The 57055-nt window shown below is 61.6% G+C and carries 50 protein-coding genes (2 of these 50 running past the window's edge); 16 read left to right on the top strand and 34 right to left on the bottom strand.

Going from position 1 to position 57055, the window contains the following annotated elements; translation table 11 throughout:
- A protein-coding gene (locus BS630_RS27875) for a TetR/AcrR family transcriptional regulator (RefSeq protein WP_077979970.1) crosses the window boundary here: on the bottom strand, positions 1–646 show its 5' portion. Its footprint begins 95 nt before the window's first position; only the first 646 of its 741 coding nucleotides appear in the window; the start codon lies at positions 644–646; its stop codon lies beyond the left edge, outside the window.
- A 271-nt stretch (positions 647–917) separates the two neighbouring features.
- Between BS630_RS27875 and BS630_RS27870 the strand changes: the two genes are divergently transcribed.
- Both BS630_RS27870 and BS630_RS27865 read left to right on the top strand, forming a co-directional pair.
- Positions 918–2117: a multidrug effflux MFS transporter gene (locus tag BS630_RS27870; RefSeq protein WP_077979969.1), complete on the top strand. Its 1200-nt coding sequence runs from the start codon at positions 918–920 to the stop codon at positions 2115–2117.
- 134 nt (positions 2118–2251) lie between these two features.
- Positions 2252–3544: an MFS transporter gene (locus tag BS630_RS27865; RefSeq protein WP_077979968.1), complete on the top strand. Its 1293-nt coding sequence runs from the start codon at positions 2252–2254 to the stop codon at positions 3542–3544.
- A gap of 33 nt (positions 3545–3577) precedes the next feature.
- Here the strand turns inward: BS630_RS27865 and BS630_RS27860 are convergent, their stop codons facing one another.
- The 5 genes from BS630_RS27860 to BS630_RS27840 all read right to left on the bottom strand — a co-directional run bounded on the left by BS630_RS27860 (position 3578) and on the right by BS630_RS27840 (position 10296).
- Positions 3578–4615, bottom strand: coding sequence for a LacI family DNA-binding transcriptional regulator (locus BS630_RS27860; RefSeq protein ID WP_077979967.1), 1038 nt, complete (start codon positions 4613–4615; stop codon positions 3578–3580).
- Between the two features lie 78 nt (positions 4616–4693).
- Positions 4694–5734 carry a LacI family DNA-binding transcriptional regulator gene (locus BS630_RS27855; protein WP_077979966.1) on the bottom strand — a complete coding sequence of 347 codons (1041 nt, stop codon included), beginning with the start codon at positions 5732–5734 and terminating at the stop codon, positions 4694–4696.
- Positions 5735–5941: 207 nt separating this feature from the next.
- Entirely contained in the window at positions 5942–6238 is a 297-nt protein-coding gene (locus BS630_RS27850) for a hypothetical protein (protein ID WP_077979965.1), read from the bottom strand.
- A 104-nt stretch (positions 6239–6342) separates the two neighbouring features.
- A complete protein-coding gene (locus tag BS630_RS27845; RefSeq protein ID WP_077979964.1) occupies positions 6343–8241 on the bottom strand; it encodes an ABC transporter ATP-binding protein in 1899 nt (632 codons plus the stop codon).
- Between the two features lie 93 nt (positions 8242–8334).
- On the bottom strand, positions 8335–10296 hold the full coding sequence (locus BS630_RS27840; RefSeq protein WP_183594603.1) for an ABC transporter ATP-binding protein: 1962 nt from the start codon (positions 10294–10296) through the stop codon (positions 8335–8337).
- A 121-nt stretch (positions 10297–10417) separates the two neighbouring features.
- Between BS630_RS27840 and BS630_RS27835 the strand changes: the two genes are divergently transcribed.
- From BS630_RS27835 to BS630_RS27825, 3 genes are all read left to right on the top strand, one after another.
- Entirely contained in the window at positions 10418–11035 is a 618-nt protein-coding gene (locus BS630_RS27835; RefSeq protein ID WP_077979962.1) for a flavodoxin family protein, read from the top strand.
- Between the two features lie 352 nt (positions 11036–11387).
- Positions 11388–12794: an FAD/NAD(P)-binding protein gene (locus tag BS630_RS27830; protein WP_077979961.1), complete on the top strand. Its 1407-nt coding sequence runs from the start codon at positions 11388–11390 to the stop codon at positions 12792–12794.
- Positions 12795–12863: 69 nt separating this feature from the next.
- Positions 12864–14792 (top strand): hybrid sensor histidine kinase/response regulator, encoded by a 1929-nt coding sequence (locus tag BS630_RS27825; RefSeq protein WP_077979960.1) that lies wholly within the window; start codon positions 12864–12866, stop codon positions 14790–14792.
- A 16-nt stretch (positions 14793–14808) separates the two neighbouring features.
- On the opposite strand, the gene BS630_RS27820 is transcribed toward BS630_RS27825, so the two are convergent.
- The 5 genes from BS630_RS27820 to cyoA form a co-directional block, all read right to left on the bottom strand.
- The gene (locus BS630_RS27820) at positions 14809–15558 is read right to left on the bottom strand and encodes an SURF1 family protein (RefSeq protein WP_077979959.1); all 750 of its coding nucleotides are present in this window, start codon (positions 15556–15558) and stop codon (positions 14809–14811) included.
- 87 nt (positions 15559–15645) lie between these two features.
- Positions 15646–16047 carry a cytochrome o ubiquinol oxidase subunit IV gene (gene cyoD, locus BS630_RS27815; protein WP_077979958.1) on the bottom strand — a complete coding sequence of 134 codons (402 nt, stop codon included), beginning with the start codon at positions 16045–16047 and terminating at the stop codon, positions 15646–15648.
- Positions 16044–16664 carry a cytochrome o ubiquinol oxidase subunit III gene (gene cyoC / locus BS630_RS27810; protein ID WP_025397699.1) on the bottom strand — a complete coding sequence of 207 codons (621 nt, stop codon included), beginning with the start codon at positions 16662–16664 and terminating at the stop codon, positions 16044–16046. The genes cyoD and cyoC overlap by 4 nt, the downstream gene beginning before the upstream one ends.
- A gap of 5 nt (positions 16665–16669) precedes the next feature.
- Entirely contained in the window at positions 16670–18673 is a 2004-nt protein-coding gene (cyoB, locus tag BS630_RS27805; protein WP_077979957.1) for a cytochrome o ubiquinol oxidase subunit I, read from the bottom strand.
- Positions 18674–18715: 42 nt separating this feature from the next.
- Complete coding sequence (gene cyoA / locus BS630_RS27800; protein WP_077979956.1) at positions 18716–19876, bottom strand: ubiquinol oxidase subunit II; 1161 nt, start codon at positions 19874–19876, stop codon at positions 18716–18718.
- 379 nt (positions 19877–20255) lie between these two features.
- Here cyoA and BS630_RS27795 point away from each other — a divergent pair, with 379 nt between their 5' ends.
- Positions 20256–21587 (top strand): MFS transporter, encoded by a 1332-nt coding sequence (locus tag BS630_RS27795; protein ID WP_025397702.1) that lies wholly within the window; start codon positions 20256–20258, stop codon positions 21585–21587.
- Positions 21588–21620: 33 nt separating this feature from the next.
- The gene (locus tag BS630_RS27790; RefSeq protein WP_244735463.1) at positions 21621–21827 is read left to right on the top strand and encodes a hypothetical protein; all 207 of its coding nucleotides are present in this window, start codon (positions 21621–21623) and stop codon (positions 21825–21827) included.
- 86 nt (positions 21828–21913) lie between these two features.
- Here BS630_RS27790 and BS630_RS27785 read toward each other — a convergent pair whose 3' ends face one another.
- The 10 genes from BS630_RS27785 to BS630_RS27740 all read right to left on the bottom strand — a co-directional run bounded on the left by BS630_RS27785 (position 21914) and on the right by BS630_RS27740 (position 36553).
- A complete protein-coding gene (locus tag BS630_RS27785; protein WP_077979955.1) occupies positions 21914–22381 on the bottom strand; it encodes a cyclic nucleotide-binding domain-containing protein in 468 nt (155 codons plus the stop codon).
- A gap of 102 nt (positions 22382–22483) precedes the next feature.
- Positions 22484–25198 carry an ABC transporter transmembrane domain-containing protein gene (locus tag BS630_RS27780; protein WP_077979954.1) on the bottom strand — a complete coding sequence of 905 codons (2715 nt, stop codon included), beginning with the start codon at positions 25196–25198 and terminating at the stop codon, positions 22484–22486.
- Between the two features lie 182 nt (positions 25199–25380).
- Positions 25381–26526, bottom strand: a complete 1146-nt coding sequence (locus tag BS630_RS27775; protein WP_077980262.1) for a glycosyltransferase family protein — start codon at positions 26524–26526, stop codon at positions 25381–25383.
- A complete protein-coding gene (locus BS630_RS27770) occupies positions 26523–27770 on the bottom strand; it encodes a glycosyltransferase (protein ID WP_077979953.1) in 1248 nt (415 codons plus the stop codon). The genes BS630_RS27775 and BS630_RS27770 overlap by 4 nt, the downstream gene beginning before the upstream one ends.
- A 9-nt stretch (positions 27771–27779) precedes the next feature.
- The gene (locus BS630_RS27765) at positions 27780–28988 is read right to left on the bottom strand and encodes a glycosyltransferase family protein (protein ID WP_077979952.1); all 1209 of its coding nucleotides are present in this window, start codon (positions 28986–28988) and stop codon (positions 27780–27782) included.
- A 96-nt stretch (positions 28989–29084) separates the two neighbouring features.
- On the bottom strand, positions 29085–30257 hold the full coding sequence (locus tag BS630_RS27760) for an ABC transporter permease (protein WP_077979951.1): 1173 nt from the start codon (positions 30255–30257) through the stop codon (positions 29085–29087).
- Positions 30257–31255 (bottom strand): ABC transporter permease, encoded by a 999-nt coding sequence (locus BS630_RS27755; RefSeq protein ID WP_025397708.1) that lies wholly within the window; start codon positions 31253–31255, stop codon positions 30257–30259. The genes BS630_RS27760 and BS630_RS27755 overlap by 1 nt, the downstream gene beginning before the upstream one ends.
- A gap of 3 nt (positions 31256–31258) precedes the next feature.
- Positions 31259–33166, bottom strand: a complete 1908-nt coding sequence (locus tag BS630_RS27750; RefSeq protein ID WP_077979950.1) for an ABC transporter substrate-binding protein — start codon at positions 33164–33166, stop codon at positions 31259–31261.
- Positions 33166–35055, bottom strand: a complete 1890-nt coding sequence (locus BS630_RS27745) for an ABC transporter ATP-binding protein (RefSeq protein ID WP_077979949.1) — start codon at positions 35053–35055, stop codon at positions 33166–33168. The genes BS630_RS27750 and BS630_RS27745 overlap by 1 nt, the downstream gene beginning before the upstream one ends.
- Positions 35056–35209: 154 nt before the next feature.
- The gene (locus BS630_RS27740) at positions 35210–36553 is read right to left on the bottom strand and encodes an adenylate/guanylate cyclase domain-containing protein (protein WP_077979948.1); all 1344 of its coding nucleotides are present in this window, start codon (positions 36551–36553) and stop codon (positions 35210–35212) included.
- A gap of 737 nt (positions 36554–37290) precedes the next feature.
- Here BS630_RS27740 and BS630_RS27735 point away from each other — a divergent pair.
- The 3 genes from BS630_RS27735 to BS630_RS27725 are packed head-to-tail and all read left to right on the top strand — an operon-like array spanning position 37291 to position 39277.
- Entirely contained in the window at positions 37291–38628 is a 1338-nt protein-coding gene (locus tag BS630_RS27735; RefSeq protein ID WP_077979947.1) for a nucleotide sugar dehydrogenase, read from the top strand.
- Between the two features lie 48 nt (positions 38629–38676).
- Positions 38677–39003, top strand: coding sequence for a type II toxin-antitoxin system Phd/YefM family antitoxin (locus BS630_RS27730; protein ID WP_312883797.1), 327 nt, complete (start codon positions 38677–38679; stop codon positions 39001–39003).
- A 1-nt stretch (position 39004) separates the two neighbouring features.
- Positions 39005–39277, top strand: a complete 273-nt coding sequence (locus tag BS630_RS27725; RefSeq protein ID WP_077979946.1) for a Txe/YoeB family addiction module toxin — start codon at positions 39005–39007, stop codon at positions 39275–39277.
- A gap of 53 nt (positions 39278–39330) precedes the next feature.
- On the opposite strand, the gene BS630_RS27720 is transcribed toward BS630_RS27725, so the two are convergent.
- Positions 39331–40557, bottom strand: a complete 1227-nt coding sequence (locus BS630_RS27720) for a DUF3095 domain-containing protein (RefSeq protein WP_077979945.1) — start codon at positions 40555–40557, stop codon at positions 39331–39333.
- 173 nt (positions 40558–40730) lie between these two features.
- Between BS630_RS27720 and BS630_RS27715 the strand changes: the two genes are divergently transcribed.
- Positions 40731–41210 (top strand): class I SAM-dependent methyltransferase, encoded by a 480-nt coding sequence (locus BS630_RS27715; protein WP_077979944.1) that lies wholly within the window; start codon positions 40731–40733, stop codon positions 41208–41210.
- A gap of 67 nt (positions 41211–41277) precedes the next feature.
- Here BS630_RS27715 and BS630_RS27710 read toward each other — a convergent pair whose 3' ends face one another.
- Both BS630_RS27710 and BS630_RS27705 read right to left on the bottom strand, forming a co-directional pair.
- Positions 41278–43068 carry an ABC transporter ATP-binding protein gene (locus BS630_RS27710; protein ID WP_077979943.1) on the bottom strand — a complete coding sequence of 597 codons (1791 nt, stop codon included), beginning with the start codon at positions 43066–43068 and terminating at the stop codon, positions 41278–41280.
- A 417-nt stretch (positions 43069–43485) separates the two neighbouring features.
- Positions 43486–43941 (bottom strand): Rrf2 family transcriptional regulator, encoded by a 456-nt coding sequence (locus BS630_RS27705; RefSeq protein ID WP_077979942.1) that lies wholly within the window; start codon positions 43939–43941, stop codon positions 43486–43488.
- Positions 43942–44072: 131 nt separating this feature from the next.
- Here BS630_RS27705 and BS630_RS27700 point away from each other — a divergent pair, with 131 nt between their 5' ends.
- Positions 44073–44978 (top strand): NAD(P)/FAD-dependent oxidoreductase, encoded by a 906-nt coding sequence (locus BS630_RS27700; RefSeq protein WP_077979941.1) that lies wholly within the window; start codon positions 44073–44075, stop codon positions 44976–44978.
- Between the two features lie 167 nt (positions 44979–45145).
- On the opposite strand, the gene BS630_RS27695 is transcribed toward BS630_RS27700, so the two are convergent.
- From BS630_RS27695 to BS630_RS27680, 4 genes are all read right to left on the bottom strand, one after another.
- Complete coding sequence (locus BS630_RS27695; RefSeq protein ID WP_077979940.1) at positions 45146–45844, bottom strand: RES family NAD+ phosphorylase; 699 nt, start codon at positions 45842–45844, stop codon at positions 45146–45148.
- Positions 45838–46251, bottom strand: coding sequence for an MbcA/ParS/Xre antitoxin family protein (locus BS630_RS27690; RefSeq protein WP_077979939.1), 414 nt, complete (start codon positions 46249–46251; stop codon positions 45838–45840). Before BS630_RS27690 ends, BS630_RS27695 begins: the two co-directional genes overlap by 7 nt.
- A gap of 445 nt (positions 46252–46696) precedes the next feature.
- Positions 46697–47575 (bottom strand): FkbM family methyltransferase, encoded by an 879-nt coding sequence (locus tag BS630_RS27685; protein ID WP_077979938.1) that lies wholly within the window; start codon positions 47573–47575, stop codon positions 46697–46699.
- Positions 47575–49293 (bottom strand): adenylate/guanylate cyclase domain-containing protein, encoded by a 1719-nt coding sequence (locus tag BS630_RS27680; RefSeq protein ID WP_077979937.1) that lies wholly within the window; start codon positions 49291–49293, stop codon positions 47575–47577. The genes BS630_RS27685 and BS630_RS27680 overlap by 1 nt, the downstream gene beginning before the upstream one ends.
- 179 nt (positions 49294–49472) lie before the next feature.
- Between BS630_RS27680 and BS630_RS27675 the strand changes: the two genes are divergently transcribed.
- Positions 49473–50564, top strand: coding sequence for a glycosyltransferase family 4 protein (locus BS630_RS27675; RefSeq protein ID WP_077979936.1), 1092 nt, complete (start codon positions 49473–49475; stop codon positions 50562–50564).
- On the top strand, positions 50561–51346 hold the full coding sequence (locus BS630_RS27670) for a polysaccharide deacetylase family protein (protein ID WP_077979935.1): 786 nt from the start codon (positions 50561–50563) through the stop codon (positions 51344–51346). The genes BS630_RS27675 and BS630_RS27670 overlap by 4 nt, the downstream gene beginning before the upstream one ends.
- On the opposite strand, the gene BS630_RS27665 is transcribed toward BS630_RS27670, so the two are convergent.
- From BS630_RS27665 to BS630_RS27655, 3 genes are all read right to left on the bottom strand, one after another.
- A complete protein-coding gene (locus BS630_RS27665; protein WP_077979934.1) occupies positions 51303–52178 on the bottom strand; it encodes an alpha/beta fold hydrolase in 876 nt (291 codons plus the stop codon). The genes BS630_RS27670 and BS630_RS27665 overlap by 44 nt on opposite strands.
- Before the next feature lie 23 nt (positions 52179–52201).
- Positions 52202–52576: a GFA family protein gene (locus tag BS630_RS27660; protein WP_077979933.1), complete on the bottom strand. Its 375-nt coding sequence runs from the start codon at positions 52574–52576 to the stop codon at positions 52202–52204.
- Between the two features lie 160 nt (positions 52577–52736).
- On the bottom strand, positions 52737–53567 hold the full coding sequence (locus BS630_RS27655; protein WP_077979932.1) for an MBL fold metallo-hydrolase: 831 nt from the start codon (positions 53565–53567) through the stop codon (positions 52737–52739).
- 508 nt (positions 53568–54075) lie between these two features.
- Between BS630_RS27655 and BS630_RS27645 the strand changes: the two genes are divergently transcribed.
- On the top strand, positions 54076–54744 hold the full coding sequence (locus BS630_RS27645) for a GntR family transcriptional regulator (protein WP_077979930.1): 669 nt from the start codon (positions 54076–54078) through the stop codon (positions 54742–54744).
- A gap of 72 nt (positions 54745–54816) precedes the next feature.
- Complete coding sequence (locus BS630_RS27640; protein ID WP_077979929.1) at positions 54817–55491, top strand: GntR family transcriptional regulator; 675 nt, start codon at positions 54817–54819, stop codon at positions 55489–55491.
- Between the two features lie 201 nt (positions 55492–55692).
- On the opposite strand, the gene BS630_RS27635 is transcribed toward BS630_RS27640, so the two are convergent.
- The 3 genes in view from BS630_RS27635 to BS630_RS27625 are tightly spaced (at most 33 nt apart) and all read right to left on the bottom strand, a layout consistent with a single transcriptional unit that may run on beyond the window.
- Positions 55693–56004: a hypothetical protein gene (locus BS630_RS27635; RefSeq protein WP_077979928.1), complete on the bottom strand. Its 312-nt coding sequence runs from the start codon at positions 56002–56004 to the stop codon at positions 55693–55695.
- A 33-nt stretch (positions 56005–56037) separates the two neighbouring features.
- Positions 56038–56196, bottom strand: coding sequence for a cbb3-type cytochrome oxidase assembly protein CcoS (ccoS, locus tag BS630_RS27630; RefSeq protein WP_028740460.1), 159 nt, complete (start codon positions 56194–56196; stop codon positions 56038–56040).
- A protein-coding gene (locus BS630_RS27625) for a heavy metal translocating P-type ATPase (protein ID WP_077979927.1) crosses the window boundary here: on the bottom strand, positions 56197–57055 show its final stretch. It continues 1406 nt past the right edge of the window; only the last 859 of its 2265 coding nucleotides appear in the window; the start codon falls outside the window, past its right edge; it ends in the stop codon at positions 56197–56199. It lies immediately after the preceding gene.

Below are 57055 nucleotides of genomic sequence, written 5' to 3'. Positions count from 1 at the left end.
CCGACTTTTCCAGCTCTTCATCGGTGGGTGTGCCTCCGAGAAGGATCATCATCTGCAGATCGGCATTGCCGAGTGCCACGAACTGCCTGGCGGCGACGTCGAAGTCGTCGATGGTGAGCGCGCCCTTATGGGCAAGCCGTCCGAAAAGTGCGGACAATGCGGTGGTCAGCTTGCCCGGCCCCTGCTGGCGCCAGCTTTCGAAGAGGTGTGGGTATCGCTCGCCTTCGGTCTGCACCAGCTTGCGCAGGAATTTTCCGTCGTGGTTGCAGATGCAATTCTTGTTGAGGCGCACGGCAAACGCCGTCAGCTCGTCCTCCAGATTGTCGGCACGATCGGGGAAGGTCGACAGCACGGAGAAGAGCATGGCGTTGGCGCGATTCATGACGTCTTCGATGACAGCGACGAATAGCGTTTCCTTCTCGCGATAGTGATTGTAGATCGTCTGGCGGGATACGCAGGCCACGGCGGCGATCTCGTCGATGCTGGCGCCGGCAAAGCCCTGGCGGCAGAATACGTCGGCCGCGGCATCGAGGATCGACATGCGCTTTGCGCATTGTCCGCGCTGCGTATGCCCGGTTATCCGGGCTCCCGATGACATGCGATCTTTCATGAGGTCGAAGATAAGACGTCTTGACGTTTTAGACAATGGCGTCTAGTTTTACAGCTGTGTCCAAATTTGTTGACACTCCTGGTTCCGCCGCTGAGATATGAGCTCCCAACTTCGTCTTCGCGCGAACGATCATCATTGAACCCGCGCATCGGCGCGAAAATCGGAACCGATTTTCGGAAAGCACCGATGCGTCGAATTAAACTGTTGGAGCGTCCTTTGTGCGTCCGAGAGGACGCAACGGCTCCAAGAGCATGCCGCGGAGCGACGATCCGGTATTTCCGCCGCGCTTTTATGAAAGATCACCATTATGACGGCTCCCTTCTTTCGCATTGCCCTCATTCTCGGCCTTCTGTCGGCCATCGGGCCCTTTGCCATCGACATGTATCTGCCTGCGCTGCCGTCCATTGGTCAGGATCTGCATGCCGATAACAACGTCACCCAGCTCACCCTTCTCGCCTTCTTCATCTCATTTGCGCTCGCCCAGTTGGTCTATGGTCCGCTGTCGGATATGTGGGGCCGCAAGCTGCCGCTCTATCTGGGCATCGGCCTTTTTTCCGTCGCCTCGATCGGCTGCGCCCTGGCGACCGATATCGAAACGCTGATTGCCTTCCGTTTCGTTCAGGGTATCGGCGGTGCCGCCGGCATGGTCATTCCGCGCGCCATCGTCCGCGACATGCATACCGGCGTGCAGGCCGCCCGCCTGATGTCGCTCTTGATGCTGGTCTTTTCGATCTCGCCGATCCTGGCGCCGCTGACGGGCAGCGCCGTCATCGAATTCTACGGCTGGCGCGGTGTCTTCTGGGCCGTGACCATCGCCGCCTTCATCGGCCTCGTCCTGCTCGCCACCCAGCTTGACGAAACCCGTTCGGCGACCGAACGCAGCGGCAGCGGTCTGAAGAGCGCCATGGCGGCCTATCGCCTGCTGCTTGCCGACCGCAACTTCCTGACGCTGACGTTCATCGGCGGCCTCGGCATTTCCAGCTTCCTCGTCTATCTCGCCAACTCGCCCTTCGTGCTGATCCAGCATTACGGGCTGACGCCGACGCAATACAGTTTCGCCTTCTCGATCAATGCCGTGTCCTTCTTCGCGGTATCGCAGGCGACGGGTTGGCTTGGCGCGCGTTTCGGCCTCGTGCGCGTCATGCGGATTGCGGTCAGCGCTTTTGCCCTTGCCATGGTCGTCATGGCGGTGGTGATGGCCGCCGGCTTCAACCAGCTGCCTGTCCTGGCGACTTTCCTGTTCATCGGCTACGGCTTCCTCGGCCTCGTCATCCCGACGAGCGCGGTGCTCGCGCTCGAGGATCACGGCGAGATTGCCGGCACCGCCTCGTCGCTGATGGGCACGCTGCATTTCGTGATCGCCGCCGTCGCCATGGTCATATCGAGCGTCTTCTTCGACGGCACGGCCGTTCCGATGGCCGCCGGCATCGCACTTTGCGCCTTCTTGGCCTTCGTGCTGACCCAGGCAACGATCGGCCGCCGCGCCGCCGTCGCCGCCGCTGAATGATTAAAGACCGTACCCGGCTTCGGGTACGGTCACATCATCAGGGTTGCGGCTGCGAGAAAATGCCGCGCCCGATTGAATATCGGCTGGCCGCGCTATCTACCCGATCCCAAGCATGGTCATACCGGAGAATACTTATGGTCGACGAGAAGCGGCTGATCTCGAAAATCACCTGGAAGCTGATGCCGTTTCTCGGCATTCTTTATCTCATCGCCTATATCGATCGGCAGAACGTCAGTTTCGCCAAGCTGCAGATGGTCGATGCCCTTGGAATGAGCGAATATGCCTATGGTCTCGGCGCATCGCTCTTCTTCATCGGCTATTTTCTCTTCGAGGTGCCGAGCAATCTCTTCCTCGACAGGCTCGGCGCCCGTGTCTGGTTCGCCCGCATCCTGGTCTCCTGGGGCATCGTCACCATCGCGCTCGCCTTCACGCAGAACGCGACGATGTTCTATATCCTGCGCTTTCTGCTCGGTGTCTGCGAAGCCGGCTTCTTTCCCGGCGTGCTCTATCTGCTGACGCTGTGGTTTCCGTCGACCTATCGCGGCAGGATGGTCGGGCTGTTCATGATCTTCAGCGCCATCGCTAATGCCGTCGGTGCGCCGCTCGGCGGTGTGCTGCTCGATCTCGACGGTCTCTACGGCTTTGCCGGCTGGGAGTGGGTCTTCCTGGCGACGGGCGTTCCGGCTGTGATCGCCGGCATCGTCACCTTCTTCTATCTCCCCGGCCGGCCTGAAAATGCAAGCTTCCTGAGCGGCGAGGAGAAGCAGTGGCTGGAACGGAGGCTCACTACCGAAAATGCCGGCATGGGCGAGCATGCCGGAAACGGCTTCAAGGCGCTCATCGACCCGCGTGTCCTGCTGATGGCGCTTTGCTATATCGCCTTTCCGCTTTCGGCCTATGGCCTCAGCTATTGGCTGCCGACCATCGTAAAGGCCTTCGGCGTCAGCAACACCGTGAACGGTTTCCTCAACATCATTCCCTGGGTGCTGGTCGCGATCGCGCTCTATGTCGTTCCCGCCATGGCCGACAAGGCGCAATCGAAGACGCCCTATATCGTCATTCCGGCTTTCATCGGCGCCGCCTGCCTGCTGCTCTCGGCGCTGATCCCGAACCACACTTTGCAATTCGCCTTCCTCTGCGTCGCCGCTGCTGGGATCTTCGCGCCCCAGCCGGTGTTCTGGAGCCTGCCCTCCCGTTTCCTCAAGGGCGCGGGGGCTGCGGCGGGCCTTGCCGCCATCAATTCGGTCGGAAATCTCGGCGGCTTCGTCGCCCAGAACGTCGTGCCCTGGATCAAGGAAGCGAGCGGCAGCACGATCGCGCCGATGTTCTTCCTGGCCGCCTGCTTGGCGGCCGGAGCAATGTTGGTCTTCGTCGTCACGCGTCAGCTGTCGCACAGGGAGCATTCGGCGGCTCCGAGCCGGGTCTGATGCAGACCCCTGAAACTATCTACGCGGCGGGCTTCAGGCCGTCAGCGTGAAGGCGTCGCTTTCGCCGGGAACGAGTTCCAGCGGCCAGATCCTGTTGCGGGCGCCCTGCGGATAATGATCGGCATAGGCCGGCATGGTGGCAAGCAGGGTTTCGCCGAGCTGCGCGCCGAGATCGCGCAGCGACATGCGGAAGGAGGTCAGCGTCGGCTGCAGGAAATGCGTGCGCGGCTCCTCGCGAAAACCGACAACGGCGAGGTCGCGGCCCGGCACGATGCCGGCCTCGGCAAGCCGGCGGTAAAGCCCGATCGCCATCAGTTCGTGGATCAGAATGATTGCGGTCGGCCGCTCTTCGATCATCAGCAATTCGTGGCCGGCCTGATAACCGCCCTGTTCACTCGACTTGACCCGGATGACGAGGGCCGGGTCGAAGGCAATACCGTGCCGTTGCAGCGCCTGGCGGTAGGCGTCGAGGAAGATGTAGCCGAGATTGATGTCGGAGGAGGGGGCGGCCACCGCGATCCGTCGGTGGCCTTTGGCAACCAGTCGGTCGACGCCACGCGCCGCCACGCCTTCGAAATCAAGATCCATCCAGGTGTAGCTGCCGCCCGACGCGCTGCGGCCGAGCGCCACGAAGGGGATGCGGGCTTTTTCCAGAAGCTCGATGCGCCTATCGGTGCGTCGTGTCGCCGAGATGATCAGCGCGTCGACAAGCCGGCGCGCCACCATGCGCTTCAGATATTCATGCGGGTCCTCGTCATCGGGGCAGGGCAGCATGACGAGATCGAGCTTGTGGCGGGAAAAGACGCTCTGCAGCCCGTCGGTGACGCCAAGAAAGAAGTCGTCGCTGTTTTCGACCGTCTCGCGGCTCACTTCGAGCATCAGCCCGATGACGTTGGTCATGCCCTGGCGAAGGCTGCGGCCCGATTGATTGGCGACGTAACCGAGCTCTTCGGCGGCGGCGAGCACTCGCCGGCGCGTTTCGTCGTTGACGTCGGGCTTGCCGTTCAAAGCACGGGACACCGTTCCGATCGAAATGTCGAGATGTTCGGCGAGCTGGCGGATTCCCTTCATCTGCGTCGATCTTCCTCCCAGTTCGCGCGTCAACTCTTCTTGCCACAGGATGGAGCCTGCGAAAAGCGGTGGGGAGGGTCAGGGTCTGAAGCTCTGGCGGATGACAAGCTCCGGAATGACGCGTTCGTAACCTGGAGGTAAGCCCGGATTTTCAAGCCGCCGCTCCATCAGTTCGACGGCGCGCTGCGCCATGGTCAACGGATCCTGGCGGAAGGTGGTCAGCCGATAGCTCAGCCAGGAGGATTCCGGCACGTCGTCGAAGCCGATGACGGCGACATCCTCCGGGATGCGCAGCCGCGCTTCCAGGCGCACGACATCCATCAGTCCGAAGGCGATCTGGTCGTTGGCGCAGAAAATGGCGTCCGGCTTTATTGTCTGCGAAAAGAGCGCGCGTGCGGCAGTGACGCCGCCGTCATAGTCGGAATCGCCGCCGCGTCCGACGACGACGGATACACCGAGCGACTCGGCTGTCGACAGGAAGGCGCTTTCGCGCTCGATGATGGAAGGCGTTCCGGTGTTGGAGCCGATGACCGCCAGCCGCCGTCTGCCGCTTTCGTAAAAGGCCGTCGCCGCCTTGCGGGAGGCCTCGGAGTTGCCGGCGCGCACATGGTCGGCATCGGGTTCCGAACGGCCGATCACCACGAGCGGCTGGCCATTTCGCTGCGCGAGTTCGAAGAAACTCGCCGGCGGCGAGCCGGACAGGATGATGATCGCCTCGGCACGGTGCCCGATCAGCATCTTCTGGGCGGCGAGCAGCTCGTCTTCCGTCTGGCCGGTGTTGATGAGGATAGGGATGCTGCCGCGTTTGATCAGGCATTTGGCAAGCGCTGCGGCCAGATGCGCGCGAAAACCTACTTCCGGCCGAGTCGCGACGATGCCGACCAGGCGGCTCTGATTGGCAAGCACGCCGCGCGCCAGGTCGTTGACATGGTAGCCCAGTTCTTGAGCCACCCGCAGCACCTTTTCGCGCGTTGCAGGCGCCACGCTGGTGCCCGGCGTGAAGGTACGCGATACGGCTGAGCGCGAAACGCCCGCCAATTGCGCCACCTGCTCGGCGCTGACGAAGCGCATGCGTTCTTTCTTTGGCGTCTTGTCGCCGTTCACTGGACCATCATTCATCGGCTTTCAGCTATTGGTCATCTCTAACAGCCGCATGACACGCGGCCGAGGCAGCCAGAAATTTCTGCTGTGGGAGTGACCGCAGGCTACTGCATTGGCCGAGCAAAGAAAAACCGAGGCTTGCGAATGCAGCCTCGGTGATGGCGAAATCAGCGGCGACGACGAATGATCAGATCCACGCCGCCATAAGAAGGCCAGGTCTGCCCGCTACTCGCAAACCCGCACGGTTTCGATATGATAGCCGCCGTCATAGCGGTTACGGACATCGCGGTCCTCATACCAGCATCTCGGCGCGGGTTCGACATAACGCGGCCCATCGACGTAGCGAGGGCCGCTATTGGCGATCGCGCCACCGATCAGACCGCCGACGACGCCGGCGGCAACGCCGCCAGCGATAGCCCGGCCAGTATCGTCGTGGTGATGGCGGTCACGCGCGGCAGCGGGCTGAACGGCCGATCCAACAAGGGCCGTTGCGATCACCAGGCTGCTAATAACTCTCTTCATAACTTTCTCCTCAGTGGCACTCGTCCCCGATAGGAAATAAATGCGGCAGCAAGGCGTTTGTTCGTTCAAACTTTGCGACAGGTATTAATGCATGTCGCTTGAGATCACGTCGCCGACTCCGCTGCCGTCGTGTCTTCCAGCACATCTTCGGGAATGTCGTCGAAGGAGGAGTAGTTCAGATTGTAGAGCTTGGAATAGAGCTTGCCGTTCTTCATCAGCTGGCGGTGGTCGCCGTTTTCGATGATTTCGCCGTTCTGCAGCACGATGATGCGGTCCGCCTCACGGATCGTCGCGAGGCGATGGGCGATGACAAGGCCGGTGCGGTTTTCGAGTAGCTTCACCAGCGCCTTCTGGATCAGCATCTCGGTATAGCTGTCGATATTGGCCGTCGCCTCGTCGAGCACGAGGATCTTCGCATCCGCCACCAATGCGCGGGCAAAGCTCAAAAGCTGCCTCTGGCCAAGCGAAAGGTTGCCGCCGCGCTCGCCGAGAACGCTGTCGTAACCATCGGGCAGGCGCATCACGAAGTCATGCGCGCCGACGGCCTTTGCCGCCTCGATCACCTGTTCGCGCGTCGCCTCCAGCTTGTGGTAGCGGATGTTTTCGAAGACGGTGCCGGTAAAGAGGAAGGGTTCCTGCAGCACCATGGCGATCTGCGCTCCGAGCGAATCCTGCGTCAGGTCGCGCACATCGTCGCCGCCCACCAGCACCTGGCCCTGCTGCACGTCGTAGAAGCGATGGATCAGCGACATGCAGCTCGATTTGCCGGATCCCGTCGGCCCGACCAGCGCTACAGTCTCGCCGGGATTGACCTTGAAGCTGACGTGCTTCAGCACCGGATGTTTCGGATTGTAGCCGAAGACGACATCCTTGAATTCCACCGATCCGTCCATGTCGCGCGACAAGGCCTTGGCACCAGGCGCGTCCTTGATTTCGACAGGCACGTCGAGCACTTCGGTCAGCCGCTGGCCCGACGCCATGGCCCGCTGCATCACCGAATATTGCAGCGTCAGCGAACGGATCGGGTCGAAGAAGCGCTGGATGTAGAACAGGAAGGCGACGAGCACGCCGACATCGAGCGCCTGATTAAGAACGCGGGCACCGCCGACGACGATGACGAGCGCCATCGCCACGCCGGTCAGGCTGTCGACGATCGGCACCATCACCTGCGCATAGCGCGCCGCCGTCAGATGCGTCTGTAAGTTGGCATGCGCCTTGTCGTCGTAAAGCGTGAAGTTGACGCCCTGCCTGTCCATGCTCTGGACGGCACGCACGCCGTGGATCGCTTCGGCGAGGGCGCCGGCCGCAATCGAATTGGTCTCGTGCGCGGCCATGAAGGATTTGCGCGCCAGCGGCAGCCAGAACAGCCGGACGATGAACAGCACCGGCAGCACCGAGAGCGTCAGCAGCCCCAATTTGAAATCGAGATAGAGCATGACGAAGACGATGCCGAAGAGCAGCACGATGTCGCCGACCGACAGCACCGAGGTTTCGAGGAATTCCTGCATCGAGTTGACGTCGCCCTGCAGGCGCGACATCAACCGGCCGACTTCGGTCTTGTCCATGAAGGAGAGCGAGACGCGCTGGAGATGCGAAAACATCGCCTTGCGGATATCAAAGAGCACGTCTTCCGCGACGCCGCCGACCAGCATCTCCTGCGCATAGCTTGCCGCATAATTGATCGATATGGCGATGGTGAATGCGACGATCGACCAAATCAGGGCCGAATGGTTGCCGCCCGGCGACATGCCGTGGTCGATGGCATAGCGAATGATCAGCGGGATGGTGAGCTGCATCATCGTGAAGGTCAGAACGGCGACGACCGACCACAGAACCTGGCGGCGATAAGGGTGAACGAAAACCCAGATGCGCTTGACAATATTGCCGTCAAAAGCCTTGCCGAACATCTCCTCCTCGACGCGATGCGAGCCGACCACCGCCCGCGGCGGGCGGCGTCCATCCTCGCGAACGTCGGGACGCTCGGTTTCCAGTTCCTCGGCCATGCCATTCCTCCCGCGGCCATCACGTAAGGTGGCCTGCATACTTATTGCTTGTTCGCCCTTCTCCCCGGTGAGCAGAAGAAGGGGATTCCGTTGCTAGGCGCTCAAGACCTCGTCGCCCGGCCGCACCTGCAGGTCGTATAGCGCCTTGTAGCGCCCGCCGAGCGAAAGCAGCTCCTCATGCGTTCCGCGCTCGACGATCCGACCGTCTTCGACGAACAGGATCTGGTCGGCATGCATCAGCGAACTCAGGCGGTGTGCGACAATGATGGTCACGCGGTCGGCGGCGTAGCGACGCATGGCGCCGCGGATGCGCTGCTCGGTGGCGGCGTCGATTGCCGCCGTCGAATCGTCGAACACCATCACCGCCGGTTTCAGCATCAGCGCGCGGGCGATCGAGAGACGCTGCCGCTGGCCACCGGACAGCGACACGCCGCGTTCGCCGACCACGGTGCCGTAACCGGTGGGCAGGCCGAGCACGTAATTGTGCAGCTGGGCGCTTTCGCTGGCGCGTTCGATCCGGCTTTCCTTTGCCCAGGGGTCGCCATAGGCGATATTGTTCTCGATCGTCGTCGTGAACAGGAAGGAATCCTGCTGCACGACGGCAACCGCCCGGCGCAGCGATTGCAGCGTCGCCTTGCGAATATCTTGGCCGTCGATGGTGATCTTGCCGCCGCTGACGTCGTAGAAGCGCGGAATGAGGTGGGCGATCGTCGACTTGCCGCTGCCGGGAGGCCCGACGATGCCGATCGTATGGCCGCGCCTGGCTTCGAAGGAAACATCCTCGAGCACGGTGCGCTTTTCCGAACCCGGATAGGCGAAGCTGACATTTTCAAAGCGCAGCACCCCGTCCGTCACCGCCAATTCCTTGGCATCCGGCGCATCCTTGATCGCGATGTCGAGGTCGAGCAGGGCAAAGAGGCGCGAGCCGCAGGTCGATGCCCGGGCAAAGGCGTTGACCATCAGGCCGAGCTGGCGCACCGGCATCTGCAGGATGGTCATGAAGGTCAGGAACGAGGCCAGCGTGCCGACGGTGATTTCGCCCGACATCACCTTGCCGCCGCCGACCCAGAGCACCAGGCCCATCGCCGCGAAGAAGGAGAAAGTCATGGCGCTGGTGTTGGTAACGCGGATGCCGACGCGCTGATGCGCGAGCGCGAGTGCGCTCTTCGATGCCGCCTCGAATTTCGAAATCTCGTGTTCGTGGGCGGCAAAGGCGCGCACGACGCGGATGCCGCCGAGATTTTCCTCCATGATGCGGGTCAGCACCGAAAGCCGCTCCTGCAGGTCGAGCCAGGTGGCGCGCAGCCTGAGCTGCGTCACCGAGGAGCGCCAGCCGACGAAGGGCACGAAGGAGAGTGCCAGGAGACCGAGCACGATATCCGTAGACAGCAGCATATAGGCGCCGATGCCGATCAAGATCGACAGCAGGATCATCCGGACGAGCGCGGTGGAAAAATACATGCGCACGCCTTCGAGATCGAGCAGGCCGACGGTAATCAGGTCACCGGAATGCACGGTGTCATGAAAGCTGAAGGAGAGCCGCTGGATCTTTTCGTAGCAGGCCAGCCGCAATTCATAGCCGATGTGATGGCCGACGGCTTCACTGTAATAGTTCTGCACCATGGTAAAGAGGCCGCGCAGCACGCTGGCGCCAAGCAGCAGCAGCGCCGTGGTGAAAAGCGCGTCCTGTGCCGCCTGGCCGGCCGCCCCGCCGCTCATCGCCATCTGCGTGTGGTCGACGGCCTGGCCGAGAAGGCGCGGGATCATCAGCTGGAAGGTGGAGGCCACAAGCGTGGCGCCGATCGCAAAGCCGGATTGCCAGGGGTGGCGGAAGGCCATCATGGTGATGCGCACCAAGGTGAAGAGGCCTCGGCCCCAGCCTGCCGCAGTTGCAAGCGCCATCGAAGCCGAAGGCTTCGTCGCGCGTATTAACGCATCGCTGCTCACGGTATTTTTTCCAATAGATGTGTGGTCGGACGGTGGCCCGAAAAGACGGCAAATCCATGAAGGGATTGATAGCACCTTCACTTTTGCCGATTCCAATTGGGGGTTCAAGTAAAGAATTCACCAGTTGGTTATTTTTACGTGAGGTCACCTCGTGTCCGGTTGGGAACAATCTGGGCGCGAACAGGTTGCAGCAGGCGGATACCACCGCCGACCGGTTCCGGAGAGACCCATGCCGCTGAAAGCCCTTGCCCTCAACGCCACTCTGAAAACCAGTGACGCCGAGGACGCGTCATCGACTGACCGGATGATCGGACTGATCGCCGAGGCGATGTCCGCACACGGCGTCGTGACCGAGGTGCTCCGGCTGGCCGATTTCAACGTCAAGCCCGGCGTCACCTCCGACGAAGGCGCCGGCGATGACTGGCCCGATATTCGCGCCAAGGTGCTGGACGCCGATATCCTTCTGATGGCGACGCCGATCTGGCTCGGTCAGCCATCCAGCGTCTGCAAGCGAGCGCTGGAGCGCATGGACGCCTTCCTCGAGGAGACGGACGAAGAGGGCCGCATGGTTTCCTATGGCAGGGTTGCGGCCATTGCCGTCGTCGGCAATGAGGACGGCGCCCATCATGTGTCGGCCGAGCTCTTCCAGGCACTGAACGACGTCGGCTTCACCATTCCGGCCAATGCGGTCGCCTACTGGGTCGGCGAGGCAATGGGTTCCACCAATTTCGTCGATCTCGACAAGGTGCCGAAGGTCGTGACGAAAGCCATCGACATGCTGGCGCGCAACACGGTGCATCTGGCCGGCCTGCTGAAGGCACAACAATATCCGGGCGAGGGCAATTGAGGGCGCTGCCGACCTGACATTTTAGAGATCAATTCGCAGTTCGGGATGCAAAACCCGGCCACACTTCCACCGAACACTTCTAAATTGTATTACATTTCAATAACTTGAAAAGATGTGGCAACAAACCTCTTGCCACCTGCGCCATTTACCGCTTTCATACACTACCAGTTTGATAGACTATGGACGAGCGTAATTGCACTCCTAGTTCTCTTGCGGGGCCGCTGGTCTGGACCCGGATGCCGCGGCAAGTGTAGTGAATGGCCGCATGAACCTCATCAACGCGTGAACCGCTTTTTTATGCGTTGAAACCTCGATCGACACACGGTGCGGATGAAGCCGCAAAGGAGTTGCGATGACGGTTCAGGGACTTTTTTCCGCGAGAGCCAGTGCGGCAGCGCAGATATCAGCCGTGCCGCGTATTGCGATCGTCGGGCGCGGCTTTTCCGGCATGATGACGGCCATCGCGCTGATGAAGACGGTGCGCGCGCCTTTCCACCTGCAGCTGTTTGATCCAAATTCGTCGGTCAGCGGCGGGCAGGCGCTGGCCTCGGCTCGCTCCTCGACTATCCTCAACACCCGTGTGCGCGATCTCTCGGTCTCGGTCGGCGACAACGACGATTTCAACGACTGGCTCTGCAGCAACGCCGCCTTCCGCGCCGCCGTGCCGGCCGCCATTCCCGGATTTCGGCAGATCTTCGTGCCGAAGGAGATCTTCAGCGATTATGTCTACCAGCGCTTTTCGGAAGCACTCGCCGCTCGCAGGGACATCACGGTCCAGGTCTGCAACGATCCGGTCGTGGCGATCCGCAGGAGCCACGGCAACCGCTTCCTGCTCGAAAGCGCCAATCCCGCCAATCCGCTGTTCGATACCGTGATCCTCGCCACCGGCTTCGGCCTGACTGCGCCGGATGCCGGCGGCGAGGACGCTTCGCCGATCAGGGCCCAGCGGCTCGTCGCGCGGCCGCATGCGGTGCTGCTCGGCAGCGGCATCCGCGTCGTCGACCAGCTGCTACAGCTGCGCGATTCCGGCTATGCCGGCCAGGTGACGATCATTTCAAGGCGCGGCTTCCTGCCCCAGAGTCATACGCCGAATTCCGCCGATCCGGTGTTTCCGGCCGAGACGCTGCCGCAGAGCCTGCCGGAGATCGTGCGCTTTATCCGTGAAGCCTGCCGCGAGGCGGAGGAAGCGGGGCGAAGCTGGCAATCGGTAATGAACGGCCTCAGAAAACATGCCCGCTCGCTTTGGCGCTCGCTGCCGGCCCGCGACAAACATCAGTTCAACCGCCACCTCAGGGCGATCTACGACAGTCACCGCAACCGTTTGCCGGAGGCCATGCACCTACGCCTGAAACGCGAGCTTGCCGAAGGCCGCACGGTGCTGCGTCGCGGCCGGGCCGGCCGCCGGGGCCTGAGTGGCCTGTTCTTCACGCCGGCCGGTTCCACAGTTGAGGAGGTCATCCATGCCGAGCGCATCATCGATTGCCGCTGCCAGGCGCCGGATCTTTCAGCGCCATTGATGCAGAGCCTGCTTTCCGCCGGCCTCGCCATGCCGGACGAGCTCTCGCTCGGCCTGGCGGTCAATGCGCGCGGCGAGCCCTTCCTCGACGACGGTTCGACGGTCGCCGGGCTCTTTGCCGTCGGCCCGCTCGGCCTCGGCAGCCTGCCCGATATCGATCTCGTGCCGGAGATCGTCTCACAGGCCTATGCCGCTGCCGAGCGGATCAGTGAGCGGTTCTATCCGCAGGTCAAGGCCGTCTGAATTTTGGGGCCTCTCCGGAACCATCTGGCTGTCGCTGCGTTATAAAGCGCTGGTGACTCAGAGGGGCCGATGGAAGTGCTGGATCGACATGTTACGTCTCTTGACGAAGGGGGACGCTTTCGCCTTCTGGTCGATGCCATCACCGACTACGCTATCTATATGCTAAGCCCCGAAGGCATCGTTACCAGCTGGAATACCGGCGCACAGCGCTTCAAAGGTTACAAGCCTTCCGAAATTCTCGGTGAGCATTTTTCCCGTTTCTATCTGGAAGAGGACCGCGCTGAGGGGGTACCGGAGCGCGCGCTTGCCACGGCAGCGGAGGAAGGCCGGTTCGAGGGGGAAGGCTGGCGCCGGCGCAAGGATGGCAGCCGCTTCTGGGCGCATGTCGTCATCGATTCGATCCGCCGTCCGTCCGGCGAGCTCATCGGTTATGCCAAGATCACCCGCGACCTGACCGAACGCAGGGCGGCCGAAAAGGCGATCCGCCAGAGCGAGGAACAGTTCCGCCGGCTGGTCCAGGGCGTCTCGGACTATGCGATCTACATGCTCGATCCCGACGGCAATGTCAGCAGCTGGAATTTCGGCGCAGAGCGTATCAAGGGCTATCGGCCGCAGGAAATCATCGGCAGGCATTTCTCGACCTTCTATACCCCCGAGGACCGCGAAGCCGGCGTGCCGCAGACTGCGCTCGACATCGCGCGCGCCGAGGGCCGGTTCGAGAGGGAAGGCTGGCGGGTCCGCAAGGACGGCAGCCGTTTTTGGGCCAGCGTCGTCATCGACGTCATCCGCGATGAGGAAGGCGATGTGCTCGGTTTCGCGAAGATCACCCGCGATATCACCGAGAAGATGGAGACACAGCGGGCACTGGAGCAGGCGCGCGAAGAGCTCTTCCAGTCGCAGAAGATGGAGGCAATCGGTCAATTGACCGGCGGTATCGCCCATGATTTCAACAATCTGCTGATGGCTGTGCTCGGCAGTCTCGAAATTCTGAAGAAACGCATGCCGCAGGATCTCTCGCTGACATCGCTGGTCGACAATGCCATGCAGGGCGCCCAGCGTGGCGCCGCCTTGACGCAGCGCATGCTGGCCTTTTCCCGCCGGCAGGAACTGCATATGGAGCCGATCGACGTCTCCGGCCTTGTCCGCGGCATGATGGATATGCTGAGCCGTTCGCTCGGCCCTCTCACCGTGATCGAGACCTCTTTCCCCATCAGGCTGCCGACGATCCTGACCGATCCGAACCAGCTCGAGATGGCGATCCTGAACCTCGTCGTCAACGCCCGCGACGCCATGCCGTCCGGCGGCCGGATCATGCTTCGCGCATCCGAAGAGTCGCTGCCATCAGGCAAGGGTCCGCTGTCGCCCGGGCGCTATGTCCGCATCGCGGTGATCGACGAAGGCGAGGGCATGGATGCCAAGACGCTGGAGCAGGCAGTCACGCCGTTCTTCACGACCAAGGGTGTCGGCAAGGGCACCGGTCTCGGCCTTTCCATGGTGCAGGGCCTTGCGTCCCAGTCCGGCGGCCGCCTGATGATGAAGAGCAGCCTCGGCGAAGGCACGACGGCCGAATTGTGGTTCCCGGTCGCGATGATGGAACAGGTAACCGGCGCGACCCCCGACCGGCCGCAGCAGGAGGACAATGCGGCGCGCCGGCTGCGCATCGTCGCCGTCGACGACGATGGTCTGGTCCTGATGAATACCACACTGATGTTGGAGGATCTCGGCCATACCGTGTTCGAGGCGATGGCGGGTCCAGAGGCGCTCGACATCCTGCGCAACCAGCAGGTCGACCTGGTAATCTGCGACCATGCCATGCCGCGCATGACGGGCGCGCAGCTCGCGGAAGCGATCCGCAGCGAATGGCCTGAGATGCCGATCATCCTCGCAACCGGTTACGCCGAGATCCCCGAAGGCGCCGGCATCGCCAATCTGCCCCGTCTCGGCAAGCCGTTCTCGCAGGCGCAACTCGCCGAGGCGATCAGCCGGGTCGCTTCATAAGGGCATCACTGCTGCATTATGCAGCGGCCCTCTCGCCGCGGAGAACGAACACCAGCAATGCCAGCACCATCGCCGCCAGCCCGTACCAGGTGATTGCGTAGAGGAGATGGTTGTTGGGGAAAGCGATGACGGTCAGGCCGCCGACAGGCAGGCCTCCGGGATTGGCGGTGGCATCGGCATCAATGAAATAGGGCGCGGCCGCACTGACGCCGCGCTTTTGCGTGATTGCTGCGACATCGCGCGAATACCAGCGGTCGGCCGCGACGTCATTGGATTGCAGCATCGATCCCTTCGGCTCCGTCATCCGCATCAGCCCGGTGATCGCGACCGGCCCTGACGGTCGCTCCTCGCGGCGCGAGGCCGGATCGCGCCTGTCGGTCGGTACGAAGCCGCGATTGACGAGGATCGATGTGCCGTCGGCAAGCGTCAGCGGCGTCATCACCCAATAGCCCGGACCGAGTGCGGTCGAGGCATAGACCAGCGTTTCCTTGTCGTTTGCCAGCATCCCCACTGCGGTTACCCGCCGATATTCGTCATCGGTGGCATTGACCTTGTTCCACTCGGCGCGTGTCGGGGCCGGCACGGGTGGCGCATGCACACGCTGATCGACGCGGGCGATGAGGTCGCGTTTCCAGGCCAGGCGCTCGACCTGCCAGGTGCCGAGTGCGGAAAGTGCTGCGGCAAGCAGCACCAGGCAGAGGGCGAAGATCGCGCGTTTTACCTGATAGCGCCGTCTCTCCGACGTTCCCGAGGGAGCCTCACTCATGCCCTGCCCATGTCTGAATTGCTCGGGGCTGAACCGCTGGTGGTCTGAACCGCTGCGGGCGGCGCTGGCGCCGCCCCTTCGTGACCGTCACGGCATGTTCTTCATCATCTCGGGGCTCATCGGCATCATGTTGGTGTTGAGATGATGCATGACCCAGAGGGAACCGGAGAGCGCGATGGCGACGATGATGAGGGTGAAGATCAGCGCCATGATCGTCCAGCCGCCCTCGCTCCTGGTATTCATGTGCAGGAAGAACACCATATGGACGACGATCTGGATCGCCCCGAGGCCCATCACCAGCACCGCCGTCAACGCCGGGCTGTCGAATACGCCGGCCATGACAAGCCAGAAGGGAATGGCGGTCAGGACGACGGAAAGCACGAAGCCCGTCATGTAGCTGCGGAACGTGCCATGGCCGGCCTGATGGCCGTGGCTGTGGCCGTGATGAGCCTCGTGGGCATCCTCATGGGCAGGTGCTTGCGAACTCATCCGAGAACTCCCAGCAGATAGACGAAGGAAAAGACGCCGATCCAGACGACGTCGAGGAAGTGCCAGAACATCGAAAGGCACATAAGGCGGCGGCGGTTGGCCTCGATCAGCCCGTGCATCGACACCTGCACCATCAGCGTGATCAGCCAGATGATGCCGAAGGTGACGTGCAGTCCGTGGGTGCCGACGAGCGTAAAGAAGGAGGAGAGGAAGGCGCTGCGCGTCGGCCCGGCGCCTTCGTGGATCAGGTGGATGAACTCGTAGAGTTCGAGCCCGATGAAGGCTGCACCGAACAAGCCGGTCACACCAAGCCAGAACAGCGTTTCCGCCTTTGCGTTCCGCTCCATCTGCAGCATCGCGAAGCCGTAGGTGATCGAGGAGAAGAGCAGCATCGAGGTGTTGAGGGCAACGATCGGCAGATCGAACAGATCGGCGGGCGAGGGGCCGGCTGCATAATTGCGGCCGAGCACGCCGTGCGTTGCAAACAGCACCGCGAAGATCAGGCAGTCGCTCATCAGGTAGAGCCAGAAGCCGAGGTTGGTGCTGTTTTCCGGATGATGATCTTCCGTCAGGTAGAATTCAGGCTTTTCGGCCGTGTCGATAGTCTGATCGCTCATGGTCATTACACCTGCTCGGCAAGCAACGCCGTGCGCTTGCCTTCCGTTTCGGTCACCTCTTCGGCGGGGATGTGAAAGTCGCGTCTGTAGTTGAAGGTATGACCGATCGCGACGACGAGCATGGCGACGAAGGAGACGGCCACCAGCCACCACATATACCAGATCAGGCCGAAGGCGAGGGCGACGCTGATTGCCGACAGGATTGCGCCGGTGCCGGTGTTCTTCGGCATGTGGATCGGTCGGAAGCCTTCCAGCGGACGCGCATAACCACGGTTCTTCATGTCGTACCAGCTGTCATGGTCGTGGACGACGGGCGTGAAGGCGAAGTTGTAATCCGGCGGCGGCGAAGAGGTCGACCATTCCAGCGTGCGGCCATCCCAGGGATCGCCACTATCGTCGCGCAATTCCTCGCGTTTCATGAAGCTGACGACGATCTGGATGAGGAAGGCGGCGATACCGAGCGCGATCAGGCCGACGCCGAAAGCGGCGATGATGAACCAGATCTGCAGCGACGGATCCTCGAACTGGCTCACGCGGCGGGTGACGCCCATCAGGCCGAGCACGTAGAGCGGCATGAAGGCGAACCAGAAGCCGATCTGCCAGAACCAGAAGCTCATCTTGCCCCAGAAGGGATCGAGCTTGAAGCCGAAGGCCTTCGGGAACCAGTAGTTCACGCCGGCGAACATGCCGAAGAGAACGCCGCCGATGATGACGTTGTGGAAGTGGGCGATGAGAAACAGCGAATTGTGCAGCACGAAGTCGGCCGGCGGCACGGCGAGCATGACGCCGGTCATGCCGCCGATGACGAAGGTCACCATGAAGCCGACCGTCCACAGCATCGGCACCTCAAAGCGGATGCGGCCGCGATACATGGTGAAGAGCCAGTTGAAGATCTTTGCCCCGGTGGGGATCGAGATGATCATCGTGGTGATGCCGAAGAAGGAATTGACGGAAGCGCCCGAGCCCATCGTGAAGAAGTGGTGCAGCCAGACGATGTAGGAGAGAATCATGATCACGCAGGTCGCGTAGACCATGGAGGCGTAGCCGAAGAGGCGTTTGCCGGAGAAGGTGGCGACGACTTCCGAGAAGATGCCGAAGGCCGGCAGCACGAGAATGTAGACTTCAGGATGACCCCAGATCCAGATGAGATTGATGTACATCATCGGGTTGCCGCCGAGGTCATTGGTAAAGAAGTTCGTCCCGGCATAGCGGTCGAGCGACAGAAGCGCCAGCGTTGCCGTCAGGATCGGGAAGGAGGCGACGATCAGCACGTTGGTGCAGAGCGCTGTCCAGGTGAAGACCGGCATCTTCATGAAGGTCATGCCCGGCGCACGCATCTTGACGATGGTGGCGATCAGGTTGATGCCCGAAAGCGTCGTTCCGACACCGGCCACCTGCAGGCCCCAGATATAATAATCGACGCCGACGCCCGGACTGTAGGCTGCGCCCGACAGCGGCGGGTAGGCGAGCCAGCCGGTCTGGGCGAATTCGCCGATGAACAGCGACAGCATGATGATGATCGCGCCGGCGGTGGTCATCCAGAAAGAGAAGTTGTTGAGGAAGGGGAAGGAGACGTCGCGCGCGCCGATCTGCAGCGGCACCACGAAGTTCATCAGACCGGTGACGAAGGGCATCGCCACGAAGAAGATCATGATGACGCCGTGGGCGGTGAAGACCTGGTCGTAATGGTGCGGCGGCAGATAGCCCTCCGAGCCGTTGAAGGCGATCGCCTGCTGGACGCGCATCATGATCGCGTCGGAAAAGCCGCGCAGCAGCATGATGACGGCGAGGATCACATACATGATGCCGATCTTCTTGTGATCGACGCTGCAGATCCAGTCGCGCCAGAGCGGACCCCAGAACTTGAAATAGGTGATGATGCCGAGCACAGCGAGACCGCCGATGACGACGCCGATGAAGGTCACGACCAGGATCGGCTCGTGATAGGGGATGGCATCGAGGGTCAACCGGCCGAAGACGAACTTCAGGAGGTCAGGATTGGAAAACATGGAACAACCCGTTCATTATGTCTTGCGACGCAAAGCGCCAGGTTAATTGTTGTTGTTGAGCTGCGCCGGCGCCGGAGTGGCGCCGTTGTCCGTGCCGGGCATGGAATGACCCTCATGCTGCATGTCCATGCCGGGCATGTCGTGCTGCATGCCGTCGGTCCGCTCGGCAGGCTCGCTGCGTGCCGGAGCCCCGGTCGCCGGCACGGTGGCGGCGGGCGCCACGATGCCTTCGTCGGCATGACGGTTGTCGTATTGCAGCTTCTCGCGGTTCTCCGCACTTTCCTTGCCGCCGCCGCCCATCATGTCGATGTGCATCATCTCGTTCATGCACATCTTGCCCGGAGTGGCGCACATGTTGAGGATGGCGTTGTAAAGGTCGGCATCGGCGCCGGCATAATAACGCACCGGTTCCTTCTCGCTCGGCTTCTCGAGTTTCAGATAAGCGTCGCGGTTGAGCATCGTGCCCTGCTGCTTGACCTGCGCCACCCAGGCGTCAAAGCCCGCTTGATCGAGGCCGTGGAACTTGAAGCGCATGTGCGAGAAGCCGCTTCCGCTATAATTGGCGGAGAAGCCCTCATATTCGCCTTGCCGGTTGATGACGGCGTGCAGCTTCGTCTCCATGCCGGGCATCGCGTAGATCTGGCCGGCCAGGGCAGGGATATAGAAGGAGTTCATCACCGAGGAGGCGGTGATCTTGAAATTGATCGGAACGTCGACCGGAGCAGCCAGTTCGTTGACGGTGGCGATGCCGAGTTCGGGATAGAAGAACAGCCACTTCCAGTCGAGCGCCACGACCTCGACGATCAGCGGCTTGGTATCGGCCGGAATGGCACGCTCCGCATCGAGGCGGTCGAGCGGGCGATAGGGATCGAGCTTATGCGTGGAAATCCAGGTCACGGCGCCGAGCGCGATGATGATCGCAAGCGGCGCCGACCAGATCACGATTTCGAGGCGGGTCGAATGGTGCCATTCCGGCGCGTAAGTGGCGGCCGTGTTGGAGCGGCGGTAGCGCCAGGCGAAGAACAGCGTCAGGAAGATCACCGGTATGATGATCAAAAGCATCAGTACCGTCGAGATGACGATGAGATCGCGCTGTTGCGCGGCGATGTCGCCGGAGGGCGCCATGACCACCATGTTGCATCCTGCCAGGAAAAGCAGCGGCAAGACGGATAGAAGGCGGGAAAACTTCATGAGTTTTAGCACGTCTCTAAGCTCTTGTTGTTTCGTTCGTTCCGCGACTAACGCACTGAACCTGATAGCGACATGAGGTGTTTGGTCGCAGTGCAGCAATGATGCCGCAATGCGGCACAAATCATGGTGCACTACAGCTTTGGAATCCTGATGAAATCAAGAAGGATTCCTTGCCCAGCGCATGTTTCAGATCAATATATCCGCAAGAGCCGGCCAAGCCAGCGTTCCCGGGAAAAATCGCGCTCCGGATCACGCTCTTTTTTCCGTCCACGCCTCATTTTGAGCCGTGATGATGAACTATTTACGTCTTACGGACTTGATAAGCCTGCAGGTTTGATCAAGATCAGGTTGAGGCGCCCTGCCGAAAGCGCCTCAACGAGGGAGGCGTTTCATGGCTGAAACAACGCATTACGGACCGTCATCGTCGTCGCTGGAACGCGACGCGCGGCGCATTCACGACGACAAGCCGGTTTCGCCGGGCAGCATCGCCATCGGCGTGGTGATAGGCCGCATGTCGGAATTCTTCGATTTCTTCGTCTACGGCCTCGCCTCGGTCCTGGTCTTTCCACAGCTGATTTTCCCTTTCGCTCCGGACAGGCTGACGGGCACGCTCTATTCCTTCGCTATCTTCTCGCTTGCCTTCCTGGCTCGCCCCGTCGGCTCCGTCGTCTTCATGACGATCGATCGGCTGTACGGCCGTGGCACCAAGCTGACGATCGCGCTCTTCCTGCTTGGCGGCTCCACGGCCTCGATCGCCTTCCTGCCGGGTTACAACGAGATCGGCGTCTGGTCGATCGCGTTGCTGGCGCTCTTCCGCCTCGGCCAGGGCTTCGCGCTCGGCGGCGCCTGGGACGGTCTTGCCTCGCTGCTGGCGCTCAACGCGCCGGCCAAACACCGCGGCTGGTATGCGATGATCCCGCAGCTCGGTGCGCCGATCGGTTTTGCGCTGGCCAGCACCTTGTTCGGTTATTTCGTCGCCAATCTTTCCAGTGAGGATTTCCTCTCCTGGGGCTGGCGTTATCCCTTCTTCGTCGCCTTCGCGATCAACGTCGTAGCGCTGTTTGCGCGTTTGCGGCTCGTCATGACCAAGGAATTCGGCACGCTGCTGGAGCAGCATGAGCTGGAAGCAGCTCCCATTCTCGACGTGCTGCGCGTTCACGGCCGCGACATTCTGATCGGCGCTTTCGTGCCGCTCGCAAGCTTCGCCATGTTCCACCTCGTCACCATTTTCCCGCTCGGCTGGATGAGCCTTTATGGCAACCAGCCGATCGGCACCTTCATGGTGGTGCAGGTGGTCGGCGCCATGGTCGGCATCATCACCATCATCGCATCAGGCCTGATTGCCGACCGCATCGGCCGGCGCGCCCAGCTTGCCATCTGCGCCGTCATCATCGCCGTCTTCAGCTTCGTTGGGCCGAGCCTGATCGCATCCGGCAACAGCGGCCATGACGCTTTCGTCATCATCGGCTTCGGCGTGCTCGGCCTTTCCTTCGGCCAGGCGACGGGCTCGATCTCGTCCCGCTTCGGCCGCGGCTACCGCTATACCGGTGCCGCCTTCACATCGGATCTGGCCTGGTTGATCGGTGCGGGTTTTGCGCCGCTGGTGGCGCTCAGCCTCTCCAGCCGCTTCGGCCTGACTTTCGTCGGTTACTACCTGCTGTCCGGCGCCATCTGCACGCTTGCAGCACTTGCCTTCAGCAGGGCGCTGGAGCAGCGGGAATAGACGCAGTCGAACAAATGGCCTGCATGGGAAGCCATGCAGGCATTTGCCCGGCGTGCGAAAGCAACATCAGATCGCAAGAAAGCAATTCAGTTTATCGCCGAACAGAACGTCGGTGTCGCGACAAGTCAGCTTGATGAGGTGGAGAGTCAGCCGATTTTCTTGTCCATCAGCCGGAGATCGGCCGGCCTGGACGCATCGCTGGAACGGAACCGGTCATCTCACGCACATCTTTTATGGTGAGCTGTCATGTTCGCCAAAAGATCAACAGCTGGAATTTTGCGCTTCGTACAGGCGCACGGAAATGGCCGGCGAAATCCTGAAAAACCTTACTGCGCCATCTGAGGCTGCTTCGCCGCCCGGGCCGCGGTTAGTTCCGCGGTGGTGTGGTTCAGGCGGTCGGCCAGCACCCGCATGATTTCCACGGCCATTTCGGGGAAATCGCTGAGCAGCTTCAGGAAATGCTCCTTGCTGATGCGCAGCACCTCTAGCGACGAGGTGGCGCGGACCGTTGCCGTGCGCGAGACATCGCAGAGGATGGCGATTTCGCCGACGATGGAATTGGGTTCGACGTCAGCGACCTTGATCTCGCCGGCCGGTGATGCGACGACGACGTCGGCGGTGCCCGAGAGGACGACATAGGCGGCATCACCGACATCGCCCTGATGGAAAAGGTCCTGTCCGGCCTTGTAGGTCATGCGATCGGAGGTAAAGGCCAAAAGCTTGAGCTTTGCTGGCGCGATCCTTGAAAAGATCGGCACCCTTCGGAGCATTTCGACTTCGTCTCTCAACAGCATGAGCGTTTCAATCCCCTGATGCCGGGTCCCGCAGGACCAGGCATCTTCAAACTTCGAGGCGTCCCCATCAGGAACACCCACCATCGCCGCCCCTATAGAATATTACGATAACAGTTCCTTGAACATCCCGTTTTTCTCGGAAAGTTCCGGATAGTTTCCGGCCTCCGCCAATCCGCCGCGGTCAAAGAGCAGGATCCGGTCGAACATCTCGGCCTGCCTGGCGTTGGAGAGCACCCAGATGATCGCCGGCCGATGGCCTTCTTCGTGCAGGCCCTCGATGATGTTGCGGGTGATCTGATCTTGAACGCGCTGGTCAAGCGCCGACAGCGGCCGGTTGAAGATGAAATAGTCCGAGCGCTTCAACAGCGCGCGGGCCAGGTTCAGCTTCTGCCGCTGCACCATGGTCAGCCGTTTGCCGCCGGAGCCGACGTCGAATTCGAGGCCGATCGACAGAACGTCGTCATAGAGGTCGAGCGCGTCGAAGAGTTCGCCCATGATGCCGCGGATGCGATCGGAGGCGTCGGCCTGCTGATAGGCAATACGGCCGAAGAGCACATTGTCCATCAGGCTTGCCGACGGCGTGAAACGCTCGGCGTCGTAACGCTCGATCAGCTCGGCGAGATCGGCCGGAATATGCTCGTGGAACTGCTTGCGGGCGCTGACGATCTTGTCCATGAGCTCGTTCGACAGCAAGCCGAAGCGGTGGCGCGGCTCGATATAGGCAAAACTCAGCCGGATGATGGCCGAACGTTCTTCCGGAGTGGCATCTTCGAAGCGGCGGCTTTGCAGCTTCTGCAGCAACGCCTGATAGGTCGGGATGTCGTCCGCCGTCATGAAGGTCAGCTGCTGGAAGAATGGATGGTCGGGCGGCAGGTCGTGGAAGAGTTCCACCGCGTTTTCGGCGATCTCGAGGCCCATGGCGTAGAGATCGGTGCTGAGGCCGGTCTCACGGAAGAGCTGCTGGAAATAGGGATGCGCGGCCAGCCTCCGGTTGGTCATCAACGGCCGCTTCATCGTGCCGAAGAGCAGGTTCTCGCCGACCGTCGCCTGGGCGTTATAGGCATCGAAGTCGAAAGGCACGACGATCGTGTCGAGCCCCTCGTCGCGCAGCCGGTCCCTGAGCGAGGCGCGTAGCGCCACGACGTGGTCGCCGAGCGCCACATGCACGTCGGTGTTGACGGTCGAGCGCAGCGCCAAATCGAGGATGTCCTGCGAGATCAGGACGGCGTCGAGCACCGGGCGGATTGCTGTGAGCAGGTCCTCGGGCCCGCTGGCGCCGGCAGCCTTGTAGTCCACCCAGTCGCTGTTGAGGTCGAGCGTCGGATTGCCGGCCTTTTCCGCCTCGGCGGAATGCCATTTATACTCCAGTGCTTCCCGCTCGTCGTAAATCGGATCGGTCATCGGCGCATGTTTCAGGCCGTAGAGCAGATTGCTGGCGAGCGTCCCGTGGAAGAAGAAAGTGTCCGCCGAGGCATAGGAGATCCGCCGGCCGGTAATCGATTCCGGCAGCTCCAGGAGATCGCGTCCGTCGATGGTGATACGGCCGGAGTCCGGCCAGACCATGCGTCCGAGCGCTTCGGCGAAGGCCTCAGCGCCGCTGCCGTTCGGCCCGACGATCGCCACCGTCTCGTTCGGCTTGATCTCAACGGAGACGTGATCGACGATGCGGGCGCCGCTGTCGTCGGAGAGCGTCAGATTGGTGATGACGAACGCGCCAGTCAACGGGCCGACCGGGGCGGTTGCGAGTTCCTGAATGCGGCTGTCGATCAGCGGCTCGACGTTGAACTGCTCGTAGACCTGCTGGTATTTCACCTGCACGTCCTGGCGCATCTGGTCCCAGTCGATCAGTTCCTTCAGCGGGCCGGGCAGGTCCTTGTAGGCTGATATGACGGCGACAAGCTGGCCGATGTCGAGCCGGCCCTGGAGCGCAAGATAGCCGCCGATCGCGTAGAACAGGAACGGCGTGACCTGGGCGAGGAAGTTGTTGATGAACTTCACCAGGAACTTCCACTGGTAAAGGTCGTAGCGGATCGAGAAAATCCGTCCGAGCCGCGAGGCGATGTCGGCGCGTTCGAGATTCGACGTGTCGTTGCCGTGGATCGTGCCGATGCCCTCGACGATTTCGCCGACGCGGCCGGAGAGTTCGCGCGCCGTCAGCTGCCGCTGGCGGCCGAGTTCCAAGAGGCGCTTGCGCATGCGGGGGATGACGATGGCCTGCACGCCGACGATGCCGGCGGCGATCATGCCAAGCCAGAAATTCTGGACGATGATGAAGACGAGCGCCGTTATCGCCTGGCCGCCGAGAAGAGCAGGGGAAACGAAGGCGTCGCCGGTGAAGCCGCCCATCGGCTCCACCTCGTCCTTGATCATGGTGGCGATCTCGGCCGATTTCACCCGCTTGAAGTGAATGGGCGGAAAGCGCAGCACTCGGTCGATCAGCTCGAAGCGGATGCGGCGCAGCATGCGCTCGCCGAGACGGCCCTTATAGGTGTTGATGTAGAATTTGAAGAGGCCGTTCAGCACCACCAGCGCCAGAAACACCAGGCTGAGGGCCATCAGCATCTGGAAGCGGTTGAGCTGCAGGCCTTCAAAGAATTCGACATGGCCGATCAGCGGGATGTCGTAGGCAATGTGCATGAAAGTCTGCCGCGCGCCGGGACCTTCGAAGCCGTCGCCCTGAATCGGTCCGTTGACGATCTGCTTCGGCAGGTCGAAGGACAGGAAATAGGGCACCATCGATGCGGCGACGACGGCCAGGATCCAAAGCTGCTGCAGCCGCGTGTTCTTCCAGATGTAGCGGGCGAGGCTTTTTTCCATGGCTAACCGTCAGCTTGCTGGGAAATTCCGGAGGCGCGATCCGGGCGCCGTGCGGGGGAGGATTCTCAAGAACAGGACCATGCAGCCGGACCGCCGATATCGCAATGAAAACAAGGCGAAGCGACCGGCTGCAAAAATGCCGATTCTCGCCGGAACATTGCTTATATCACAGGAATTTTGGATTAGGCGAGGGATTCGGCAATCATGGAGCGAATGATGAGGGCGGTTTTCTCCGCCCCGTCGAGGTCGAGCAAGACCGGCCCGCGTGGCTGTGCGGCAAGCGCCTTTTCGACCGCCTCTTTCACATGGCCCGACGTCAGTCCGTTCTCCGGCAGGATATCGGCGAGGCCGAGCGCCTGCAGTCGTTCGGCGCGCACCGTCTGCTCGGTCTCGCCGCCGGCGACGAAGGGGATGAGGATCGCCCGGCATTCGGTGCGCAAGAGATCGCCGACCGTGTTGTAGCCGGCCTGCGAGATCGAAACCTTCGCACCGCGCAGCAGCGAGGGAAAATCCTTGCGGAAGCGCGCCAGCGTCACATTCGGGCCCGCGTCCTCGGACAGCGCAGCGAAATCGGCCTCAGGCAGGTTAGGGCCGGCGACCAGCAGCCAGCGAAGATTGTCCGGCAGCAGCGCTGCCGCCTCTTTTGCCGCGCCGATCAGCGCGGCGCCGACCGCACCGCCGCCCGCCGATGCGATGATGTCGAATGTCTCGGCGGGTTCCGGCGCCGGCGGGGCTGCGACGAGGCCGGTATAGCGCAGCCTGTCGGCGATCTCGGATGTCAGCGGGAAGGTGTCCTCCAGCCTGACGAAATCTGGATCGCCATGGACGAGCACGGCATCGAAATGGTCCTTGACCAGCGCGACGGTCTCCGCGTCGCGGCCGGCCTTGCGGTTTTCCTGCAGGATGTCGCGAACCGAGCTTATGAGTTTCGGCCGCAGTTCGGCTTTTTCGATCGCCTCAAGCAGCGGCAGCAGTTCGAAGCGCATCTGTCGCCGGCCAAAGGGGAAGGCCTCGATGATGACGACATCGGGCTTTGCGGCATGAAAAGCGTCGAGCAGCAGCTGGCGGCGTATATTGAGGAATTCCTCGCCGGCCGGTCGGCCCTCGGCATCGGCGAGGCCGGAGAAGCCGGCATTGCTGGCGACGACCGCCGGCAGGGCTACGGTCTTCACGCCTTCGCCCGGAAAGCCCGGCATCGGCAGGCCGCCGGTCACGACAGTCACGTCAAAACCGTCCTTGATCAATGCATTGGCGATGCGGCTGGCGCGGGCTATGTGGCCGATGCCGAGCAGATGCTGGACGTAGAAGAAAATACGCGGTGCCGTCATGACGCCTTCTGCCATTCTGCCTCGAACAGGCCGGTGAGCTGTCTGATGCTGGAGTGATAGTCGAAATATTCGCGCACCTGGATTTCGGCGGCATCGCCGAGGCGCTTTCGCAGTGCCGGGTCGCGGATCGCCGCCTCCAGCGCGTTGGCCAGCAGCGCCGGGTCCTCCGGCGGCACGACGAGGCCGTTTTCACCGTTCTTCAGGAGCTCCGGCACGCCGGATACGTCGGTCGAGAGGCAGACGAGCCGCTGGCTGGAGGCTTCGACCAGGACGTTCGGCAGGCCGTCGCGGTCGCCATTGGCGGCGATGCGGCAGGCAAGTGCGAAGAGGTCGGCGCGGCGGTAATGATCGAGCACGTCTTCCTGCGCCATGGCGCCCTTCCAGACGATGCGGCCGGAGATGCCGAGTTCGGTCGCCAGGACTTTCAGTTTCGCAAGCTCCTCGCCGCCGCCGATATGGTCCATGCGCCAGTGAAGCTCGGCGGGCAGCAGTGACAGCGCCCGCAGCAACACGTCGTAACCCTTCTTCTCGACGGCGCGGCCGACGCTGAGGATCAAGGCCGGATCGCCGGGCTCGCTGCCGGTGCGGTCTGAACGCTCGCCGGCGAAATGGCCGAAACGGGCGAGATCGAGGCCGTGGTAACTCAGGTGCACGGCCTCCTTGCGGGATGTCAGCGTCCGCATATGGTCGTAGCCCGTCCTGGTGCAGGTGACGGTCCAGCGGGCGCTGCCGAGTTTCTCGTTCAGCTCCCAGTCGGGCGACGTCCAAATGTCCTTGGCATGCGCCGAACAGGTCCAGGGCGTGCCCGTGAGGATGCTCGCATATTCCGTCACCGAGGCCGGCGTGTGGATGAAATGGGCATGCAGCCATTCGCCCTCGTCCGGCCATTCGCGCCCCAGCACCAGCGCCTGACCGAGACGGCGGAAGCGGTTGCGGGAGATGTCGCGTTTGAGGTCGGCGAGGAAGCGCTTCATCAGCGCCTTGAAGCCGGGTCTGGAGAGGCCGGCGATCAAGCCCTTCAGCACCCGGATCGGCTCCTCGTGCAGATACTCCGGCAGATAGACGACGCGCGCCCGGATCTCGTCATGCACGGGATGGCGCTTCTTGTCGGTCGGCCGGCGCATCGAAATCAGCGTCAGGTCGAAGCCGGCCTTTTCGAGGCCGAGCAGCTCCTGGGCGATGAAGGTCTCCGAAAGGCGAGGATAACCTTTCAGCACGACGAGGATCTTGCGGCGTGGCGGCAAGGCTTTGCCCTATTCCGCGCCGACGAGGGAAAGGTGGCTGCCGCGGCCGTCGATCCACCGGCCGACGGTCTGCGAAATGTGGTCCAGCCCTTCGAGACGCATGTTGCCGCCGCTCTTCGAAGGCGGCTGGCGGGAGGGCAGGCGCTTCAGCGCCTCGGCCATGATCGTGGGGTCGACCGATTGGTCCGGCAGCAGCATGTCGACGAGGCCGAGCTCGCTTGCCCGCTTGGCGCGCAGCAGCTGCTCCTCGCGCGGCTTGACGCGCGGCACGATGAGCGCCGGCTTATCGAAGGAGAGGATTTCGCAATAGGTGTTGTAGCCGCCCATGGCGACGACGCCGGTGGCGCCGTCGATCAACTCTTCCATGTGGTTGTCGAACTCGATCACCTCGATATAGGGGATGGCTTCGCCCTTCTGCACCAGCTTAGCGCGCTCGGCGGCCGGCATATAAGGCCCGAGCACGACGAGCGCTTTCTGCGTCAGCGTCGCATCGGCCTCGTAGGCGTTCATGACGTCGTGGACGAGATCGGAGCCGTCGCCGCCGCCGCCCGTGGTGACGAGCAGGTAATTATCCTTGCGGGCGTTGATCGAGCTCTTGCCCCTGGAGACGCTGCGCTGCAGGAAGCCGACGAAATCCATCTTCCGGCGCAGGCTTTGCGGCACGTCGAGGCCGATCAGCGGATCATAGAATTCCGGCGGACCGTAGACCCAGACGCTGTCGTAATATTGATCGATCTTCTGCATGATGCTGTTCTTCTTCCACTCGGCCTCGAGCAGATGCGGCGCGTCCATGATCTCGCGCAGCCCCAGCACCAGCACCGTGCCGCGGGCCTTGAGATAGGCGAGCGTATCTTCGACTTCGCCCTTCAATCCCATCGGCTCCTTGTCGACGATGAAGATGTCCGGCTGGAAGGTCTCGGCCGTGTGACGGATGCTCGATTCACGCATCTTCAGCGTCTCGTGCAGGTCGATATGGCTGGCAAGCGACGTATATTCGCCGTTGCGCAGCTTGATGACGCTCGGGATCTTCACAAAATCGACGCGGGCGCGGTAATCGAAGGCGCCGGCGATCGTCGCTCCCGAAATGATGAGAATGTTGAGGCCGCGATAATCCTCGACCAGCGCATGGGCGATGGCGCGGCAGCGGCGCAGATGGCCGAGACCGAAAGTATCGTGACTGTACATGAGGATGCGCGCATCTTCGAGACGTCTGGACATGGGCATCCCTTCTGGGGTCAGCAACATACTTTGTGCCCCCACCGTCCGGAGGCCAAGAGGCGGGGGCGGTGCCGTGATGGGCCGCCGCGTTTCCTGCTATTTGTAGGGATCTGCCGCATCACGCAAGCCGTCTCCCAGAAAGTTGAACGCCAAAATGACAAGAACAACAGGAATGATCGGGTAGAGCAGCCAGGGATAAAAGGCGATGACGCTGACGCTTTTTGCCTCCGTCAGCAGAATGCCCCAGCTGGTGATCGGCGGCCGAAGGCCGAGGCCCAGGAAGGAGAGCGCGGTCTCGCCGAGGATCATGCTGGGGATCGAAATCGTCGCCGAAGCAATGAGATGCGACATGAAGCCAGGCACCAGATGGCGGCCGATGATGCGCGGCGTGCTGGCGCCCATCAGCTGCGCAGCCTGCACGTAATCCTCCTCGCGCAGCGCCAGCAGCTTGGAGCGCACGGCGCGCGCAAGCCCGGTCCAGTCGATGATGCCGAGAATGACCGTTATGCCGAAATAGATGACGATCGGGCTCCACGTCACCGGCATGATGGCGGCCAGCGCCATCCACAGCGGCAGGCTCGGCAGCGATTGCAACACTTCGATCAGGCGCTGGACGACGAGATCGAAAAAGCCGCCCCAATAACCGGCAAGGCCGCCGATGACGATGCCGAGCACGAAGCTGATCGAAATGCCGATCAGGCCGATCGTCAACGATATCCGCGCGCCATAAAGGATGCGCGAAAGCACGTCGCGGCCGAGCCGGTCGGTACCGAGCAGGAACATCTGGCCGCCGATCGCCGGGCAGACGAGATGATAGTCCGACGTGACAAGGCCCCAGAATTTGTAGGCATCGCCGCGGCAGAAGAAACGGATCGGCTGCACGTCGTTCGGCCTTTCGGTATAGACGCGGTGCAGCGTGTCGAGATCGAGCGCCATACTGCGGCCGTAGACGAAGGGACCGACGAAACTGCCCTTGTCGAAGAAGTGGACGCGCTGCGGCGGCGCGTGGATGAAGTCGACATTGCGCGTGTGCAGGCCATAAGGCGCCAGAAACTCGACGATCACGATCATCAGGTAGACCGCGGCGAGAAAGAAACCGGAGATCAAGGCGAGCCTGTGCTGCTTGAACTTCCACCACATCAGCTGCTTCTGCGAGGCGAGATGGATGCGCGATTGCGCCGCCGTCAGGTTTTCGGTCGCCTGGGGATCGAAGGGAGCGGTCGAGACGTAGTGCGGCAGCGGCGCGCCGGGTGCGGGAAGGGGCGACATTATTTGGTGCTCCTGCCTTGCAGACGGATACGGGGATCGAGGAAGCCGAGGGCGATATCGGAGATCAGCACGCCGATGACGTTGAGGAAGGCGAGAAACATCAGGAAGGAGCCGGCGAGATACATGTCCTGGCTCTGCAGCGCCTTGATCAGCATCGGCCCGGTCGTTTCCAGCGACAGCACGATCGCCACGATTTCGGCGCCCGAAATGATCGATGGCAGGATCGAGCCGATATCGGCGACGAAGAAATTGAGCGCCATGCGCAGCGGATATTTGACCAGCGCCTTCAGCGGCGGCAGGCCTTTGGCGCGTGCAGTGACGACATACTGCTTCTGCATCTCGTCGAGCAGGTTGGCACGCAGCCGCCGGATCATACCAGCCGTGCCGGCGGTGCCGACGATGATCACGGGGATCCACAGGTGAGAGAGGATCGACCGCGCCTTTTCCCAGCTCATCGGCTCGTTGAGATATTGCTGATCCATCAGATGGCCGATCGACAGACCGAACCAGACATTGGCGAAATACATCAGGATCAGCGCCAGCATGAAGTTTGGAATGGCGATGCCGAGCAGGCCGAGGAAGGTCAGCCCGTAATCACTCCAGCTGTACTGGTGCGTCGCCGAATAGATGCCGATCGGAAAGGCGATCAGCCAGGTGAGCAGGATCGTCGTGAAGGAGACGAGGATCGTCAGCCACAGCCGTTCGCCGACCACGTCCGAAACCGGGAGCTGGTATTCGAAGGAATAGCCGAAATCGCCGTGCAGCATGCCGCCGACCCAATAGAAATAGCGCACGATCTCCGGCTTGTCGAAGCCGTATTGCTGGCGCATCTCCTCGATTTCCTGGAGATTGGCGGTCTCGCCGGAGGCCCGCAGCTCGGCGATCTGGCTCTCGAAGAAGTCGCCCGGCGGTAGCTCGATGATGGTGAAGACCAGCGCCGAAATGACGAAGAGCGTCGGCACCATGGCGGCGATGCGCCAGAGAATGTATCTGAGCACGCCTCAAGCCTCCTTGTACCAGAATGCATCCGGCATGTAGACGCCGAGATAGGAGGTGGGGTCGAAGCCGTAGAGCGCTTTGTCCGGCAGGTTCTGCAGCTTGGCGGCGCGAAGGATCGGCTGCGGCGTGCTGTTGATGAGGCCGATCGAGAAGACCTGCTGCGTATAGATCGACAGCATCCTGTGCCAGATCACCTGGCGCTCCTCGAACTTCGCCGTCGAGCCCCATTGTTTGAGCAGCTCGACCAGTTCGGCGGCTTCCGGCAGGTCGGGTGCGACGCCCTCCTGGCCGGCGGAGAGGTAGTGCATGCCCCAGAGCGGCCATTGCAGCTGATCGTCGAGCGTCGGCGCCAGCCCGGAGGGCGACATATCGGCCGTCGGCACCCCATTGTCGAGCCCGTACCAGATCGACATCATGATCGAACCGCTCATGGCGCGGTTGCGGAAGACGTCGCGCTGCGAGGTGCGGGTAAAAAGCGCCAGGCCGATATTGGCCCAGTGGTCATGCACCAGCTCCAGCACGTCGGTATCGAGATTGCTTTCGCCGGCGGTCTCGACGGTAATCTCGGCGCGCCGGCCGTCCGGCAGCAGCCGGATGCCGTCGTCGTCGCGTTTGGTCAGGCCGAGCTCGTCGAGCAGGCGGTTGGCCTCGTCGGGATCGAACTTGACGAAGGCATCGGCATATTCGGGTTTGAAGAGCGGGCTGTCGGGTAGCACGGTGTCGGCGCTCGGCGTTCCCAGACCGTAAAAGGCGACCATGTTGATCTCGTGCCGGTTTATCGCGAGCGACAGCGCCCGGCGCAGGCGCACGTCGCGGAACAGGCCGCGCCACACCTCGTCGGCACAGTTGAGGTTCGGCAAGAGCGTGATGCGTGAGCCGCGCGCCAGCTTCCAGAGGTTCACCTTCACCGGGAAACGCTTCTCGGCTTCCTTCAGGAAAGTGTAGTCGTTGAAATCGATGCCGGTCGCCTGCAGGTCGGCTTCGCCGGCCCCGGCCTTGGCGGCGATGATCGACGACGAGGAGACGTTGAGGACGAAACGGTCGAGATAGGGAAGCTGCCTGCCGGTCTCGTCGACGCGGTGGAAGAACGGGTTGCGCTCGAAGACGAATTGCTCGGCCGGCAGTGGCGTCGTGTTGCGCCAGGGATCGAGGGTCGGCAGGTTCGGATTCTCAGGACGGTAGGAGCGCGCCATCTTGATGTGCAGGTCCTGCCACTTCTTGACGCGGCTGGCCTTCATCATCTGTTCCATCTTCGCTTCGTCGGACTGAAACTTCTTGTGGAACTGCTTCAGGTAATGCGCCGGCCCGACGATCACGAGCGGCAAGGGCCCTGCCAGGGTCGGCAGGAACATCGGGTTGGGCTTTTCCCAGGTGTAGCGTACCGTCAGCGGATCGAGCATCTCGAAGCGCGGCAGGCTGCCATGCGGACGAAGCTCCAGCGCCCCGCCGCCGGGCGTCAGCTTCTCGTTCAGGATGACGTCTTCCCACCAGTAGCGGAAATCGTCGGCCGTGAACGGCTGGCCGTCTGACCATTTATGGCCTTCGCGTAGGGTGAAAGTGAAGACCCTCTCGTCCTCGGCGTGGAAATCGGCCAGAATATCTGGCTGGAACTGCAGGTGCTTGTCATAGCCGACCAGGCGGGCATAGCCGTAAATCGTCATGAACCGGATGTCGCGCTGGCCGCCGATGATGGTGCGCACCGTGCCGCCATAGGTGCCGGGCTGCAGCCCCATCTCCTTCAGGTTGACGATGCGCGGGCGAGCTGGAATGCGCTCGGCCATCGGCGGCAGGCTACCCGATGCCAGCCGCTCCTTGAGGAATTCCGGCTCGCCGGCCTGTTCGGCCCGAAGCACCGCGGGCGCGATCGCCGCGCCAACGAGGCCGCCGAGAAAAATGCGACGCGTTACCATCAGCGCAACTCCCTGATATCGGCGCCCTTGCGGGCGCGCACCAGATGGCCATCGCCGAGGTCCGCATAGGCAAGCTCGGAAGCGTCGTCATGCTCGGCGGTGAAGGTCACGCCCCAATTCTGCTTGTCGGCGGCGCCGTTTTCCCTGAGCGCCTTGAAATCGAGTGGCCGGTCGAGATCGGGGAAGGGGACGGCGGCGAGCAGCGATTTCGTATAGGGGTGTACCGGATCGCGCAGAATGATCTCGCGCGGCGCGATTTCGACGATGCGGCCCTTGCACATCACCGCGATGCGGTCGGCCATATAATCGACGACGGCGAGATTGTGCGAAATGAACAGATAGGTAAGCCCCAGCTCCTTCTGCAGGTCCTTCAACAGGTTGAGGATCTGCGCCTGCACGGAGACGTCAAGCGCCGAGACCGGCTCGTCGAGGATGACGAGCTTCGGGCCGAGCGCGAGTGCGCGCGCGATGCCGATGCGCTGGCGCTGACCGCCTGAAAAACTGTGCGGGTAACGGCTGAGATAACGCTTGTCGAGGCCAATGGCCGCCATCAGCCCTTCGACCTTGCGCTTGCGCTCGTCGCTGTCGCCGCGGTCATGGATCTCGAGCGGTTCACTCAGAATGTTGCGCACCGTCATGCGCGGCGAGAGCGAGGAGACAGGGTCCTGGAACACCATCTGGATCTTGGTCCGCATGTCCTGCAGTTCGGCGCCTTTGACGGAGAGGACGTCGACGACCTCCTTGCCGTCGTTGAACACCACTGCGCCGCTGTCCGGCGTGATGGCGCGCATCAGGATCTTACTGAGTGTCGTCTTGCCGCAGCCGGACTCGCCCACCAGGCCGAGACATTCGCCGCGGCGGATATCGAAGCTGACATCGTCGACCGCGCGCAAGACGGCGGCTTCCTGCTTGCCGAGGAAACCGCGCTTGCGCGTCTTGTAAGTCTTCGAGAGATTGGTGACGGAAAGCAGCACGCCCGGCGCCTCTGCCTGGAGCGGCTTCTTCTTGCCGACCAGGGCTTCGAGATTGACCGGTACGTCACGCAGCGCCTTCAGCCGCTCGCCGGGCTTCATGTCGAAATGCGGAACGGCGGCCATCAGGCCCTTGAGATAGGGATGCTGCGGATCGCGGAAGATCGCCTCGACCGGTCCTGCTTCCATGATCTCGCCGTGATAGATGACGACCACCTCGTCGGCCATGTTGGCGACGATGCCGAGATCGTGGGTAATCAGCAGCATCGCCATGCCGAGCTTGGCCTGCAACTCGCGGAGCAGTTCCAGGATCTGCGCCTGTATCGTCACGTCGAGCGCCGTCGTCGGCTCATCGGCGATCAGCAGCGCCGGTTTGCAGATCAGCGCCATGGCGATCATCGCGCGCTGCCGCATGCCGCCGGACAATTCGAACGGATACATGTCGTAGGTGCGGTGCGGATTGGCGAAGCCGACCAGGCCAAGCATCTCCTCGGTTTTTTCACGGGCTTCCTGCTTGTCGGTTTTGGTATGGATCAGCAGCACCTCGCTGATCTGATTGCCGATCGTATGCAGCGGCGAGAGCGAGGTCATCGGCTCCTGGAAGATCGTCGCCATGCGCCGGCCGCGCAGGTCACGCATTTCCTCACTGTCGCGCGGAAAGGACAGAATATCGGTCGTGCTGCCGTCGAGCGGGTCGGTGAAGAGGATGCTGCCCGTCGCCTTGGCCGGATTGGGCAGGATGCCCATGACCGACTGACTGATCACCGATTTTCCCGAGCCGGATTCACCAACGAGGGCGGTGACCTTGCCAGGAAGGATGCGAAGATTGGCTTGTTTTACGACGCGTAGCCGGTCACCGAAAACCGAGAAGGAGACGTCGAGATTTTCAATACGCAACAGATCCGCTGCAGACGCCATACCAATGAAATTCCCCAGTCTTCTATGTTCCCGTTAAGGCACACTACCGTACCGCAAACGGGGTGTCTAGCTGATGACAATCATAGAAAAACCCCCACGTCCCGCCGAAGTTCCCCGGGCGAGACGCGCAGATTATGAGAGGGGTTGCAGGCGCTTACTGGATGAACTTCTCCATGCTGGTGCGCTCGACATGTTTCTTTGCATCGCGATGCAGGAGAATGACCTGCTCGGCTTCTGAGAGTCCGTTCTGCACGGCCTCGCGGAAGCTCTCGTCGACGTTGATCGCGGGCGCCGGCGCGCGCGGCTGCAGCACGGTCACCTTCTGGCGGATGCCGCGCAGCTTCTCTTCGCCGAGCGTCGTCCATTCGCCGCCGCAATAGCCGGCGAAGGCCTGGCTGGCGACGACCTCGCGGCCGTATTTCTTGGTCAGGATCTGCAGGCGTTGCACCTCGTTGACCGCCGAGCCGAAGGCGGAGAAGGTCAGGCGGTCCTTGAGGCCGACATTGCCGAACATGACGTTGCCGACATGCAGGCCGATGCCGTAGCCGATCCTGGTCAAGCCTTTCTGCTCGCGGTCCCTGTTGAGTTCGGCAACCCGCGCCTGCGCCTGATGGACGGCCGAAAGCGCCGCCTCGCAGGCGATTTTCGATGGGTCCTTGTGGCGTCCGCAGGGATAGACGGCGAGAAAGCCGTCGCCGAGGAAACTCAGGATCTCGCCGCCATTGCGGTTGAACGGGGCGGCGATCGCGTCGAAGAACTGGTTCAGCGTGTCGATATAGGCCTGCCGGCCTTCCTTTTCGGCATACATGGTGGATTCGCGCATGTCGCCCATGACGAGGGCCGCGCGGATCGTCTCACCGTCGCCGCGGCGGATCTGGCCGTTCAGCACCCGCTTGCCGGCGTCGCCGCCGAGATAGGTGGTCAGCATGTTGTTGGCGAGCTTGCCGAGCACCGCCATCTTGGCGGCGACCGCCAGATGGTTCTGCATCCTCAGCAGCGCATCGATCATGTCGTCGGAAAAGCCGGTGTTATTGTCCGTCGACCAGGAACCCATCATGCCCTGCACCGAGCCGTCGCCGAAGGGCTGCACGAAGGCGAGATAGTCGGTGATGCTGTCCTTACGCAGGTCCTCGAAAATCGGAAATTCGTTCGGCCCATCATGCATCAGTCGGCGCCGGATGTGCTGCAGATTGTTGTCGAGCAGGTAATAATATGGGCTCTGCAGGAAGCGGTCCGGCTTTTGCCCGGCAGGCATGCGGAAGCCCTCGATGGTGACGCCGCTGGCGCGCCGCCAGGTGAAGCTCAGCGCGTCGTAGAGTGGATGCAGCATCGAGAAAGAAAGATGCACGCGCGCAAGCGGCAGGCCCGCGGAAGTGAGCCTTTCGCAGAAACCGCGGACGATGTTTTCAAGCTCGTCTCCGGCCAGCGAGGAGTTCGTCAGCCATTCAGCGACCCGGTCCAACAGGATGGAGGACACGCTGGATTCGATCGTGCTCATTCTCGGTATGATCCTCATAAGGCACGCCATCCCCAAGAGCCAAAAGTCCCCCCGGCCGGCACATTTTCATGCGCAGGTCACAAGGAAATCAGGATGTACGAGCGGTATTATTGTGTCAACGGATCTGCCGAAAGCCCGGCAGCAGCGCCCCTCAGCTCCCCATACCGGGGGATCGGACGGGTAGTCCTTTCGCGGTGGTTATTATCGGAAGTCAAAATAGGGATGCTGCAAATGCGAAACAATGGGATCCGCGTTTTTTTGTGCGCTCAAGTTGCAGCAAACGGCGCGGTCTGAGTCATTTCCGCCACACCCGGCTAAAGGTGTTGTCCTGCTGGAGATCGGCGAGGACGCATATTCGCTGCGCCGACGGCGAGCTTGGCACGAACGGGGCCCACTCTCCGTCATCCCAGGCCTGAGCCGGTTATTCATGTTTGCTCCCGATAGAGGCCAGCGTAGATCCTGCGATCAAGCCCGAGGATGATGGAGCGTGTGGTGGCTTCTGGAGCAAGGCCGCGAGGGATACGAGCGCAGCTGCGCTTTTATGCAAGCTTCGTCAGCCGGTCATCTGCCCCACGGCCTCGATCCAGGCGGAGGTGGCAGCAGCCGAGTGCGGGGGCAGCGACCGGCAACCAGGACTGCAGCACCGCCAGCGATAAGAGGAAGATCCGCGCCTGGGTTTAATTTGCCCGGCTCATGCATTAGATCAGCCTTCTCTTCCCTGTTTGAAAGATCCCGCCTTGACCATCTCCCCCTTCGAGACGCTTTTGCTGAAGATCGAGACCCGCGCGGCCCGTGCCGGCATCATCGGCCTCGGCTATGTCGGCCTGCCGTTGGCGATGGCCGTGGCGCGCAGCGGCTTTGCGGTCACGGGCTTCGACATCGACCCGTCCAAGATGGTGGCGCTCGGTGCCCGCCGCTCCTATATCGACGCGGTGAGCGATGAGGCGCTTGTTGCCGAGATCGAAGCGGGCCGCTTCAAGGCGACCACCGATTTCGCCGGCCTTGCCGATTGCGACGTCATCATCATCTGCGTGCCGACGCCGCTCACCAAGCATCGCGATCCCGACCTTTCCTTCGTCGAGGCGACGTCGCGCTCGATTGCGGCGCATTTGCGCCCCGGTCAGCTCGTCGTGCTGGAATCCACCACCTATCCCGGCACGACCGATGACGTGGTGAAAGTCATTCTCGAAGGCACCGGGTTGAAATCCGGCTCCGACTTCTTCGTCGGTTTCTCGCCGGAGCGCGAGGATCCCGGAAACCAGCATTATCATACCGCCACCATCCCGAAGGTCGTTGCCGGCGACGGGCCGGAGGCGCTGGCGCTGATGAAGGCCTTCTATGGTGCGGCGGTATCGACCGTCGTTCCGGTCTCCTCGAACGCGACGGCCGAGGCGGTGAAGCTCACGGAAAACATCTTCCGCTCGGTCAACATTGCCCTCGTCAACGAGCTGAAGACCGTCTATGCGGCGATGGGCATCGACGTCTGGGAAGTGATCGACGCGGCCAAGACCAAGCCCTTCGGCTACATGCCCTTCTATCCCGGTCCCGGCCTTGGCGGCCATTGCATCCCGATCGATCCTTTCTACCTCACCTGGAAATCGCGCGAATACGAGCTGCCGACCCGCTTCATCGAACTCGCCGGCGAGATCAATTCGGCAATGCCGCGTTATGTCGTCGGCAAGCTCGCCGAGGCCCTCGACATCCGTGCCGGCAAGGCATTGAGCCGCAGCAGGGTGCTGGTGCTCGGGCTCGCCTACAAGAAGAACGTCGCCGATATAAGAGAGAGCCCGTCGCTGCGGCTGATCGAGATCATCGAGGAGCGTGGCGGACACGCAGATTACCATGATCCCTTCGTCGCCGAGATTCCGCCGACGCGCGAATACCAGGCGCTGAAAGGCCGCAAGTCGGTGGCGCTGACGCCGGATACCATTACCGGCTACGATGCTGTGCTGGTCGCGACGGATCACGACAGAATGGATTATGCGGCACTCGCAAAAAGTGCCACGCTGATCGTCGACACGCGCAACGTCTTCAACCGGCTCGGCCTTTCGGCCGATCACATCATCAAGGCGTGACTGAAAACGTCACTGCATGACTCTGTGTTCGGCAGCGACCCCACAGAGATGGCGGGTGAAGTGATGGCTGGACTTTCCAGCGATCTGTATATCCGTACGCTTGATGGTTACGAAAGGACGTCGATGGCCCACGTTCGCTTGACGGAGTTCCGCCAAAACATTGCAACCTATTTTGATCAAGTCCTCTCTTCTCGGGCTCCCCTGCTAGTGACCCGTCAAGGCTCGGAAGCGATGGTCTTGGTTGCCGAAGGCGAGTACGAGAGTATGCAAGAGACGCTACACCTGCTTTCGACGCCCGCTAATTCTGCCCGGCTACGCGAAAGTCTCGGACAGCTTCGAGAGGGGCAGGTGGTAGAGAGCGATCCCACTCTCTGACATGAAATTGCAATGGACCCCTAATTCCTGGGAAGAGTACGAATACTGGCAGAAAAACGACCAGAAGATGGTCGAGAGAATCGACGAACTCCTGAAGGATACAAAAAGGTCACCCTTTAAAAGTCTGGGCAAGCCAGAGCCACTGAAGGGAGATCTATCCGGATTTTGGTCAAGGCGCATCCTCGGAGAGCATCGACTCGTCTACTGCGTGACTGGCAAGGGTTCCAACCAACAGCTGGAAATCATCCAGTGCCGATTTCATTACGAAAAATAGGTTCTTGCGCAGTGCAGTTGATCGCGACGTCGAAAGCTTGCGCGATCATGGTGTTAAATCATGCTCGGCGCTGTAGAAAGCGACTTGCCGGTCATCCGGCTCGCGGCCACCGCATAACCGCCGGCCGCACCGTCGATGAAATGCATGTGGTCGCGCGAAATCGGCGTCGGCACGAAGCAGGTCATCAGCGCCGAGGCCTGCCGATGCAGGCCGTAGCGGACAATGCCCTTGGCGCGTGCCGCTTCCAGTAGTGTCTCGATCCGCTTCAGGTGTTCGGCGTCGACATCGATCGTCATCTTCAGCCCGTCGTCGAACTTGCGAAAATCGGAATTGCCGGCGACGTCGCGCTTGTAGCGGCGGGCGTCGAAGCGGCCGAGCGGAACGCCGAGCTTGTAGCACACGACGGTGATGGCAAGCTGCAGGAAGATGGTGAGCTTCTGCCGCAATCGCCGTCCAGCCGGCGCGGTGGCCTTGGCTTCGCGGTTGATGCCGTGCAGCGAAAAGGCAAGGTTCGGACCATCGGCCGGTACCGGGTGGCTATCCCGGTTCTGCTCGGTGGTGATGGCGACGATGCCGTTGACGAGGTCGCGGAATTCCTGTCCCGGCCGGCCTTCGCCGGGAACCGCGATGATCGAGACGATCTCGCCGTTGCGCGCTTCGATCGGGCTCCAGCGGCAGGAGAGACCGTTGAGATCGGGGCGCGTTCCCGGGGCCGCGCGGGCAACGCCGTACCGGCCGAGCTTCATTTGTCTTTCGGCCCAGCTGGTGCCGCCGCCCCAGAACATCGCATAGGTGACATAAGGGCTCGCGGAGTAACGCGCGACGCGCACGTCGAGGCCTTCGGCGCGGGTGTCGGCGACCGGCACGATTGCGATGCGCAGCGTCAGGCTCAAATCCTCCTCGACCCAGACCTGCACGGCGGCAAGGGCGTCGCGCGCTGCCTTTTCCAGCGAACCCGGAAGCGCAATCAGCGCGCCGTCGCCGCCGAAAACGAAGGGATAATCGCCCTTGCCGACGGAATTCAAGACCGCCGATATGACGCTGGCGCCCGCCATGTTGACATCCTTGTAACGGCCGGCAGCGATCGCCTGCGTCGAGCCGACGATGTCGGCCAGCGCCAGCACCCATCCGTCCGGAAGCGGCCGGTAGTTGGCGGCGTCGGTCACGCCTTCAAATTCGCTGAAGAGCGGCACTTCGCCAAAGAAGGTTTCGTCGGTCACGGTTTTCATATCATCCAGCTTAGCACAGACCCATGTCGCCACTGCAACGCCAATTCCCATTTACGGCAATCGACTTGGCAAGGTTTCATGTGTTAGAGCATTTCCTGCTTTTTCGGACGCACGGAAACGCTCTAACTTTTTGTTTTTACGCAATTCCGGACGCAAAACCGCTCTCGCGCTTTTGCTGGAATTCCTCCAGGACCGCCGACGATTTCATGACGGATATAGAATAGATGAGCCGCCTCGACAGCTTCATTCGCCGGTTGACGGCTCAACGCGACATTTTGAACGCGATCATCGATCTGGTGGGGGAAACGCCGGGCCCGGTACTGGAGTTCGGTCTCGGCAACGGGCGCACCTACGATCACCTGCGCGAGAACTTTCCCGGCCGTCGCATCGTCGCTTTCGACTGGGAAGTCCGTTCCTATTCGGCCTCGACCCCAGCGGCGGAAGACATGGTGACCGGCGATATCCGCGAGTCCGGCCAGGCCTTCGTCAGCATCGGCGCTGCCCTTGCCCATGCCGATATCGGCACCGGTCATGACGAGATCGACGCGGTGACGCTGACCTGGCTGCCGCAGCTGATGGCCGGCGTGCTCGCCCATGACGGCATCGCCGTCAGCGGGCTGCCGCTGGAGCATCCCGAACTGATGGCGCTGCCGCTGCCGGAGGGCATCAAGGAAGGCCGCTATTTCCTGTATCGCAGGACGTAGCATCAGCAATTGCAAGTGCTATAGCGCCGCGCGTCTGAAAAGACGTGCGGCGCTGTCGTGTGTCGGTTCACGCCACCAGACCCTTGGTCAGTTCCAGCGCCTGCCGTTCGAACAGCCGGCGATAGATACCGTTATTGAGCCTGATCAGCGCCTGATGGTCGCCTTCTTCGACAATCTTTCCCTTGTCGAAGACCAGCAGCCGGTCCAGCGCTCGCACCGTCGACAGCCGGTGGGCGATGACCAGCGTCGTGCGGCCGTTCATCAGGCGTTCCATGGCCTGCTGGATCTGCACTTCGCTCTCGCTATCGAGGCTCGACGTCGCTTCGTCCAGGATCAGCACCGGGGCATCGGCCAGGAAGGCACGGGCAATGGCGACACGTTGCCGCTCGCCGCCCGACAGCTTGACGCCGCGTTCCCCCACCATCGTCTCATAGCCCTTGGGAAGGTCCATGATGAAGTCGTGCGCACTGGCCTGTTTCGCCGCCTGCTCGATCTCGCGCCGCGAGGCGTTCGGCCTGGAATAGGCGATGTTTTCCGCCAGCGTGCGGTGGAACAGGATGGGCTCCTGCTGCACGATCGCGATCTGGCCGCGCAGGCTTGATTGCTTGGCCGCCGCAATATCCTGGCCGTCGATGCGGATTTCGCCCGCGTTCACGTCATAGAGCCGCTGGATGAGCTTGACGAAGGTCGTCTTGCCCGAGCCCGAATGCCCGACCAGACCCACGCGCTCGCCCGGCTTGATGGTGACCGAAAAATCCTCATAAAGCGGGGTGGGATGCGCACCATACTGGAAGGTGACGCGATCGAAGACGATCTCGCCCTCGCCAATCTTGATCGGCTTGGCGTTCGGCTTGTCTTCGATACCAAGCGGCATCTTGTCGAGCAGCACCAGTTCTTCCATGTCGTTGACGGAACGTTGCAGATTGCGGATGTCCTGGCCGACATTGCGCAGGTAACCTTGCAGAACGAAGAACATGGCCAGCACGAAGGTAATGTCGCCAGGCGTCGCCAGCCCCTGCTGCCACATGATCAAGCCCGTTCCCAGAATACCTGCCTGCATGGAAACCATCATGAAGCCCTGGATCGTGCCGCTCAACGTGCCGCGCTTCCACGTCCGTCGCGTCCGGCTGTCCCATTTGGTCAGCACGTGGCGCAAGCGTCCCTCTTCGCGGTTTTCAGCGCCGAACGCCTTGACCACCGAATTGCAGCTGATGGCATCTGCCAGCGCACCACCAAGCTTGGTGTCCCAGGCATTGGCAAGCCTTGCCGCCGGCGACACGAAGCCCATGGAAAGCGCCACGGTCACGCCGATATAAATCAGCGACCCCGCAGCCACGATCAGCCCCATGATCGGCCAATAGCTGCCGAGCACGATGCTGGCGCCGACCAGCATGACGATGGACGGCAGCAGGGCGACCAGCAGCAAGTCGTTGAGCTGGTCGAGCGCCCACATGCCGCGGGTGATCTTGCGCACCGTCGAGCCGGCAAAGCTGTTGGCGTGCCAGTCGGTCGAGAAACGCTGCACCTTGTGGAAACCGTTATTGACCACATCCGCCATGGTGCGCAGCGTCAGCCGGATGATGCCGTTGAAGATGAACCAGCGCAGCACCACGCTGGTGAGGCCGAGTGTCACGACGATGACGAAGGCGCGCAAAGCACCATCAGCCGCATTGCTGCCGGCAATGGCATCGACGATCCGGCCGGAAAACACCGGCACCATGACTTCGGCCAGAGTGCTGACGACCACCAGCACAATAATAATGGCCACCAAAAGAGGCCGATGGGTCCAATGATGGAAAACAAAGCCGAGCACATGGCGATAGGCATCGGCGCGGAAGTCGAGCTTCTTGCGAGTCATTTTAATCGCTCGGCGCCGTGTCGGCGACCGGTCCTCAAAAATAGAGAGTTGGATGGCACAGCCCAAACGGGAGACGAAATAATCCCGTCGGATCAATCGGGCTGTGAATTAAGGGAAAACCGAATTTCGGGCGCGCGAGGCGGGCCGCGAATGGAAATGACCTAGTGTCGGGACATTCCGTGCGGGAAGGTTTCGATGATTGCTGGTGTCATGCAACGCCTCCCTATGTTCGAACTAAAGCGGTGAGCGTTTTGTACCGAAGCAATTCGCCATTGCCAAGCGGATATTTGCAACCTTACGGAAGGTGATGCGGAAACGACACAGCTTGTGCGGTTGCGAAGAGAGGGTTCGGCCGGCCCGTCCGCCGAAAACGGCATCAAGAAAGGCCGTTATTTCCTCTACCGCGGGTCACCCCGCTCATGAGGCGCAGGAATAGGATGTGGCGGGGCGGGCGGTCAGTTTTTCTTCGAAGTCGGCGGCGATCTTGTCGAGCGTCACGCTGTCCAACCGCTGCAACAGCAGGGCCTGGGCCTCCTTCATCGCGTCGCCGAGAGCGACATTCACCGCCTGTTCCACCAGGCATTGCGGCTGGTCGTCGGCCGGGCCAATGGCGAAGAGATGCGGTTCGCCGATGGCGCGGTAGACATCGAGCAGGGTGATCTCAGACAAGGGACGCACCAGAGTCCAGCCGCCGCCATGGCCTTTTTCGGAGCGGACGTAACCCTGTTCGCGAAGGCCGGCCATGGTGCGGCGCACGACGACGGGATTGGTGTTCAGCATTTTCGCGATCATATCGGAGGTCGCCGAATGCTGGTGCTTATCCATGTGGATCAGCACGTGCAGCATGCGTGAAAGGCGGCTGTCATTGCGCATCGTTCTCTTCCTGTCGATTGGGCGGGTCATTATCGCAAGCGGCTTGTAACAAGACAAGTAACATGATGCTTGACGCCGGCGTGTCATGTAACTTATGTTGAGTCATGAGTTCGATATCAAGGGAGAGTTCCATGTCGTTTGAAGCCATCGTCATCGGCGGAAATTTCGCCGGCTTGTCGGCAGCGATGCAGCTGGTCCGGGCACGGCTGCGCGTGCTGCTCGTCGATGCCGGCGCGCCGCGCAACCGGTTTTCTGAAGCCTCGCATGGGTTCTTGGGGCAGGACGGCCAAACACCGGCCGCGATCATGCAGGAGGGAAAGCGGCAGCTTTCGCTTTATCCGACCATCGCCATCCGCGAGGGAAAAGTCGTCCGAGCGCACAGCGATGGTGACGCGTTCATCGTCGGCACCGAAGACGGCGGCGAAGAACGAGCTGCGCGCATCGTGCTTGCAACCGGCGTCAGCGACACGCTGCCCGAAATCCCCGGCCTCAAGGAGCGATGGGGCCGCTCGGCGCTGCACTGCCCCTATTGCCACGGTTTTGAGGTCGGTGGCGGCAAGCTCGGCGTTCTCGGAAACCATCCGCATTCGGCCCATTCTGCCATGATGATCCCGGATTGGGGCGCAACGACCTTTTTCACCCAGGCGCTGTTCGAGCCCGATGAAGAGCAATTGGTGAAGCTGACGGCCCGTGGCGTCCGGATCGAACGCAGCCCTATCGTGGAATTGTTGGGCGACAATCCGAAGCTTGAGGCGGTTCGCCTCGCCGATGGCCGCATCGTGCCGCTCGATGCCGTCTTCGTCGCGCCGAAAACGACGATGGCGAGCCCGGTTGCCGAACAGCTCGGCTGCGCCTTCGACGACGGCCCGTTCGGGCCAATCATTCGGGTCGCCGACAACAAGGAAACCACCGTCAAGGGTGTCTTTGCCGCCGGCGATGCGGCTAGCGCCATGCACAATGCCACGCTCGCCTCCGCCTCAGGCGTGCTCGCCGGCGTGCACTGCCATCAGTCGCTGGTCATGTCGTCGGCCGCATAAGGCGGAAACAGCACGTCAAGCGGGTGAAAGTTCCCCCAGCAGGTCAGGTCCCATCGCTTAGCCGAACTGAAAATCTCAACGCTTTTGCTTTCATGCGGCGCGGAACCGCCTGATTACCGCTCGAACACACAAATCCGGCAATATGGAGCAATTGCCACAGCTACCGGTTAAGTTACCGCCAGTACCGCCCCGGTGTCGTACTGACGCACGAAATCCACCCGCATGCCGTTCCAGTGATAGCAGTAATGCCGCCCTTGCACAGGAATGGCGATGGCGTCCGGCCAGAAAATGCCGATACAACGTTGCCCGGGCATTCGAACGCTGTTCCACAAGAGACCATCGCTTCCCGCTGCACGAAGTTCGCGTCCCTCGATCTGGGAAGCGGTGTAATCGTCCGGATGCAGGGCGCCAGGCACCGCGTTCACGTCGTCTAGTCCTCGGTCCACGCTGCCCACCAGGACACGAAAGTCCGATGTCCACCCGGGACGTTGGGGCGTTGAGCTCATGAACTTCTGATGATGATGTATTGTTTCGGCGACAGCGACTTCTTCACTTTCGCCTGCATAGTAGATACCATAGCTTCCGTCCGTGAAGCGTCCCGGCCGCCCCGTTGAGCAATGGACGAAGGGGGCCATTACATAACTAGCGCCGGTGCCCGAAACGCGACGGTTCGCGGGCACCTTTCCAAGATCGCCCACCTCAAATCGAATGCGCGGATTGGTTTTCGCCTCGACGGCCACAAGGGCCTCCCAGTCGCGGGGGTCGGCGATGTCCTCGAACAAATCGATTGGCGGATGGATCGATCTAATGATGCGGTAGGTTTTAGGCCACTGTACATGGGCGCGGACAGCAAGGCCACTTACCATGCGCTCCGTTCCGCATCGAGCCATTCACGCATCACGGCAAGATCAGACAGCTCGCCCTGAAGCATCACGTCCAGTGCCGACTTGCCGCCAAAGGCCGTATTGGGTGCTTTGATCCACTCATATCCCCTTGATGGATCCTTAAACAGATGTCGCACTCCCTTGTGGATACCCATCAGGTGAGCCATCCGCATTTTCAGGTCCCGATCGACACGTCCCACCTTGCCTTCTTTCCACCGTGCCCATGTGCGGGCTGACAAACCTCCGAGCAAGGTGCAAGCCTGGGCCTCCGTGAGCTTCCAGGCATTGAAGAGGTTTACCGTCGTGCGGGCGAGCGCCCCTGCTTCCAAATCGGTGATTTCAGCCGATGTTCTGTTAAAGGGAGTCGAAGCAACAGGTTGAAGCCGCATGGCATCCTCTCTTTCTGGCAGAAAGATAGCATATTGTTGCCAATTGGCAAATCCAATTCTCGCATCACATGGACAGCAAAGAGACTGGCCGAACGCTCAAGCCTTCGCTTCATCTCATGGCGTCAACAGGCTGGTTGTGAATGCGGCGCATGATGAGGTGGGTGTTACAAGGCGCTCGGATGGATCACTATTGACGCCGGGGCGTGACCATCCGCTGCTGATCAAAATATGGTCGTTAGGATGCTTTCGTATCCAGTCGCTGGCCGGGCACCCTTTGAGTAAGTTTTCCGCGTGGAACGCCTGGCGATACCAATATTGCGTGCATTTCGCGATCAAAAATCTAGGGCGGGTCGCGCGAAAGTGTTACTTGGACTTCGCGATTATGAAATGCGCAAAATCGATGACCTAAAGCGCGGCAAGCGAGCCTGAAAGATTGCGACCCACTTCAAGGTAGGAACAGCACGTTGTACTGATCGACATCGCCCGGCAGGTCGCGAACCTTCATCTCCACCTCGCGGTCTTCGAAGAGGACGAGGCAGTCCTCGTAGAAACCCGACAGCATGCCGACGAAGGCCTTCGTTCCCTCACGCCCGTAGAAGAGCGGCGTGAATTCCATGTAGAGCGGCACGCGGCGGGCAAGCAGCGGCTGCATCGACCGGCAGGCGACCGGCTCGTAGCCCTCGATGTCCATCCAGACGAGGCCGATTACGGCCGGGTCGATCGAAAGACCGGCAAGGATCTCGGAAACCGGTTTCACCGGCACGCTGATCTTCTTGTCTGTCGGGCTTTGGCGGATGGCGCTGCTCTTGCCGTGGTTGTTGAGGTTGAGAAAAAAGTCGATCTCGCCTTCGTACTCGCCGGCGGCGCAGTTGACGAGCCGGACCTTCTCCTCCAGCCGGTTCTGGCGGATGTTAAGTTGAAGCAGCGGGAAATTGCGTGGATCGGGCTCGATGCTGATCATATGGGCATAAGTGTCGCTGAGCGCGAAATAGACGGTCTGGGTGCCGATATTGCCGCCGATCTCGAGCAGCGTTGCGTTCTTTCGCAAAAGGCCGCGCTCGCGCAGGATGACGATCAGCCGGTCGACGGCCTCGCGCTCGAAATGGCCCTTCCGGAACACCTTGCGGCCGATATAGTCGGCGGGAGAGAAGGTCATGAGATGGTCGCCGGCATCGACCGTCATCGAGACGACGCGCGGGCCGATATTCTCGATCAGCAGGCGGCGGCCGAAGCGGGTGTCGAAGAAGCGCGAAGCGGCCGCATTGCGCGCCTTGCGCAGCCGGCGGCTCCAGTATTTGGCGGTCAGCCAGGGCTTGCCGGGCATCAGGTTTTTCCTTCGAGCGGTTCTGCCGCTTTCTCTCTCGGAATCACGTAAACTTTCAAGGGCAGCGCCCGGCCGCGCACACTGATTTCACGGCTTTCGATGCCGGAAAGATCAGCACCCGAAAGGCTCGCCACCGGTTCGGAGATGACGATCGCCGCCTCGAACTCCTTGGCGGCGGTCTCGAGCCGGCTCGCAACATTCACGGTATCGCCGATCGCCGTCATGCTGCGCACCCGGCCGTATCCCATCGTGCCGACGACGGCCGGGCCGGTGTGAATGCCAATCGCGATGCGCAGCGGCAGCGCCAGTTCGTCGGCCAGCTCGGCGGCCAGTTTCTCGATCTCGGCGACGATCGATGCCGCCGCGTTAAGCGCCTGGCGGCAGGCTTCCTCCGGTGCGGTGTTGAGGCCGAAGAGCGCCATGGCGCCGTCGCCGATGAACTTGTCGAGCCGCCCGCCCGACTGCTCCACCGCCTTGCCGATGATGGCGAAATAGCGGTTCAGCAGGAAGACCACGTCGAAGGGCAGGCGGGTTTCCGTGAGCGTGGTGAAATGGCGGATATCGACGAAGAGCACAGCGATCTCGCGCTCGCGCCCGGGGCTCGTCTCCTGGCTGTTGGCGGGAAGGGCCGCTTCGATCGCCGGTACGAGAAGCGGCGCGACGGCAACATCGCGGTTCGGACGAAGCTGACAGGCGAGCCGGACATCCGGGCCGGCATTGATGCGCTTCAGCGTCGTCTGTTCCATCTTGTCGGGGCCAGGCAGGCTTTCGTAATCGCCAAGGATCTGCACGCGGCAGGTGGAGCACTGGCCCTTGCCGCCGCAGACGGCATAATGCGGCAGCCCGCCGAGCCGGCTCGCTTCCAGCACCGAGAAGCCGCGCGGCACACGGATGACCTCGCCGCCCGGATAATTCACGGTGACCTGGTCGAGCCGCTCCTTCAGCTTGCGCCGGGCGCGGGCGGCGACGACGATGAGCAGCGAGGCCGAGAAGGCGCCGTAGAGCCCGGCGCGGATCATGGCGATCTGACGGTGAACTTCCGGGTTCGAGGCGTAACGGGTGTTGACGCCCTCCTTGTAAGTGCTGACCGTCATTGACTGCTGGTAGGAAGGGTCGGCGAGCGTCCGGCCCATTTCGACGAAGCCCAGCAGCGCGAGCACCGGCACGAGGATGGCGAGCGCCAGCATGAGCGGTGCGAAGTCCGGATACCAGGAGCGGTAGCGCAGCCAGAAATGGATGCCGATGCAGCCGTGGATCCAGACGGCGACGAGGGCGAGCGCCTGCCGCGCGCCATTCGCCGGAGATTTGATCCACAGCGAACCGACGACCGTCTCGTAGTCGTCAATGTAGCCGTAGAACTCGTGGGCGATGCGCGTGCCGATGACATGATCGAAGAGAAGCAGCGGGATCATCAGGCCGAGCACGATCTGGGCCATTTCCCCCTTCGGCATCACCAGGCTGCGGCGCATGTATATGGCGCGCAGCACCAGCGCGATATGGATGAGCACCGACGAATAGAAGACGGCGGTCCCCAGGGGATTACGCCAGACCGCCAGGAAAAGATGGGCGGCCTTGTCGGCGGCGGCGACGGAAATCAGGCCAATCGCATGGTTCGACAAATGCAGCAGGACGAAGACAAAAATGACGAGGCCGGAACCGAGCCTCGCCCTTCTGATCGTACGCTCCGAAAAAATCCCTGTGGCCGAGACCGTCGTCATTCATTCCCGTTCTTGTCGATGTAACCGCACGCCCATAGAGATTGGCAAAGAGGCGGAATTGCTTCGATCGCGATCACATTCCATATGTTTATGCGCAAGTTTTCGGCAAAGGGACAATAGCGGAATTTTCCCGACCGGCGCGAAAGTTGTAAACAGTGTGTCTTACCTGAGGTGTGCCAATGCGGGTGGCTTTCTACGCGCCGATGAAATCGCCGAACCATCCGGTGCCCTCAGGCGACCGGCTGATGGCGCGGCTGTTGATCCGGGCGCTGGAGCTTGGCGGGCATGAGGTCGACATCGCCTCCGAATTCCGCACCTATGCGACGACACCGGAGGCGGCAGCGGCGCTCGAACCCGCCACCGGCGCCGAACTGCAGCGGCTGCGGCTGGCATGGCAATCCGCGCCGCGGCCGGAACTCTGGTTCTGCTACCACCCCTATTACAAATCGCCCGATCCGTTCGGGCCTGTTATCTCCGCCGAATTCGCCATTCCCTATGTCACCGCCGAAGCCTCCTATGCGGCAAAACGCGACCGGACCGGCTGGGCCACTGCCCAGAAGCTGGTGGGTGAGGCGATCATGCAGGCGGCGGTCAATATCAGCTTCACCGAACGCGATCAGGCTGGGCTTGCCGCCGCCTTTCCGCAAGCGCGGCTTGCCGGGCTGAAACCCTTCATCGACACGGCGTTGTTCGAAAAGGCGTCGCCGGTACCCGGTCCGCGCCGGCTGATGACGGTCGCGATGATGCGGGCCGGCGACAAGATGGACAGTTATGCGATGCTCGCAAAGGCGGTGCGACTGATCGAAGACCGGCCCTGGACGCTTGCCGTCATCGGCGATGGGCCGATGCGCCAGGAGGTGCAGGCGCTGTTTGCTGGTCTTCCCGGTCGCATCGAATGGCTGGGTGAGCGCAATGCCGTCGAGATCGCCGCATTGCTCGGACGCGGCGACCTCTATGTCTGGCCCGGCTGCGGCGAGGCCTATGGTCTTGCCTATCTGGAGGCCCAGGCCGCCGGCCTGCCCGTCGTCGCGCAGGAAACGGCGGGCGTGCCCGCGGTGGTCGAGGCTGGCGTAACCGGCCTGCTGACGCCGGATGGCGATGTCGCCGCCTATGCCGAGGCCGTGGCTGCCCTGCTTGACGACAGGCAGAGGCGCGACGCCATGGCGCAGGCGGCGCGGCGCTTGGTGCTTGGGCAACGCTCGCTTGCGATGGCGGCGCAGGACTTGAACGGAATTTTGCGGGACAATGCAGCAACAGGAGTGACGCGATGAGCGACGGGATAGCCTGGGACCCCCTGCACCGCGAGCTTGACCGCTGGCAGGCCGCCGGCCGCGTGGCGCGGTTCTGGCTGCGGGATGACGACGCCGTCGAGCCGACGCCTGATCTGGAGACGCTGCTGGCGCTGACTGGCGAATCCGGGGTGCCGCTGGCGCTTGCCGTCATTCCCGGCCTGACCGGCGAGGCCCTGGCCCTGCGGCTGGCGGAGGAGGCGGGCGTCGCGGTCTCGGTGCATGGTTGGTCTCATACGAATTACGCGGGGCCGGAGCGGAAGAAGCAGGAACTCGGCGGCGACCGGCCGGCGGGGGCTGTGCTCGGCGAATTGGGCGAAGGGTTCCGGTTGCTGGAGCGGCTGCATCCGGCTCGCTTCCTGCCAGTGCTGGTGCCGCCGTGGAACCGGATCGATGCGACCCTGATCCCGGCGCTGCCCGGCCTCGGATTTGCTGCCCTTTCAGTCTATGGGCGGGCAAAGCAGGATGGGCCGATGCCGCTGCTCAACACCCATGTCGACATCATCGACTGGCACGGCACGCGCGGCGGACGGAGCGAGGCGGAATTGGTGGCCGAACTGGTGGCGGAGCTTGACGACCGGTTTGCCGGCAGCGACGAGCCGATCGGCGTGCTCACGCACCACCTGGTGCATGACGCGGCCGCATGGGATTTTCTGTCAGCCTTGTTTGCGATGACGGCCCCGCATCCCGCCGTCTGCTGGTCGCCGGCGTCGGCACTTCTCAAGGCTCAGGCGCGTGAACCCGTTCAAGGAACTCGCGCATGAGTGCCACGACGTCGTCGAGATGCGTCTCGAGCAGCCAGTGGCCGCCGCCGAGCAGATGGAGTTCGGCATCCGGCAGATCGCGCAGATAGGCCCGCGCCGATTTTTCCGGCATGTAGTGGTCGTTCGGACCCCAGACGATCAAGGTGGGCGGCCGGTATTCGCTGAGGTATTTGCGGTGTTCGGGAAACCAGGCCCGGTTCTCCTTCAGTCCGGCGATCAGGTCCGTGGCGATTTCCTTGCGCCGAGGCGTGATCAGCGACCAATGCAGCTTCCAGAGATCGGGCGGAATCGTATCGGTGAGCGGAGGCGGCAGATCGTTGAGGAACTCCTCCTTGAAAGTCTCCTCGCTGATTGCCTCCGCCAGCGCCTTCCTCATCTCCGATCTCGGAAGCGTCCACGTCGCTTCGATATCCGCATATTTCGGTCCAAGGGCATCCTCATAGGGGATATCGCCGTTCTGGATGATCAGCCCCGCGATGCGCTGTGGGGCGCTGATCGCCAACCGGGCACCGATCGGCGAGCCGAAATCGTGGAGGTAGAGGACGAACCGGTCGAGATTCATCGCAGCGACAAAGGCCTCCAGCCAGGCAGCGTATCCATCGAAGCTGTAGTCGAAATCGTCAGGCGTGCCGCTGTAGCCCGCACCCGGGAAATCCGGCGCAATCAGGCGCCAGCGGTCGGCAAGGCGCGGCATGAGATTGCGAAATTCATAGGATGAGCAGGGATATCCATGCGGCAGCAACAACACCGGCGCATCTTCCCGGCCGGCCTCGCGGTAAAATGTTTCGACGCCGGCAACAGTCATCCAGCGATGTCGGACAAGAGTGGCCACGGCAACCTCCTCGGAACCGTTCTTTATTTTCGGTCTTCGTCATACTGCTCGGCGCCTTCGACCGGCCGCAGCCACGGCTCGCGGCGTTTGATCCAGAGTTCGTAGCTCGGCACAAGCGGCGTCGGCGCCTCGGAGAGGATGCCAAGCTTGATTTCGGCCTCATGATCATCGGCGGAAAACAGGCGCGAACCGCAACTTGTGCAGAAATTCCGACCTTGAAACGCGGCGGTTTGCCCTGAATGTTCGAATTGGGCGGCCGGCCAGATGCCATAGAAGGTAAAGGCCGAACCGCTTTCGCGCCGACAGTCCGTGCAATGACAGATCCCAACGCGTAAGGGTTCGCCTCGGACGGAAATGCGCACCTGCCCACAGAGACACTTTCCGGAAAGCACGGTCATGACTGAGCCTGTTTTCGTTGATTTTGCGCTGCCGGGAAAACGGTCTGGCCCCGCATCTGTTCCCTCGAGACGTCGCAAGCCTGCTCAGTCCGATCGATAGGCTCTCTGCCGAAGAGCTTCGGACTGCACAAGACGAAGGCGGGCGGCCTTCAGCGGCTTGCTAGATCACCACGACCTGATTGTCGCGCGCGGCAAAAGATTCGGGGAAGGCGACCTGGGCCTGCGCTTCCATCTGCGCCAGCTGCTCGTCCGTCCGGGAAGGGGCGTGGTGAAAGAGCGCGAAGCGCTTGGCGCCTGCCATCTTCGCAAGCTCGGTGCCATGCTGCCAGGTCGAATGGCCGAAGCCCTTGAAACGCTGCATCTCGTCTTCATTGTAGGTGCAATCGTAGACGACGAGATCAGCGTCCTGCATCATCTCGAGCGCGACCGGATCGTAGGAGCCGGGTGTGTGTTCTATATCGTAGATAAGAGCGATCGAACGGCCCTGCCATTCAATGCGGTAACCAATCGCCCCACCTGGATGGTTCAGCATGAAGGTCTTGATCTCGATGCCCGGGCGCGGGTTCAGCACCTGACCGGCATGAAAATCGCTGAAATTCATCGTCGCCTGACAGATATCTGTCTTGACCGGAAACCAGGGCGGGCTGATGAACTGCTCGACCATTTCCCGGGTGCTCATCTTGCCATCGAGATGGCCGGACCAGATGTTGACGTTGATCGACGGATAATAGATTGCCTTGAAGAAAGGCAGGCCGATGATGTGATCGTAATGGCAGTGGCTGAAAAACAGGTCGACGTCGCTGACGCTGTCGGCGAGCATCGACAGCCCGGCCTCGCGCAGGCCGGAGCCTGCGTCGAAGATCATCCGATGTTCTCCGCAGCGAATCTCGATGCAGGAGGTGTTACCGCCGTAGCGATCGAACTCGGGACCTGACACGGGAATACTGCCGCGGACGCCCCAAAATTTTACCTGAAACAGTTCTGTCGTCATCGTTCTTCAAACCGGCCTTCCCGCATCGCCATCGTAGTCATAGTTCGTCTCTATGCGAAGCAGCAGAATTCCACGGGTTTGTCTGTTCCCCTTTGTATTCTCCCAACCGCTAGCGGAAGAAGAAGTAGATTTTCCTAAGCAATCGGCTTTCGGCTCGGAAAGCAAGCCAGTATGGTTGGTTTTCGGTAAACGCGCTGCTGAGGGTGGGGACATTTTCCCGTAAGTCATGCCTATAAGATGGTTGCGCGCGATTGAAAAAACAATTGTCGCCAAGTTTAGCCGAAAGTCGAATTCAAAGAGCAGCACGAAAACTGGCGCCAAAGGGTCAGGCGCTCGCAAGCATGGGGCACGTTTATTGTGTTCAGGCCCTGCCGACCCGACCTCCGCGTTCTCTGGGAAAACCCGCATCATCTGAGGAAAATGGAGTTCCCATCCTGCGAATGTTTCCTTGATTGAGAATGCCAGAAAGCGATATATCAGACGATACAGGAAATATAAGAGAATCGCCATGTTGCAGCCGGCTATCAACGAGACCATTGCCGAGAGCAGCTACAGGCGCATTCGGGCCGACATCATTTTTGGCCGGCTGGCTCCCGGACAAAAATTGAAGCTGGAAAGCCTGAAGGAGGCCTACGAGACCAGCATCAGCACACTTCGGGAAGTGCTGAACCGGCTGTCTTCCGAGGGACTTGTCCTCGCGGAGGGGCAGAAAGGTTTCGAAGTGTCCCCCGTGTCGGTTTCAGACCTCAAGGAGACGGCGGCGCTGAGGCTTCTGCTGGAAACACATGCGCTGGAGCAGTCCTTCGTGCATGGAGATGTGGAGTGGGAGGCACCGCTGGTCTCGGCGCATTACAAATTGGCGCGGATGGAACAGGTGATGGCCTCCGGCGACACCAGCCGGGCCGAGGACTGGAAGCGCTACGACTGGGAGTTCCATCAAGCACTGATATCCGCCTGCGGGTCGAAATTGCTGATGGAGACGCATTCGGTGATCTTCGACAGATATCTCAGATATCAGATGGTTGCCTTGTCCTATCGAGGCGATGTCGCGGCCAATGAACATCAGCAGCTTTTGGATGCGGCATTGCGACGTGACGCAGAGACGGCCAAGCGGGTGCTTGTCCTGCATATTCAAGGCGGGGTCGAACATGCGCTGGCGAGAGGGACGCTGAAATAGAAATGATCCCGACGTTTTTCTCGAGCTTTAGGTCCACCACATAAATTGCATTTCGGCGAACCAGGAAAAGCCATGCTCAAGCAAGTCCACGATCCGGCTGAAACAGTAAGCGATGTCGTCTTCCGGCAGATCCGCGAGGATATCATATCGGGGACATTGCCGCCGGGGGCCAAGATCAAGCTGGAGCAGGCAAAGGAGCGTTACTCCATCGGCATTTCATCGCTGCGCGAAATCCTGAGCCGCCTGACCACGGAAAACCTCGTCGTCGCCGAGGGGCAGCGTGGTTTCGAAGTCAGCCCCGCTTCGCGCCGCGAACTCCTCGAACTCGCCGACCTCCGGATCGTTCTGGAAACACATGCGATCGGCCTTGCCTTCGCTGCCGGAAATCTCGAATGGGAAGGGCGCATCGTCGCCGCCCATCACAGGCTGGCTGCCGCTGAACGCAAGCTTCTCGCGGGCGACGTCTCGCGGACCGTTGACTGGGTCCGATACGACTGGGAGTTCCATCAGGCGATCGTCTCGGCCTGCAATTCAGCGACGCTGATGGCGACATTGTCGTCCGTCTTCGACCGCTTTCTCCGCTACCATATGCTGGCCGAAAGTTTTCGCGGCAAGCCCGTCGTCGATGACCACAGGCTTTTGTTTGAGCTTTCCATCCGGCGCGACGTCGCTGGTGCGACCGACGTCGTCAGACGGCACGTTCAAAGCGGCGTCGAACATGTGCTGAAGAGCGGCCGCATTCTCTGATTCTCTAGGGTCAGGACCTATAATCTGGGATCAACTGCCAAGAGCTATCGTTTTCGGACTAGGCCTCGAACGGCAACCTCCGCCATATGAGATTTAGATCAAGGTCTCAAAACCGTGGCACCCGCACCACGCATTTGCCTCGGTCAAAGAAACCCTTCTTCAATTCCGACTCACTCGTACCGCACAAACGGGTTGACCTCTTTAGCTCTTGTGATCCCAGCGCGCGGGTATCGTCACTCCCCTGATTACCCCGAAAATAGCTCCAAACATTCCGCCAACGACGATCCCTGCAGAGCCGCCCGCCAACGCCGCAATGAGGCAGTAGGCGATCCAGGAGCCAACACTGGATGCATCGGCCAAGAACAACGTGCAAACGACGCCGAGTGCTCCGCCAAGGATGCCCAAGACAATGGCAACCCCCGTCACAGCCTCTGATGGGTCAATGTTACGGATGCGTGACGCTTGGGCGGCATGATGTTCAACCGGCGGAGACTGACTATCCGTGTCTTCCATTCGACCCTCCTTCAAAGCATTTACGATCGATCTTCAGCCGCCTAGAGGCTTGTCGTCCTTTTCGGACAATATCCTTTCTGCCGCGCCATCCAGATCTTCGTACTGACCGTTGCGCAGGGACCAAAGGAAGGCGCCAAGCCCGGCGATGCCCATGAACAGAGCTATGGGTATCAGAAACGACAATGCGCTCATTTATCCCACTCCCGACCAGTTTATCCGCCGCATTTCCCGCTCTGGTGGCGTGCCGCCGATCTCAAGCCTCATCGCATTCGCGACGACCAGTATGGACGATGTCGACATCGCTATCGCGGCGATGAGCGGGCTGGCATAGCCCAACAGCGCGAGAGGAATGCTGCACGCATTGTAGACAATAGCCAAAGCGAAATTTTGGCGGATCAGCACGGCCGCACGACCCGCCGTCGTCAGCGCGACCTTTATTCCGTCCATGTCTCCGTTGAGCAGGATGAAATCGGCGGCGCTGCGACCGATGTCGCTTCCTGACGCCGGAGCCATGGAAACATGCGCGGTCTTCAGCGCGACCGCGTCGTTTATTCCGTCACCAATCATCATCACCTTGCAACCGACACTGCGCAACGCCTCGATCGCCTCGGCCTTGTCCTTGGGGAGGACTGCTGCTTTTACCGAGTCGATGCCGACTTCCCGTGCCACTGCAAGAGCCGCTTCGGGGACATCGCCCGTCAGCATTTCGACGGCGATGCCGCGGCTCTTCAAGAACTGCACCGCCATCGCCGACCCGGCACGAACCTTCTCTCCAAAAACGAAAGAGGCGAGGATTTCTCCCTGTCGCGTCAGGACGACAGTAGAAGCTGCGGCAGTCAGGTCATCTGCATTGTCGCTCGCCGCCCATGCCGCTCGCCCAAGTCGATAAACTTCCCCTCGGAAAGACGCCTCGAGACCGTTGCCGGGTATTTCCCTGACGTCATCGAGCGCGAGGGCCTCCCACTCACGCCGTGAGGCGTAATTCGCGATCGCTCTCGACATCGGATGGCTCGAAAACCGCGACAGCGACGCAGCCAGTGAAAATTCCAGT

It is taken from the genome of Rhizobium laguerreae, assembly GCF_002008165.1.
Classification (GTDB): domain Bacteria; phylum Pseudomonadota; class Alphaproteobacteria; order Rhizobiales; family Rhizobiaceae; genus Rhizobium; species Rhizobium laguerreae.
This window is presented reverse-complemented; position numbering and strand designations above follow the sequence as displayed.

What these genes read in the sequence shown, in the direction of transcription:
- BS630_RS27870 (WP_077979969.1), top strand. Translation starts at nt 918, where the DNA reads ATGACGGCTCCCTTCTTTCGCATTGCCCTCATTCTCGGCCTTCTGTCG.
- BS630_RS27865 (WP_077979968.1), top strand. Translation starts at nt 2,252, where the DNA reads ATGGTCGACGAGAAGCGGCTGATCTCGAAAATCACCTGGAAGCTGATG.
- BS630_RS27860 (WP_077979967.1), bottom strand. Translation starts at nt 4,615, where the DNA reads ATGAAGGGAATCCGCCAGCTCGCCGAACATCTCGACATTTCGATCGGA.
- BS630_RS27855 (WP_077979966.1), bottom strand. Translation starts at nt 5,734, where the DNA reads ATGAATGATGGTCCAGTGAACGGCGACAAGACGCCAAAGAAAGAACGC.
- BS630_RS27850 (WP_077979965.1), bottom strand. Translation starts at nt 6,238, where the DNA reads ATGAAGAGAGTTATTAGCAGCCTGGTGATCGCAACGGCCCTTGTTGGA.
- BS630_RS27845 (WP_077979964.1), bottom strand. Translation starts at nt 8,241, where the DNA reads ATGGCCGAGGAACTGGAAACCGAGCGTCCCGACGTTCGCGAGGATGGA.
- BS630_RS27835 (WP_077979962.1), top strand. Translation starts at nt 10,418, where the DNA reads ATGCCGCTGAAAGCCCTTGCCCTCAACGCCACTCTGAAAACCAGTGAC.
- BS630_RS27830 (WP_077979961.1), top strand. Translation starts at nt 11,388, where the DNA reads ATGACGGTTCAGGGACTTTTTTCCGCGAGAGCCAGTGCGGCAGCGCAG.
- BS630_RS27825 (WP_077979960.1), top strand. Translation starts at nt 12,864, where the DNA reads ATGGAAGTGCTGGATCGACATGTTACGTCTCTTGACGAAGGGGGACGC.
- BS630_RS27820 (WP_077979959.1), bottom strand. Translation starts at nt 15,558, where the DNA reads ATGAGTGAGGCTCCCTCGGGAACGTCGGAGAGACGGCGCTATCAGGTA.
- cyoD (WP_077979958.1), bottom strand. Translation starts at nt 16,047, where the DNA reads ATGAGTTCGCAAGCACCTGCCCATGAGGATGCCCACGAGGCTCATCAC.
- cyoC (WP_025397699.1), bottom strand. Translation starts at nt 16,664, where the DNA reads ATGAGCGATCAGACTATCGACACGGCCGAAAAGCCTGAATTCTACCTG.
- cyoB (WP_077979957.1), bottom strand. Translation starts at nt 18,673, where the DNA reads ATGTTTTCCAATCCTGACCTCCTGAAGTTCGTCTTCGGCCGGTTGACC.
- BS630_RS27795 (WP_025397702.1), top strand. Translation starts at nt 20,256, where the DNA reads ATGGCTGAAACAACGCATTACGGACCGTCATCGTCGTCGCTGGAACGC.
- BS630_RS27790 (WP_244735463.1), top strand. Translation starts at nt 21,621, where the DNA reads ATGCAGGCATTTGCCCGGCGTGCGAAAGCAACATCAGATCGCAAGAAA.
- BS630_RS27785 (WP_077979955.1), bottom strand. Translation starts at nt 22,381, where the DNA reads ATGCTGTTGAGAGACGAAGTCGAAATGCTCCGAAGGGTGCCGATCTTT.
- BS630_RS27780 (WP_077979954.1), bottom strand. Translation starts at nt 25,198, where the DNA reads ATGGAAAAAAGCCTCGCCCGCTACATCTGGAAGAACACGCGGCTGCAG.
- BS630_RS27775 (WP_077980262.1), bottom strand. Translation starts at nt 26,526, where the DNA reads ATGACGGCACCGCGTATTTTCTTCTACGTCCAGCATCTGCTCGGCATC.
- BS630_RS27765 (WP_077979952.1), bottom strand. Translation starts at nt 28,988, where the DNA reads ATGTCCAGACGTCTCGAAGATGCGCGCATCCTCATGTACAGTCACGAT.
- BS630_RS27760 (WP_077979951.1), bottom strand. Translation starts at nt 30,257, where the DNA reads ATGTCGCCCCTTCCCGCACCCGGCGCGCCGCTGCCGCACTACGTCTCG.
- BS630_RS27750 (WP_077979950.1), bottom strand. Translation starts at nt 33,166, where the DNA reads ATGGTAACGCGTCGCATTTTTCTCGGCGGCCTCGTTGGCGCGGCGATC.
- BS630_RS27745 (WP_077979949.1), bottom strand. Translation starts at nt 35,055, where the DNA reads ATGGCGTCTGCAGCGGATCTGTTGCGTATTGAAAATCTCGACGTCTCC.
- BS630_RS27740 (WP_077979948.1), bottom strand. Translation starts at nt 36,553, where the DNA reads ATGAGCACGATCGAATCCAGCGTGTCCTCCATCCTGTTGGACCGGGTC.
- BS630_RS27730 (WP_312883797.1), top strand. Translation starts at nt 38,677, where the DNA reads ATGGCGGGTGAAGTGATGGCTGGACTTTCCAGCGATCTGTATATCCGT.
- BS630_RS27725 (WP_077979946.1), top strand. Translation starts at nt 39,005, where the DNA reads ATGAAATTGCAATGGACCCCTAATTCCTGGGAAGAGTACGAATACTGG.
- BS630_RS27720 (WP_077979945.1), bottom strand. Translation starts at nt 40,557, where the DNA reads ATGGGAATTGGCGTTGCAGTGGCGACATGGGTCTGTGCTAAGCTGGAT.
- BS630_RS27715 (WP_077979944.1), top strand. Translation starts at nt 40,731, where the DNA reads ATGAGCCGCCTCGACAGCTTCATTCGCCGGTTGACGGCTCAACGCGAC.
- BS630_RS27710 (WP_077979943.1), bottom strand. Translation starts at nt 43,068, where the DNA reads ATGACTCGCAAGAAGCTCGACTTCCGCGCCGATGCCTATCGCCATGTG.
- BS630_RS27705 (WP_077979942.1), bottom strand. Translation starts at nt 43,941, where the DNA reads ATGCGCAATGACAGCCGCCTTTCACGCATGCTGCACGTGCTGATCCAC.
- BS630_RS27700 (WP_077979941.1), top strand. Translation starts at nt 44,073, where the DNA reads ATGTCGTTTGAAGCCATCGTCATCGGCGGAAATTTCGCCGGCTTGTCG.
- BS630_RS27695 (WP_077979940.1), bottom strand. Translation starts at nt 45,844, where the DNA reads ATGGTAAGTGGCCTTGCTGTCCGCGCCCATGTACAGTGGCCTAAAACC.
- BS630_RS27690 (WP_077979939.1), bottom strand. Translation starts at nt 46,251, where the DNA reads ATGCGGCTTCAACCTGTTGCTTCGACTCCCTTTAACAGAACATCGGCT.
- BS630_RS27685 (WP_077979938.1), bottom strand. Translation starts at nt 47,575, where the DNA reads ATGCCCGGCAAGCCCTGGCTGACCGCCAAATACTGGAGCCGCCGGCTG.
- BS630_RS27680 (WP_077979937.1), bottom strand. Translation starts at nt 49,293, where the DNA reads ATGACGACGGTCTCGGCCACAGGGATTTTTTCGGAGCGTACGATCAGA.
- BS630_RS27675 (WP_077979936.1), top strand. Translation starts at nt 49,473, where the DNA reads ATGCGGGTGGCTTTCTACGCGCCGATGAAATCGCCGAACCATCCGGTG.
- BS630_RS27670 (WP_077979935.1), top strand. Translation starts at nt 50,561, where the DNA reads ATGAGCGACGGGATAGCCTGGGACCCCCTGCACCGCGAGCTTGACCGC.
- BS630_RS27660 (WP_077979933.1), bottom strand. Translation starts at nt 52,576, where the DNA reads ATGACCGTGCTTTCCGGAAAGTGTCTCTGTGGGCAGGTGCGCATTTCC.
- BS630_RS27655 (WP_077979932.1), bottom strand. Translation starts at nt 53,567, where the DNA reads ATGACGACAGAACTGTTTCAGGTAAAATTTTGGGGCGTCCGCGGCAGT.
- BS630_RS27645 (WP_077979930.1), top strand. Translation starts at nt 54,076, where the DNA reads ATGTTGCAGCCGGCTATCAACGAGACCATTGCCGAGAGCAGCTACAGG.
- BS630_RS27640 (WP_077979929.1), top strand. Translation starts at nt 54,817, where the DNA reads ATGCTCAAGCAAGTCCACGATCCGGCTGAAACAGTAAGCGATGTCGTC.
- BS630_RS27635 (WP_077979928.1), bottom strand. Translation starts at nt 56,004, where the DNA reads ATGGAAGACACGGATAGTCAGTCTCCGCCGGTTGAACATCATGCCGCC.
- ccoS (WP_028740460.1), bottom strand. Translation starts at nt 56,196, where the DNA reads ATGAGCGCATTGTCGTTTCTGATACCCATAGCTCTGTTCATGGGCATC.